Annotated in this window: 45 protein-coding genes and 1 pseudogene (1 of these 46 running past the window's edge); 25 read left to right on the plus strand and 21 right to left on the minus strand. The window is 54.5% G+C overall.

Translation table 11 applies throughout. The annotated features are described in order from the left end of the window. A pseudogene (locus EAH77_RS25370) lies at nt 1–271 on the plus strand (IS4 family transposase); the annotation flags it as partial. A gap of 106 nt (nt 272–377) precedes the next feature. On the opposite strand, the gene EAH77_RS08010 reads toward EAH77_RS25370, so the two are convergent. Beyond that, on the minus strand, nt 378–1,808 hold the full coding sequence (locus tag EAH77_RS08010; protein WP_140471494.1) for a 6-phospho-beta-glucosidase: 1,431 nt from the start codon (nt 1,806–1,808) through the stop codon (nt 378–380). Between the two features lie 25 nt (nt 1,809–1,833). Continuing rightward, on the minus strand, nt 1,834–3,309 hold the full coding sequence (ascF, locus tag EAH77_RS08015; RefSeq protein ID WP_140471496.1) for a PTS cellobiose/arbutin/salicin transporter subunit IIBC: 1,476 nt from the start codon (nt 3,307–3,309) through the stop codon (nt 1,834–1,836). A gap of 296 nt (nt 3,310–3,605) precedes the next feature. Between ascF and EAH77_RS08020 the strand changes: the two genes are divergently transcribed. Further along, a complete protein-coding gene (locus EAH77_RS08020; RefSeq protein WP_140471498.1) occupies nt 3,606–4,631 on the plus strand; it encodes a LacI family DNA-binding transcriptional regulator in 1,026 nt (341 codons plus the stop codon). 91 nt (nt 4,632–4,722) lie between these two features. Here the strand turns inward: EAH77_RS08020 and gdhA are convergent, their stop codons facing one another. Beyond that, the gene (gdhA, locus tag EAH77_RS08025; protein WP_140471500.1) at nt 4,723–6,066 is read right to left on the minus strand and encodes an NADP-specific glutamate dehydrogenase; all 1,344 of its coding nucleotides are present in this window, start codon (nt 6,064–6,066) and stop codon (nt 4,723–4,725) included. Nucleotides 6,067–6,484: 418 nt separating this feature from the next. On the opposite strand from gdhA, the gene EAH77_RS08030 reads away from it, so the two are divergent. The 5 genes from EAH77_RS08030 (at nt 6,485) to EAH77_RS08050 (ending at nt 12,620) form a co-directional block, all read left to right on the plus strand. Further along, entirely contained in the window at nt 6,485–8,593 is a 2,109-nt protein-coding gene (locus tag EAH77_RS08030) for a sensor domain-containing protein (RefSeq protein ID WP_140471502.1), read from the plus strand. A gap of 228 nt (nt 8,594–8,821) precedes the next feature. Beyond that, nucleotides 8,822–9,583, plus strand: coding sequence for a siderophore-iron reductase FhuF (fhuF, locus tag EAH77_RS08035; protein WP_140471504.1), 762 nt, complete (start codon nt 8,822–8,824; stop codon nt 9,581–9,583). A 258-nt stretch (nt 9,584–9,841) separates the two neighbouring features. Then, complete coding sequence (locus EAH77_RS08040) at nt 9,842–10,150, plus strand: hypothetical protein (protein WP_140471506.1); 309 nt, start codon at nt 9,842–9,844, stop codon at nt 10,148–10,150. A gap of 249 nt (nt 10,151–10,399) precedes the next feature. Further along, the gene (locus EAH77_RS08045; RefSeq protein WP_140471508.1) at nt 10,400–11,746 is read left to right on the plus strand and encodes an MFS transporter; all 1,347 of its coding nucleotides are present in this window, start codon (nt 10,400–10,402) and stop codon (nt 11,744–11,746) included. Between the two features lies 1 nt (nt 11,747). Then, nucleotides 11,748–12,620 carry a MurR/RpiR family transcriptional regulator gene (locus tag EAH77_RS08050; protein WP_140471510.1) on the plus strand — a complete coding sequence of 291 codons (873 nt, stop codon included), beginning with the start codon at nt 11,748–11,750 and terminating at the stop codon, nt 12,618–12,620. Between the two features lie 5 nt (nt 12,621–12,625). Here the strand turns inward: EAH77_RS08050 and EAH77_RS08055 are convergent, their stop codons facing one another. From EAH77_RS08055 to EAH77_RS08080, 6 genes are all read right to left on the minus strand, one after another. After that, the gene (locus tag EAH77_RS08055) at nt 12,626–13,714 is read right to left on the minus strand and encodes an iron-containing alcohol dehydrogenase family protein (RefSeq protein ID WP_140471512.1); all 1,089 of its coding nucleotides are present in this window, start codon (nt 13,712–13,714) and stop codon (nt 12,626–12,628) included. A gap of 803 nt (nt 13,715–14,517) precedes the next feature. Further along, the gene (gene astE / locus EAH77_RS08060; protein WP_140471514.1) at nt 14,518–15,504 is read right to left on the minus strand and encodes a succinylglutamate desuccinylase; all 987 of its coding nucleotides are present in this window, start codon (nt 15,502–15,504) and stop codon (nt 14,518–14,520) included. 17 nt (nt 15,505–15,521) lie between these two features. Beyond that, entirely contained in the window at nt 15,522–16,865 is a 1,344-nt protein-coding gene (gene astB / locus EAH77_RS08065) for an N-succinylarginine dihydrolase (RefSeq protein WP_140471516.1), read from the minus strand. A gap of 31 nt (nt 16,866–16,896) precedes the next feature. Beyond that, nucleotides 16,897–18,375, minus strand: coding sequence for a succinylglutamate-semialdehyde dehydrogenase (gene astD / locus EAH77_RS08070; RefSeq protein ID WP_140471518.1), 1,479 nt, complete (start codon nt 18,373–18,375; stop codon nt 16,897–16,899). Beyond that, nucleotides 18,372–19,466 (minus strand): arginine N-succinyltransferase, encoded by a 1,095-nt coding sequence (gene astA / locus EAH77_RS08075; RefSeq protein WP_140471520.1) that lies wholly within the window; start codon nt 19,464–19,466, stop codon nt 18,372–18,374. The genes astD and astA overlap by 4 nt, the downstream gene beginning before the upstream one ends. 29 nt (nt 19,467–19,495) lie before the next feature. Then, entirely contained in the window at nt 19,496–20,707 is a 1,212-nt protein-coding gene (locus EAH77_RS08080) for an aspartate aminotransferase family protein (protein WP_140471522.1), read from the minus strand. A 745-nt stretch (nt 20,708–21,452) separates the two neighbouring features. On the opposite strand from EAH77_RS08080, the gene EAH77_RS08085 reads away from it, so the two are divergent. The 6 genes from EAH77_RS08085 (at nt 21,453) to EAH77_RS08110 (ending at nt 28,383) form a co-directional block, all read left to right on the plus strand. Next, on the plus strand, nt 21,453–22,439 hold the full coding sequence (locus tag EAH77_RS08085) for an autoinducer 2 ABC transporter substrate-binding protein (protein ID WP_140471524.1): 987 nt from the start codon (nt 21,453–21,455) through the stop codon (nt 22,437–22,439). A 186-nt stretch (nt 22,440–22,625) separates the two neighbouring features. Next, a complete protein-coding gene (locus EAH77_RS08090) occupies nt 22,626–24,161 on the plus strand; it encodes a sugar ABC transporter ATP-binding protein (protein WP_140471526.1) in 1,536 nt (511 codons plus the stop codon). Then, on the plus strand, nt 24,154–25,143 hold the full coding sequence (locus tag EAH77_RS08095; protein WP_140471528.1) for an ABC transporter permease: 990 nt from the start codon (nt 24,154–24,156) through the stop codon (nt 25,141–25,143). Before EAH77_RS08090 ends, EAH77_RS08095 begins: the two co-directional genes overlap by 8 nt. A gap of 1 nt (nt 25,144) precedes the next feature. Beyond that, a complete protein-coding gene (locus tag EAH77_RS08100; protein WP_140471530.1) occupies nt 25,145–26,098 on the plus strand; it encodes an ABC transporter permease in 954 nt (317 codons plus the stop codon). 30 nt (nt 26,099–26,128) lie between these two features. After that, on the plus strand, nt 26,129–27,766 hold the full coding sequence (locus EAH77_RS08105) for an FGGY-family carbohydrate kinase (protein WP_140471532.1): 1,638 nt from the start codon (nt 26,129–26,131) through the stop codon (nt 27,764–27,766). Then, nucleotides 27,766–28,383, plus strand: a complete 618-nt coding sequence (locus tag EAH77_RS08110) for a KpsF/GutQ family sugar-phosphate isomerase (protein ID WP_140471534.1) — start codon at nt 27,766–27,768, stop codon at nt 28,381–28,383. Before EAH77_RS08105 ends, EAH77_RS08110 begins: the two co-directional genes overlap by 1 nt. On the opposite strand, the gene EAH77_RS08115 is transcribed toward EAH77_RS08110, so the two are convergent. Next, entirely contained in the window at nt 28,380–29,801 is a 1,422-nt protein-coding gene (locus EAH77_RS08115; RefSeq protein ID WP_140471536.1) for a PLP-dependent aminotransferase family protein, read from the minus strand. The two genes, EAH77_RS08110 and EAH77_RS08115, sit on opposite strands and share 4 nt — an antisense overlap. Before the next feature lie 366 nt (nt 29,802–30,167). Here EAH77_RS08115 and spy point away from each other — a divergent pair, with 366 nt between their 5' ends. The 6 genes from spy to EAH77_RS08145 all read left to right on the plus strand — a co-directional run bounded on the left by spy (nt 30,168) and on the right by EAH77_RS08145 (nt 37,798). After that, nucleotides 30,168–30,674 (plus strand): ATP-independent periplasmic protein-refolding chaperone Spy, encoded by a 507-nt coding sequence (spy, locus tag EAH77_RS08120; protein ID WP_140471538.1) that lies wholly within the window; start codon nt 30,168–30,170, stop codon nt 30,672–30,674. A gap of 155 nt (nt 30,675–30,829) precedes the next feature. Continuing rightward, nucleotides 30,830–32,536 carry a sensor histidine kinase gene (locus EAH77_RS08125; protein ID WP_140471540.1) on the plus strand — a complete coding sequence of 569 codons (1,707 nt, stop codon included), beginning with the start codon at nt 30,830–30,832 and terminating at the stop codon, nt 32,534–32,536. After that, entirely contained in the window at nt 32,514–33,239 is a 726-nt protein-coding gene (gene btsR, locus EAH77_RS08130) for a two-component system response regulator BtsR (RefSeq protein WP_140471542.1), read from the plus strand. Before EAH77_RS08125 ends, btsR begins: the two co-directional genes overlap by 23 nt. Before the next feature lie 138 nt (nt 33,240–33,377). Beyond that, the gene (locus tag EAH77_RS08135) at nt 33,378–35,183 is read left to right on the plus strand and encodes a carbon starvation CstA family protein (RefSeq protein WP_140471544.1); all 1,806 of its coding nucleotides are present in this window, start codon (nt 33,378–33,380) and stop codon (nt 35,181–35,183) included. A 250-nt stretch (nt 35,184–35,433) separates the two neighbouring features. Then, nucleotides 35,434–37,500: a carbon starvation CstA family protein gene (locus tag EAH77_RS08140; protein ID WP_140471546.1), complete on the plus strand. Its 2,067-nt coding sequence runs from the start codon at nt 35,434–35,436 to the stop codon at nt 37,498–37,500. Continuing rightward, nucleotides 37,493–37,798, plus strand: coding sequence for a YbdD/YjiX family protein (locus EAH77_RS08145; protein ID WP_140471548.1), 306 nt, complete (start codon nt 37,493–37,495; stop codon nt 37,796–37,798). The genes EAH77_RS08140 and EAH77_RS08145 overlap by 8 nt, the downstream gene beginning before the upstream one ends. Before the next feature lie 689 nt (nt 37,799–38,487). On the opposite strand, the gene kdgT is transcribed toward EAH77_RS08145, so the two are convergent. Both kdgT and fsa read right to left on the minus strand, forming a co-directional pair. Continuing rightward, nucleotides 38,488–39,486, minus strand: coding sequence for a 2-keto-3-deoxygluconate transporter (gene kdgT / locus EAH77_RS08150; protein ID WP_140471550.1), 999 nt, complete (start codon nt 39,484–39,486; stop codon nt 38,488–38,490). 384 nt (nt 39,487–39,870) lie between these two features. After that, nucleotides 39,871–40,536: a fructose-6-phosphate aldolase gene (fsa, locus tag EAH77_RS08155; RefSeq protein ID WP_140471552.1), complete on the minus strand. Its 666-nt coding sequence runs from the start codon at nt 40,534–40,536 to the stop codon at nt 39,871–39,873. A 155-nt stretch (nt 40,537–40,691) separates the two neighbouring features. On the opposite strand from fsa, the gene EAH77_RS08160 reads away from it, so the two are divergent. From EAH77_RS08160 to EAH77_RS08170, 3 genes are read left to right on the plus strand one after another with little or no spacing between them, the layout of a single operon-like run. After that, nucleotides 40,692–41,591: a glycyl-radical enzyme activating protein gene (locus EAH77_RS08160; protein WP_140471554.1), complete on the plus strand. Its 900-nt coding sequence runs from the start codon at nt 40,692–40,694 to the stop codon at nt 41,589–41,591. Between the two features lie 5 nt (nt 41,592–41,596). Next, a complete protein-coding gene (locus tag EAH77_RS08165; RefSeq protein ID WP_140471556.1) occupies nt 41,597–44,029 on the plus strand; it encodes a formate C-acetyltransferase/glycerol dehydratase family glycyl radical enzyme in 2,433 nt (810 codons plus the stop codon). A 52-nt stretch (nt 44,030–44,081) separates the two neighbouring features. Then, complete coding sequence (locus EAH77_RS08170) at nt 44,082–44,828, plus strand: DNA-binding transcriptional regulator YciT (protein WP_140471558.1); 747 nt, start codon at nt 44,082–44,084, stop codon at nt 44,826–44,828. Nucleotides 44,829–44,848: 20 nt separating this feature from the next. Here the strand turns inward: EAH77_RS08170 and araD are convergent, their stop codons facing one another. Next, nucleotides 44,849–45,544: an L-ribulose-5-phosphate 4-epimerase gene (araD, locus tag EAH77_RS08175; protein WP_140471560.1), complete on the minus strand. Its 696-nt coding sequence runs from the start codon at nt 45,542–45,544 to the stop codon at nt 44,849–44,851. A gap of 344 nt (nt 45,545–45,888) precedes the next feature. On the opposite strand from araD, the gene osmB reads away from it, so the two are divergent. Next, nucleotides 45,889–46,116, plus strand: coding sequence for an osmotically-inducible lipoprotein OsmB (osmB, locus tag EAH77_RS08180; RefSeq protein WP_140472207.1), 228 nt, complete (start codon nt 45,889–45,891; stop codon nt 46,114–46,116). A gap of 188 nt (nt 46,117–46,304) precedes the next feature. Here the strand turns inward: osmB and yciH are convergent, their stop codons facing one another. Both yciH and pyrF read right to left on the minus strand, forming a co-directional pair. Further along, nucleotides 46,305–46,634, minus strand: coding sequence for a stress response translation initiation inhibitor YciH (yciH, locus tag EAH77_RS08185; protein WP_140471562.1), 330 nt, complete (start codon nt 46,632–46,634; stop codon nt 46,305–46,307). A gap of 11 nt (nt 46,635–46,645) precedes the next feature. After that, a complete protein-coding gene (pyrF, locus tag EAH77_RS08190; RefSeq protein WP_140471564.1) occupies nt 46,646–47,374 on the minus strand; it encodes an orotidine-5'-phosphate decarboxylase in 729 nt (242 codons plus the stop codon). A gap of 191 nt (nt 47,375–47,565) precedes the next feature. Here pyrF and EAH77_RS08195 point away from each other — a divergent pair, with 191 nt between their 5' ends. Next, nucleotides 47,566–47,847 (plus strand): Arc family DNA-binding protein, encoded by a 282-nt coding sequence (locus EAH77_RS08195; protein WP_140471566.1) that lies wholly within the window; start codon nt 47,566–47,568, stop codon nt 47,845–47,847. Nucleotides 47,848–48,067: 220 nt separating this feature from the next. Here the strand turns inward: EAH77_RS08195 and lapB are convergent, their stop codons facing one another. The 3 genes from lapB to pgpB all read right to left on the minus strand — a co-directional run bounded on the left by lapB (nt 48,068) and on the right by pgpB (nt 50,597). Then, on the minus strand, nt 48,068–49,237 hold the full coding sequence (gene lapB, locus EAH77_RS08200) for a lipopolysaccharide assembly protein LapB (RefSeq protein ID WP_140471568.1): 1,170 nt from the start codon (nt 49,235–49,237) through the stop codon (nt 48,068–48,070). 6 nt (nt 49,238–49,243) lie between these two features. Next, nucleotides 49,244–49,555: a LapA family protein gene (locus EAH77_RS08205; RefSeq protein WP_140471570.1), complete on the minus strand. Its 312-nt coding sequence runs from the start codon at nt 49,553–49,555 to the stop codon at nt 49,244–49,246. Between the two features lie 271 nt (nt 49,556–49,826). Continuing rightward, the gene (gene pgpB, locus EAH77_RS08210) at nt 49,827–50,597 is read right to left on the minus strand and encodes a phosphatidylglycerophosphatase B (RefSeq protein ID WP_140471572.1); all 771 of its coding nucleotides are present in this window, start codon (nt 50,595–50,597) and stop codon (nt 49,827–49,829) included. Between the two features lie 387 nt (nt 50,598–50,984). On the opposite strand from pgpB, the gene ribA reads away from it, so the two are divergent. Next, entirely contained in the window at nt 50,985–51,575 is a 591-nt protein-coding gene (ribA, locus tag EAH77_RS08215; RefSeq protein ID WP_140471574.1) for a GTP cyclohydrolase II, read from the plus strand. A 73-nt stretch (nt 51,576–51,648) separates the two neighbouring features. On the opposite strand, the gene acnA is transcribed toward ribA, so the two are convergent. The 3 genes from acnA to topA all read right to left on the minus strand — a co-directional run. Continuing rightward, on the minus strand, nt 51,649–54,324 hold the full coding sequence (gene acnA, locus EAH77_RS08220; protein ID WP_140471576.1) for an aconitate hydratase AcnA: 2,676 nt from the start codon (nt 54,322–54,324) through the stop codon (nt 51,649–51,651). 280 nt (nt 54,325–54,604) lie between these two features. Beyond that, nucleotides 54,605–55,579: an HTH-type transcriptional regulator CysB gene (gene cysB / locus EAH77_RS08225; RefSeq protein ID WP_140471578.1), complete on the minus strand. Its 975-nt coding sequence runs from the start codon at nt 55,577–55,579 to the stop codon at nt 54,605–54,607. Nucleotides 55,580–55,939: 360 nt separating this feature from the next. After that, nucleotides 55,940–57,671, minus strand: the 3' portion of a protein-coding gene (gene topA / locus EAH77_RS08230; protein ID WP_140471580.1) for a type I DNA topoisomerase. The gene runs 866 nt beyond the window's last position; 1,732 of the gene's 2,598 nt are visible here — the last part of the coding sequence; its start codon lies beyond the right edge, outside the window; its stop codon occupies nt 55,940–55,942.

Consider the following 57,671-nt stretch of genomic DNA (forward strand, 5'->3'; position numbering starts at 1 on the left):
CAGCGGGAGTACAGGAATAGCCCGGCTGAATGTCCTGTGCCTCCTGTCAATGATAGCGTCAGTCATGACATGGTTCATTGGATATCTTATTGAACTGACAGGGAAACATCATTCATACCAGGCAAATACAATAAAGACTCGCAGGGTCCTTTCATTCCAGACATTAGCAAGAAACGTGCTGCGCCATGAATCCGATTTAATCACAGCAGCCAACATATTGAACGCCTTCAATATCTGGCAAAAAAACTACGACTCAGTGTCTCATTGGTGAGAAGAGTAATTTGTGGGGATCCCTCATTATTGGGGGGGAACGTGAGGGAGGTTATGCAGGCGCAGCGAAGAGGTAAACATCCCGGCTCAATGCCGGGATGGTTTTTTTATTCCAAATCGGCTCCGTTACTGGCAATCACTTTCTGGTACCAGTAAAAGGATTTCTTTCTCTTTCTTTCCAGCGTGCCATTGCCGCTGTCGTCGCGGTCAACGTAGATAAAACCGTAGCGTTTGCTCATCTCGCCAGTCGAGGCGGAGACCAGATCGATGCAGCCCCATGAGGTGTAACCGATCACCGGAATGCCGTCGGTAATGGCTTCGCCCATCGCTAAAATATGTTCGCGCAAATAGCTGATGCGGTAATCATCAACGATGTCGCCCTGCGCGTTGATCTCATCTTTCGCGCCGAGGCCATTTTCCACCAGGAATAACGGTTTCTGGTAACGGTCATACATCATATTCATGGTGATGCGCAGGCCCAGCGGGTCGATACCCCAGCCCCATTCGCTGGCCTCGATATGCGGGTTTTTCAGCGATTTGACAATGTTGGCAGCGCTGCTGTTGTTGTCGTTCATGTCCGCCGAAGCGCAACGGGAAGCGTAGTAACTGAATGAGACAAAATCGACGGTGTTTTTGAGGATCTCATCGTCGCCAGAGGCTTTTTCGATGGTGATCCCCTTCTCGGCAAACACCCGTCGGGTGTAAGACGGATAGGCACCGCGGGCCTGCACATCAATAAAGAACAGGTTCTCACGGTCTTTTTGCAGGGCGGCCCAGACATCTTCCGGTTTACAGGTTCGCGGATAGAAATTGCCGCCCGCTAACATACAGCCGACCTGATTTTCCGGGTTCACGTCGTGGGCAATTTTGGTGGCCAACGCGCTGGCCACCAGTTCGTGATGCGCCGCCTGGTATTTGACCTGTTCCTGATCCTCCCCGTCCTCAAACACTAAACCGGCACCGGAAAACGGGCTGTGCAGCAGGATGTTGATCTCATTAAAGGTCAGCCAGTACTTCACCAGACCATCAAAAGCGTCGAAACAGGTTCGGGCATAGCGGGCGAAAAACTCGACCATTTTGCGGTTGCGCCATGAACCGTATTCAACCACCAGGTGCATTGGCACGTCGAAGTGGCACAGTGTCACCAGGGGTTCAATGCCGTACTTTTTGCATTCGGCAAACACGTCGCGGTAAAACGCAATGCCTTCTGCATTGGGTGTCAGCTCATCGCCGTTCGGGTAGAGACGGCTCCAGGCAATCGACGTTCTGAACACGGTAAAACCCATTTCCGCCATCAGAGCAATGTCCTCTTTATAGCGATGGTAAAAATCAATCGCCTGATGGCTTGGGTAGAACTCATCGTCTTTCAGCGTGAAACGCTTCTCCTGACCGGTTTTTACCGCCAGACGGTGCGCACCGCGCGGGATCATATCGACCGTGGTCAGGCCTTTTCCGCCTGTAAAACTGGCACCTTCGGCCTGGTTGGCGGCAATCGCCCCGCCCCATAAGAAACCGTCAGGAAATGATGATGCTGCCATAAGAAAATCCTCTTCAATATGTTCTTTACTGTGTTTTTACAGCGCTTTGCGAAACAGCAAAGGGTGTGGAAGCCGTGGCGTCAGTCGCCTTGTGCTCTTTGGCCTGCGGTGTCTCGACCGGAATGTCTTCGAAACCAAGCAGCAGCGTCGTGAAAAAGGAAATCACAATCGCCAGGATCATCACGCCGAACACCCAGACGATGCTCATCGGATTAGACGGGTCAAAGAATTGGACGCTGGTGAACAGCCCCGGAGAGGCCATCGAGTGGCTGGCAAGGCCGCCTAAACCGGCCACCCCACCGCAGATAAATCCGCTGATTAAGCAGGCAATCAGCGGGCGTTTGAGCCGCAGCGCGACGCCGTATAAAGCCGGTTCTGAAATCCCGGCGATAATGGCCGAAGCGGCGGCCGCCAACGCAGTCTGGCGCAGTTCAGGGTTTTTGGTGCGCCACGCAACGGCCAGCGAGGAACCGCCGAGCGACAGATTCGCACCAATCTCAGACGGCATCACCATGCCCTCTTTGCCGGTTTCGGCGATGGTCTGAATGATGGTCGGCGTAAACACGCGGTGCATACCGGTCATCACCAGCAGCGGCCACGCCGCCCCCATGATGGCCACGGACAGCCATCCGAGATAGCGGTGAACGGTATAAACCACGGCAGAAATCCCGGTGCCGATCCAGATCCCCAGCGGACCAATCAACATGATGGCGATGGGAGCGGCGATCAGCATGATCAGCATGGGTTTGAGGAAGTTTTTGGTGACCACGGGTGTAATACGGTCAACCCATTTTTCGATGTACGACAGCAACCAGGTCATGCACAGCGCCGGGATCACGGTGTAGGTATATTTCACCGCCGTCACCGAAATGCCGATGAATTCAACTTTCTGCCCCTGTGCGGCTTTTGCCATCAGGTCGATAAACGCCGGATGGACAAGGATCCCGGCAATCGCAATCGCCAGCGACATGTTGGTTTTAAACTTCACCGCCGCCGATGCCGCAACCATCACCGGCAGGAAGAAGAACGCGCCGTCGCCGATGGTGTTAAGAATCACCAGTGTCGATGCCCCCTTGCCGAACACGCCCGTCATGTCGAGGATCATCGCCAGCAGTTTGACCATCGAGCCACCAATGATCGCCGGGATCAACGGCGACATGGTACCAATCAGCGCGTCGAGAATGCCGGCACCGATGCGTTTTAAGGTGATTTTCTGTTTGGCTGGGCCTGCGCTTGCGCCAGCCGCCCCTTCCGGCAGCAGTTTCAGCACCTCGGCATACGCATGAGAGACGTTATTGCCGATGATCACCTGACACTGTTGTTCATTGCGCACCACGCCCATCACGCCGGTGATGGCTTTCAGCCGTGCGGCATCAACGAGGGATTCGTCGTTGAGAACAAAGCGTAAACGCGTCATGCAGTGCGTCACTGACGCGACGTTACTGACGCCGCCAATGGCGTCAACAATCAACCGTGATACTTCCGCAAAATTCTTAGACATAAGTGACGACTCTCTGGTGATGAAACGCGTTTATTTTATTAAATTCATAAACTTATGAATAACAGGTAAGATGCAGGTCCCCGATTTTCCTGACATTCGAATCAATAGGTAACCGGTTCCACATAAGAATGTTCAGATGAGAGGAAGACTTCAAGAGATGATGCTGTAGAATTTTTGTTATGTGATCACGATCGCCATCACCGCCAACCCTGGGTCAAATTATTGGCGGCCTGAATGCCGAACCCGATGCGCAGTGTGTAGAATGGCCACTATGTTCAAGGATGCAGGAAGACCCGATGTCTACAATGAAAGAAGTGGCGACCAAAGCAGGCGTCTCTAAAGCCACTGTTTCACGCGTGTTGTCAGGTAAAGGGTACGTGAGCGAAGCGACCAAAGCCGGGGTTTATAAAGCCATCGAAGAGTCCGGCTACCGGCCCAATCTTCTGGCGCGTAATCTCGCCACCAGCAAATCAGAATGCATTGGTCTGGTGGTAACGAATACGTTGTACAACGGTAATTATTTTAATGAATTGCTGTCTCAGGCGGCAAAAAAACTGGAAGCCAAAGGCCGTCAGCTTATTCTGGTTGATGGTAAACACAGCGCCGCCGAAGAACAGGCAGCCATCCAGTTCCTGCTCGATTTGCGGTGCGATGCCATTATTATTTATCCCCGTTTTTTAACGGTGGATGCCATGGACCTTATTATCGACCAGTATAAGCAACCTATTATGGTGGTGAACAGAAAGCTGCGGAAACATCAAAGCCACTGTATTTGCTGCGACCACAAAGGGTCGAGTTTTAACGCAACGAAATATCTGCTTGAACAGGGCCATCGGGATATTGCGTTTATTACCGGGTCAATGGACTCACCGACCGCCATTGAACGTCTTTCAGGGTATAAAGAGGCGTTAACGCGATTTAACATCCCGGTGCGCGAAGCACTGATTGCACAGGGTAAATGGACACCAACCAGTGGGGCTGCCGCTATCACAGCCTTGTGTGCCGCGAAAACGCCGTTTAGCGCCGTGCTGGCAAGCAATGACGAGATGGCGATCGGCGCCATGAAATCGTTAAGCGAGGCAGGGATCTCTGTGCCCGAAGCGGTTTCCGTTATTGGCTTTGATAATATTCCTACTGCCCCCTTTCTTAAACCGGGCTTATCCAGTGTGAAAGATCCCGTCAGCGATATGATCAACGAGGTGATTAACCGCTTAATCTCCATGCTGGATGGTGGATATTTATCCCATGAGAATCTGTTCTTATCAGAACTTATTATCAGAGATTCGGTAAGCCCCGGACCTTATTTTAAACCGACAGAATAGTGTTCAATAAAAATCCGCGAATTAACGCGGATTTTTGCAAACCCAATCCCCTACATCATTCGCGTCGCCCAGAGGCGCCGACTCGGGGGTTCTATAAAATACCTTGCGCCAGCATGGCATCAGCCACTTTAACAAACCCGGCGATGTTCGCACCGTGAACATAATGAGTCTGCTTGCCTTCGCCACCGTGCTGCACGCAGGACTCATGAATATCCAGCATAATGTGGTGCAGGCGAACGTCGACTTTTTCTGCCTTCCAGCTAAGACGTGCGGCATTCTGCGCCATCTCAAGCCCTGACGTAGCCACGCCACCGGCGTTGGCCGCTTTACCCGGTGCGAACAGCACACCGGCATCAAGGAAGGCATCGGTAGCCTGAATGGTCGTCGGCATGTTGGCACCTTCGGCAACCGCTTTCACGCCATTGCCGATAAGCACACGGGCTGCATTGATATCCAGCTCATTTTGCGTCGCGCACGGCAGCGCGATATCCACCGGCACGCCCCACGGCTGCTCGCCTGCCAGATAAATCAGGCCGCGTTCGCTGGCATAGTCGGCAATGCTGCCGTAACGCTGGTTTTTGATCTCCGCCAGATGCGCCAGTTTTTCAGGCGTGAAACCGGCTTCGTCCACCACCGTACCGCCAGAATCTGACGCAGTTACCACCCGGGCGCCAAGTTCCATGGCTTTCTCGATGGTGTATTGCGCGACGTTGCCCGCACCAGAAACAGACACCCGGCGGCCTTCAAAACCCAGACCATGGCGTTGCAACATAGCGTCGGTGAAATAGACCAGGCCATAACCGGTTGCTTCCGGACGGATCAGGCTGCCGCCAAACGACAGCCCTTTGCCGGTAAACACACAGGCGGTGTTGTTCGACAGTTTTTTCATCATGCCGGACATAAAGGCCACTTCGCGCCCCCCGACGCCGATATCCCCCGCAGGTACGTCCGTATCCGGGCCAAGATGACGATACAGCTCGGTCATCAATGCCTGACAGAAACGCATCACTTCATACTGGCTTTTGCCTTTCGGATTGAAATCAGACCCGCCTTTCCCGCCCCCCATGGGCAATGTGGTCAGGGCATTTTTTAAGGTTTGTTCAAAACCGAGGAATTTCAGGATCGACAAATTAACCGACGGGTGGAAACGCATCCCTCCCTTATAAGGACCAATGGCGGAGTTAAACTGGACGCGCCACGCACGGTTAACCTGCACCTGATTGCGATCGTCAGTCCAGGCGACGCGGAACTGAATCACCCGCTCCGGCTCGACGAAACGCTCCAGCAGACTTTGTTCACGGTATTGAGGGTGTTGTTCCAGAAAGGGCCAGAGCGAGGTAAAGACTTCGCGCACTGCCTGTAGATATTCTGGCTGGTGGGCATCACGTTGGTGTAACGATTCTAAAAATGACGCCAGAGAGGTAGAACTCTTCATGATTAATTCCTTTTATTAAGTAAATCTTCCCCACTTTTCTATGCATTTGATATGCACTTTATTGATCAAACAGCGAGGAGAGGATGTTGTGCATCCCGAATATATCACTGCCCCCTATTCGTGCCGCAAGCACCATGAAAAAATTTTTACCCGCTCGCTAAAGTTTTAGGAAATTTTGCCGATACCCACTTTCTGACACACCGACAATGCAAAGGAAATTTTGCTTAAGTTCGATTTTTTTTCTGTAACAGCCTAAATATGAACACATTACTGCCAATACCAGACGTGCTAAGAATTTTCTTATGCTAACGTCAGGTCACACAACACAGCAAAAATACGTCGGGACAGACGTAAATCACAGTCGGACTCTTGTTTGGGAGGATCCTGAACAGTGGCGGTCCGCTATCAGGCAAATAAAATGAACGAAGATTCTGATCTAATGTATCGGCTGCTGGTTCAAAGCGTGGAAGATTACGCCATTTATATGCTCACACCAGAAGGGATAATCGCCAATTGGAATGCCGGAGCGCAACGCGCGAAAGGCTACCTGAGTGACGAAATCGTGGGCAAACATTTTTCTTGTTTCTATACACCAGACGATCAAAAAAAGGGGTGGCCTGCGCATGGTTTGGAAACCGCCCGCAACGTCGGGCGTTACGAATCCGAGGGTTGGCGCCAGCGTAAGGACGGCACACAGTTCTGGGCGCACGTGATCATCGAAGCGATACGCGAAGCGGGCGTGTTGATAGGTTTTGCCAAAGTGACCCGCGATGTCACCGAACGCCGCCAATACGAGCAGCAACTGTTGGCAGCCAAAGATCTGGCAGAAGCGAACAATGAGCGCATGACCGCCCTGTCGCAATTTCTCGACACCGTGATCGCCAATATTCCTTCCTCGGTGATTGTCGAAAATGCCGTCTCGCGTGAGATTCTGCTGGTTAACCGGCAGGCAGAGTTATTGCTGGGAATGCCTCGCGAGCGGATGCTCGGTAAACGCCCGCAGGACTGTCTGAATCAGGGGATCAGTGATTATCTGAACAAGCAGTCCGACGAATGTCTGCGCGCTGAGGGCCTGCATAAAAGTGAGCAGCAGCTGATTACGCCGATTGGCGAACGTATTTTGCAAACGACGGCGTCGATGATCAGCGGCAGCGACTCACAAACCAGTTACGTGTTGATGATTGCTGATGACGTGACCGACCAGCATGCCGCTCATGCCCGCATCCATCACATGGCGCATCATGACAACCTGACCAGCCTGCCAAACCGCGTGCTGTTCAGCCAGCGTCTGCATGAAGCGTTAAAGCTGTCGAAACTCTCCAACCGGTTGACGGCCACGCTATGCCTGGATCTGGATAACTTCAAGAGTGTGAATGATGCCCTCGGTCATCAAATTGGTGACGAACTGCTACGCGGCATTGCCAAACGTTTGCGTTTTGTATTGCGTGAGGAAGATACGCTGGCGCGCGTCGGTGGCGATGAATTTGCCATTGTTCTGCCAAATCTGCCGTATCTTGAAAAGGCGCACCAGATTGCCCAGCGATTAATTGAAGCCGTCAAACCGCCGATTAACATTGAAGGTCATTCGCTGACCGTCGGGCTGAGCGTGGGTATTTCGATGGCCACAGGCAGTGAAGATACGCCGGAGCATCTTATGCGCTGCGCGGATATGGCACTGTATGAAGCCAAACGTAATGGCCGCAACCGCTATGAAGTGTTCCGGGTGGAAATGGACGAGGCAGCCCGCAAACGCCGCGATATCGAACTGGATTTACGCGACGCCATCACGGGCAAACAACTGCGTCTCTATTATCAGCCGATCACCGACAGTGCTCATAATGAAATCATTGGTTATGAAGCACTTATGCGTTGGAATCACCCGGTTAATGGGCTGATCATGCCGCTGGACTTCATTCACATTGCAGAAGAAACCGGGCTGATTCACAGCATCGGCGCGTTTGCGCTGCACGAAGCCTGCCATGAAGCGGCCAGTTGGGTTGGAGAACAGACCATTGCGGTTAATCTCTCCCCGGTACAGTTCAAAAACAGCGCACTGCTTTCCGTTATTGAATCCGCCCTGACGGAATCTGGGCTGGCACCGCACCGGCTGGAGGTCGAGATCACGGAATCGGTGTTGCTCGACAACAACCACAGCAACGTGACGACGCTGGAAAAACTCAAAGCACTGGGCGTGCGCATCGCTTTGGATGATTTTGGCACCGGTTACTCGTCGCTGAGTTACCTGCGATCTTTTCCGTTCGACAAAATCAAAATCGACAAATCCTTTATCAGCGACATGCACGACAGCCGCGAAGCACTGGCGATTATCCGGGCGATCACCGGCATGAGCCGCAGCCTCGATATTCAGACCACTGCCGAAGGTGTAGAGACGGATGAGCAGTTCCGTCGTCTGAAAGAAGAAGGCTGTACATTGTTCCAGGGCTATTATTTTGGTCGCCCGCAACCGTCTGAATCACGGTTGACGGGGTTTGCACCCGTAGACTTATCACTTCAGTGTGCACAGTAGACCACGAAAAAGGTCGGTTTAATGGGGTGATAAACGCTTGATTCACCCCGCTTTTCGGCTTATTAACTTTTCATTGGGTTACGCAGGGCGTGGCATGCTGCGCTCTGTCGCAAATGCAGGCGGGAAAAGCGCCTTAATGCCAATACAAATAGAAATCATTTCTATTTCATTTTATTTTTGGTTACCCTGTTTTCATTAGCGTGATTTATAGAATCTTTTCATAAAACGATGATGCAGACGATCCTCAACCGTTTCCGCGATACCCCGATAAGCTGGGTCGCTGACAGTTTTAAACCGCTGACACCCTTGGTGACTCACGCGCTGCCAATGTCCCTGCTGACCACCGCCGAGGGCTGCAACAGCGTGCTTGAACGCTATCTGTCGATGTATGCGGAAGATGCATGTCATACGGAAAAACGCCGTGCGCGTATTTCGATGTGGTCACAGTGGTACTTCGCCAACCTGCTGCCGGGCTGGGTGATCGTCTCCCTCAGTCAGGGCTGGCAGCTGCCCATCGCCGCACAGGACGTCTATCTCTCGTTGCAAGAAGAGGGGCTACCGAACCAGATTTACCTCAGCGGCCCCGGCGAAGCGCTGCACTCAACGCAGCCGATGGCGCGTTTTGATTCGATGATCGAACAGCATCTTCGCCCGGTATGTCAGGCTCTGGCGGATCTCTCCGGGCTGAAACCGGGGATTTACTGGAGTAACGCAGGCGTGCGCGTCGCCTGGGGAATTAAGCAGGCAGAACGGGTCAATGCCAATATCTCCGACGGTATGGCACTGCTCGACGCCCGCGAACTGCATTACGGCGGCAAAAACCCGCTGCATCAACCCCTGCGCCCGGAAGATCCGCAGGATGAAAACAGCCCGCAATTCCGCCGTCAGTGCTGCCTGCGCTATGATCTGGCCGACCATGTGATGTGCCCTTCCTGCCCGTTATTGCTAGCAGAACGCAAATCGGGCAAAAAAAGAAAAAGCCCGGCCTGAAATAAGCGCTGAAATCTCCGACACTTAACCAAAAAAAATGAAGAAAGCACTAAGCTTAGGTGAAAAAAAGATTGGATCTTAGCCAAAGGAAATTATAAGAATTAGGTTATAAGCCCCTAAAACATTCGAGCTGCATCAAGGCGGCAACGCCATGAATCCCCTGGAGCTTACATAAGTAAGTAACCGGGGTGAATGAAGGCAGCCAACGCAGAGGCAGCTTGAAGGATGACGGGGATAGACCAACGAGGTATTCACCCTATGACTATCAAATCGCTGGCCTCAGATGTGCTCGCCACACTGTCGCAACCTGTTAACCGCGTATGGAACACGTTAACCGGCCAGCAGCAGCCGCTTAGAGCAAGGATTGTTCACCGTTACGCCATTCCCTCTTCACGCACTTTCAGCGTGGCAGAAGGCTTTTTCGGCTTCATCCCAATCGACTCCTTCGAAAATGAGCGCTACATCCTGGAAGTTGCCTGCGACAACCAACAGTATCAGGTGGAAGTCCCGCGTAACTATTATCAGAGCAGTCAAATCGGCGATGGTATCGATATTCATACCCTCTGAATTAGCGCCTTCCCCACTTCCTTGAAAAACAGGCTGCCCCCGAAAAGGAGCAGCCTGTTTTTTTGCCTGTCCCTGCCCCTTTCCCCCGCAAAACGTTGCCTGCTCCACATCTTTCGCTTTTATTTTGTTCAAAACATGAAAATCATTGACATTAAATCAGCATAAATTTAGAAAATTGTTTACAACTTTTTTTCATCGCGCCTTTCACACTATAAAAAAAACGATCTTCACTTCTATTTGAGGTAACGAATGACCAGCTCAGGGAATACAGCAACACTCAACCAAAACACCTTACCGCCAATTATCAGCGCCGGGCAGTCACGCCGCGCACTGGTGGCCGGTTCGGTCGGTAACTTTATCGAATGGTATGAATTCGGCGTTTACGGCTATCTGGCCACGCTTATCGCCGGTAACTTCTTTACCCTCGAAGGCCAGAGCGGCATGACAGGGCTTATCCTCACTTACGCCTCTTTCGCACTGGCCTTCTTCTGCCGCCCGATTGGCGCCATTATCTTTGGCCGCATTGGCGACCGCATTGGCCGTAAACCGACGCTGATTGCCGTAGTGCTGCTGATGACCCTCGCCACCGCGCTGATCGGTCTGTTACCGACCTACGCACAAATTGGCGTGGCGGCTCCGCTGTTATTGACGCTATTGCGCATGTTCCAGGGGCTGTTCGCAGGTGGGGAATTTGGTGGTGCAGTCTCGCTGATGACCGAATTTGCCCCGAAGGGTAAACGCGGCCTGTACGGCGCATGGCAGTCCTTCACCGTCGCCCTTGGCCTGCTGACCGGCGTCGGTCTGGTGGCGCTGCTGGTTCAAACCCTGCCCGATGCGCAGATGAAAGAGTGGGGCTGGCGTATTCCCTTCCTGCTGGCGCTGCCGATGGGCTTTGTTGCTCTCTGGCTGCGGCTGAAACTCGATGAAACCCCAAGCTTCCAGGCTAACCAGCGAGTACCGGCCAAAAGCAAGAAAACCGCCGCCGAGAAAGCCTCTGCTGTCGCCACGCTCAAAGCCATCGCGCTGGGCATTGGCCGCATGATGGGCTGGTCCGCAGGCGGCTATACCTTCCTGGTGGTGATGCCTTCGTACCTGCAAACCTCCCTGCACGCCACTTTCCTGCAAGCGCTGGTGGCGACCGTGCTGGCGAATATCGGCTTTGCGCTGGCTATCCTGCCAGCGGGGATCCTCAGCGATAAAATTGGCCGTAAGAAAGTGATGATCATGGCGGTACTGGCGGTGATACTCCTCACCTTCCCGCTGCTGCACCTGTTGCAGGACACCCAAAGCAGCCTGGTAGCCAAAGGCATCGCGGTGCTGATTGCCGGTGCGGCTATCGGCATGATTGCCGGCCCCGGCCCGGCGATGCTGGCGGAGATGTTCCCCACCCGCGTGCGTTATACCGGCCTTGGCCTCTCCTACTCGCTGTCGAATGCCGTTTTCTCCGGCTGCGCGGGGCTTATCATCACCGGCCTGATTAAAGAGACCGGCAATCTGGATATCCCGGCCTATTACGTGGTCGGCACCTGTATCGTCAGCCTGTTTGCCCTGATGACGCTGCGTAAAGATGATCACCTGCGTGAGCTGGAAAAATAATATGAATACTTTTTCTGGCGCACTGGGGCTGGAAGCCCGGCTGCGCGCACTACAAGGCAGCTTTTCACAGGCAGAGCAGCGGGTGGTGAGCCTTATCGCCGAAGATCCGCAGCGCATTGCGCATATCAGTGTCACTGAACTAGCGAAACAGGCAGCGACCAGCACCGCCACGGTGGTACGTGCCAGCCGCCGTCTGGGGTTTGAGGGCTACCCGGCGCTGCGTCTGGCGCTGGCTGCCGAACTCTCCCGTGACGAGACGCAGCCGCCCTCGCCGCTGGTGGCCGACATTACCGATCAGGACAGCCCGCAGCAGATTTTGCGCAAACTGCTGGCGTTTGAAGTGGAAGGTGCGATGGCAACGGCGGAGTTGATTGACAGCGACGGGCTGGAACAGGCGATCAATGCCCTCAGCCATGCGCGGCGCATTGATGTGTATGGTGTCGGGGCTTCTGCGCTGGTAGCACAGGATTTCTGCCAGAAGCTCAGGCGCATTGGTATCGCCTGCCAGACTTACGGCAGCGGGGATGAAAGTCTGGTCAGCGCCTGTCTGCTGACCTCGATGGACGTGGCGCTGGCCATTTCGCACTCCGGCGAGACCAGCGAGGCGGTCGACGCCCTGCAACAAGCCAAAAACGCCGGGGCTTTTACGCTGGCGATCACCGCCGGTGCCCGCTCCACACTTGGCCGCAAAGCCGACTGTGTGTTACTGACCAGCGGCCGGGAACTGGGTTTTCGCGCCGCCGCGATGGCCAGCCGCACCAGCCAATTGCTGATCATCGACTGTCTGTTTATTGGCGTGACCCAGCGCCTGCCCGCTGCCCGCGAAGCCTTGCAGCGTACGCATGACGTGGTGGCCGCCAAACGGCGCAAGTAAACGCCTCAGATAAGGGTCTGGCTTAAACTATTGACTCGTTCAATCGCCGCCTGCATGGCGGCGAAATCCACTTCAAACGGCATATTGGCCATATCCGGCGCACTCAGGCTGCGGTCAATAATATCGGCCAGATCCTGCTCGGTAATGCCTTCGGCCAGATGGTCCAGCTGTGTTGGGATCGCACTGGCCCGCGCCAACGCCAGCGCACTGTGCAGCTCTTCGTCACTGCGATTTTCCAGCGCCAGCAAGCATAAGTTGCCATAACCCACCAGCAGCCCGTGTGGGAAGTGGCGGGTTTTGCTGCACGCGGTGAACCCCTCATACAGGGCGTGCGCCGCCCCGGTATGCGCGCCGTTGCTCATGATCGACGTCAGCCCGGCATAAAGGAAAATGGCGTCGAGCACCTGCTCCAGCGCCGCATTGGCTTTACCTTGTTCCACCGCCAGACAGGCGTCGGCGGCAAAGTGCTCTATCAGCGTAAAGCACAGCTCGCTGTTGGTGCGCGCCACGCCCGACAAGCCTGACAGCGCGTTCATGTCGCTGATGGCGCGGTACTCATACCATTTCGCCAGCGTATCGCCGATCCCTGCCGAGAGCCAGTTCAGCGGCGCCTGTGCCAAAATATCAGCATCGATCACCGCTGCCGCCGGGCCATAGGTGAGCGGAAACATATCGCGGAACTGCCCGTCCTGATGATAGCGAAACGACAGCGACGTCACCGCCGAACAGGTCCCGGCGATACTCGGCAGTGTCACCACCGGCAGATTACAGGCCACCCCCGCCGCCTTGGCGGTATCCAGCGCCTTACCACCGCCAGTGGCGACAATCACCTCAACGCCCTGAACGCGGAAAACCTCAGCCAGCCGGGCAATCTCCTCCTGACAGCACTCGCCGTTGAAGACTTCATGCCCCAGATAACTGACCATCTGCTGTTCCATCTGGTCAGCCACCCGCGCTTCCACGCTTTCAATCCCACGTATCCCACCCACCAGTAACGCCCGCTGCCCCAGACGCCCGCACACGGCCCCCAGATGCTTTACCGCCCCGCGGCCACGCAACACGCTGGCGGGAAAAACTAACCGATGAGTGAACATATTTGTCCTTATGATGACAAAGGGATCATTAAAGAGAAGCGTAGTCGTTGGTGGGCGATTTTGCCGCTATCAACCTCTTGGGCAGCAGCCCAAACCTGCTTTTGAATCTTTAAATCTTTAAATCTTTAAATCTTTAAATCTTTAAATTCAAATTCAACTTCAAAGTCGTGGGCGTCGGCCCACACCGTGTTGGCTTCGGGTTGCGATCCGAATTCGCTTTTTAAAATTCAAGGTCAAGGTCGTGGGCGTCGGCCCACACCGACCAGAGGGCCGCAGTCGCTCGGCCCTCTGGACTCCGAGCTTTTTAAAAACCGCAGCTGCGCTGGTCACAATGGCCGTGTTTCAGGTGCCGCTGTTATAGCCGCAAAATGTCGCCGCTTAGGCGGTACCTTCACTTCGGGTTACAACCCGCGAAAAAAGACTCGCGGTTTTTCACCTCTCGTTCAGCGCCATTTTTGAATGCGGCCTATACTTTTTTAAATTCAAAACCAGACAAGTTTATTGTCTTTTATTCTGTTTTTTATCTTTTGACCTACATAGCCGCTAAGGCGCAGTCAAAAATGGCACCGGATGAGAGGTTCGAGACCTGAGGCTCGAATCCCGAAATACGGGGACGGCGTAGCCGTGACATTTTGCGCCGTGAACGGAAGTGGCTGAAACACGTGCCCTGCCAGCGGCGAAGCTGTCGGTGTCTCAGAGAAAAAACGCAGGAGTTCCAAGAGGAGGCGCGTTTACGCCTCCTTTTGGGCGGGTTTGGGCAGCAGGCCCAAGGTTTTGAATTTAAAAAGATTTTCCCCGCTTTATCAAAAGCGCTCCAACTCTAACATCAGGCCAGCCCTCAGCCCCAGCGCCACCGACGCATTCGGGAACAACACATATTCTTCCGGCGCTTCAACCCGAAAAACCTTACCGGTTTCCTCCGCTATCACAAACCCCTTGGGGAAAGGGGAGAAATTCAGGGCATCACCCGGAATATGTAATTGAAAATCCTCCTGCGAACGGAGGATATCCTGCGTGACGCGGTAACGTTTTAGCGGTGCGTCGGCCTGCCGTTCTGGCAGAGGCTTTTCGCTGACTAAGGCTTCCAGCGCCAACCGGATGCCCGTGAACTGCTGGTGATCGTTGCTGCCAAACGGCAAGGCTTTACCGAGCTCCAGCGTACAACTGTCGGCGCAGAACACTTCGCTGCTGAAATGAGTAAAGGTGCCGCCGGGCGAACGGTGAAAGACCAACGCGTCAAGCCCGGCGGCGTCCAGCCAGTGGAGCATCTCTGCGCCGTGGGGCCGGGTCTGCAACGGTAACAGGCCGAAACGCACATGCAGTGAGCCACGGATGGCGGTGTGCAGATCATAATGAAAACGCCGGATGGCTCCGGCAGCAGATGAGGTACGGTAAAACAGCGCCATCGCCTGTTCGAGCTGGTGCGCACGGCGGGTTTCACCGCCCGGAACATAGCGTGCATGGCGGCCGCCGAACATGCGGTTCATGTCAGCATCGACAAAGCGTTTATTCGCCTGCATCGATGGCGGATTGCCCAGCAATACCAACAGCCGCACCTTCAGCGCACGTTCACCGCGCAGCAGTTCAGACACCAGCTGATTAAGCAGCTCGATAGGCGCCGTTTCATTGCCATGGATGCCAGCCGAAATCACCACCGCACTGTTGCAGGGTTGATGTGGCGAAAGCTCCAGAATCCCCTCGGCCCGCCATATCCAGTCAAGCGTTGCCGTCTGACCGGTCGTCGCCGCAGGCGGTTCACCGCTCAGGGTTTGGGTCAGGAAATCAAACATAGATACTCCGTGATCATTTAGCGCTGGAACGGGTAAATGGCACCCAGACCGAGGATCTGCGTCAGCTCATCCAGCGCGTAGCGCACGTCGGTCAGTAACTGCGGATCAGCCAGGTCGTCGGCCTGCATCCGGTCGCGGTAATGCGCATCCACCCACTGATTGAGACGGGCAAACAGCGCATCGTTCATCAGCGAACCGTCATTAACTGCCGCCAGTTCAGCGCGGTTGAGCGCCACCCGCAGCCGCAGACAGGCAGGCCCGCCACCGTTACGCATACTTTCCCGCAGATCAAATACTTCGATTTGATCAATCGGACCGCCGCTCTCTTGCAACTCGCAAAGATAATCCCACACGCCGGTATGCTGGCGGGACTCTTCCGGCACTACGATCATCATCTTGCCGTCGTTTTTGCTCAGCAACTGGCTGTTAAACAGGTAGGTGGCGACCGCATCGTCAATCGATATCCGGGACTGCGGCACGGCGACAGGCTGGAAATCCAGCTCCAGCGCCGCCATTTTGCGGCGGATCTCGTCCAGTGCCTGGTCAGAATTGAGAAAAGCCTGCTGATGGTGGAACAGCACGTTACGGTTACTGACGGAAATCACGTCGTTATGAAACACGCCGCGATCAATGGCCTCAGGGTTTTGCTGAACAAACACCGTGCGCGCAGGACTGAGCTGATGCAGCCTCGCCACCGCGTCGCTGGCTAAACGGGTCTGACGCGCCGGATAGCGTACCGGTTCATTGTCGCCGGTCACCAGTCCGTGACGGCCATAGACAAACACCTGGACCCCCGGTTGGTCATAATCTCCGCACAGCCGGTTGTGGTTGGCGGCACCCTCGTCCCCCATCGCCGCCACCTGCGGCAAGGCACCGTGGTGAGCAAAATGGCCGTCATGCTTAAACGTTGCACGCAAAATGGCCGAGGTAGTCTCTGCTTCGATGGCGCGATGAAATTTATTGTTCAGGTTGGCAACGGTGAAATGCGTGCGTCCGTCGGCGCTGTCCGCCGACGGGGAAACCGTCGCGGCATTGGCCACCCACATGGATGACGCGGAACTGAGCGACGACAGCAGACGCGGCGAATAGGCCTGCGCCTGCGCCAGCACGTCGCGGTCGCTGCCGCCAAAGCCCATCTGGCGCAGCGTGGCTAAATGCGGCCTCTCGTGCGGGGGCAAAATGCCCTGTGCGAAACCGAGATCGGCCAAAGATTTCATCTTCTGCAAACCCTGTTTGGCCGCCAGTTTTGGGTTGGCCACGGCGTGCTGATTGCGCGTCGATGCCTCATTGCCGAACGACAGCCCCGCGTAATGGTGCGTCGGCCCGACCAGCCCGTCGAAATTTGCTTCACATCCAGACATGCGTCTCTCCTTTTTGCATTGCTGATGGTCTTCAGACGCTGCTGAAATCAATTCCAGGTGACAACGTCACGGGGAGTTCCAGTTTGTCGCTTTCCAGCGATGCCATCGGCCAGGCGCAGTAATCTGCGGCGTAATAGGCGCTCGGGCGATGGTTGCCGGAAGCGCCGATGCCGCCAAACGGCGCATTGCTCGACGCGCCCGTCAGCGGTTTGTTCCAGTTCACAATCCCGGCGCGGGCTTCAATCAGCAATTGATCAAACTGCGCACGTTTGTTGGAAATCAGCCCGGTCGCCAGCCCGAAACGGGTCTGGTTAGCCATGGCAACCGCCTGGTCGAAATCGGTATAGCGGATCACACTGAGCAGCGGGCCGAAATACTCTTCATCCGGCACGCCAGCCACGCCTGTCAGGTCGATAATGCCCGGTTTCAGCAAGGTGCTGTGCGGGTCCGGCCGGGTGAGCATCAACAACGACTTACCGCCGAGCGCGAGTAAGTTATCCTGCGCTTTCAGCAATTGGCGGGCAGCGGCATCGGAAATCACTCCGCCGATAAACGGCTGCGGCTGGTCATTCCAGCGCCCAACCAAAAGTGACGCGGTCACCTCCACCAGTCGTTGAATAAACACATCGCCCGCCGCGCCCTGCCTGACCAGCAGGCGGCGCGCACAGGTGCAGCGCTGCCCGGCGGAGATAAACGCAGACTGAATGGTCAGGTTGACCGCTGCGTCGATATCTTCAACCGGCTCGACGATCAACGCGTTATTACCGCCCATTTCCAGCGCCAGAATTTTCTCCGGCTGCCCGGCTAACTGACGATGCAGCTGATAACCCGTATCTGCGCTGCCGGTAAACAGCAGACCATCGATTTGCAATGACGCAGCCAGCGCTTCACCGGTCGAACGGCCACCCTGCACCAGATTAAGCACGCCGTCAGGCAGCCCGGCCTGTTGCCACAATTTCACGGTCTCTTCCGCCGTTTTTGGTGTCAGTTCGCTCGGCTTGAAGACGATGGTGTTACCCGCCAGCAGCGCAGGTACGATGTGACCGTTGGGCAGGTGTCCGGGGAAGTTATACGGGCCGAACACCGCCAGCACGCCGTGCGGACGGTGGCGCAGCACTGCTTCGCCATCGGGCATCGGCGTGTGTTTTTCACCGGTACGCGCCTGATTGGCTTCAAGTGAAATCGCCACTTTGCCAATCATGGCCTGAATTTCGGTCAGCGTTTCCCAGTGCGGTTTGCTGGTTTCAAGGCTGATGATTTCCGCCAGGCGGCTTTTATGTTCGGTCAATAATTCGGCGAAACGGCCAATCACCGCAGCGCGTTCGGCCAGCGTTTTGCGTGCCCAGGCCGGAAAAGCCTCACGGGCGGCGGCGCAGGCCGCTTCCACATCTTGCGGGCTGGCACACAGCGCAGACCACAGCGCGGCGTTATCCGCCGGATTGGTTTTCTCCAGCAACGTGCCTTGTCCGCTACGCCATTGGCCTTGAATAAACAGTGCGGGATGCATCATGCGAGGCTTTCCTCTGTGCTTGAATCGGTGTGTTCATCGATTAAGGGTGATGCGCAGGCGCAGGCTTGAAAGGGAAACAGCGCCACAGCGCGGATTTTCCCCCCCGCCGTGACGCCAAGCGTTTGGGCTGTGGCAGCATCAATCGTCAGTTTGCTCAGTGAATGACCGCCGGGCACCAGTGCCGCGCGGAAATCCTGATAATGTTCATTAGCGACCAGGTAGAGCGGTGCATCTTCATCAAAGATCTGCTCGCTGATTTTAACCGTCAGCAGGCGGCTGTTTTTCACCGCCCGCAGCTCATCAATTTCGCCTTCCAGCGTCGGGCCGGCGTCGAAAATATCCACGTAACCAGCATAACGCAGCCCTTCACCTTCCAGTACGGCGCGCGCGGGTGCGGTTTGCGGATGCACCTGACCTATCACTTCACGCGCTTCGGGGCTGAGTAAATCGGTATAAAGAGGGTGTTTCGGCATCAGTTCGGCAATAAAGGATTTTTGCCCCACGCCGGTCAGGCGGTCGGCTTCGGCGAATTCCATGCCGAAAAAGTGCCGCCCTACGCTGTCCCAAAATGGCGAATGGCCGCTGTCATCAGAAATACCGCGCATTTCGGCAATCACTTTGCGTGAGAAGTGCTCCCGGAACGCCGCCATAAACAGAAAGCGGACTTTCGACAATAGCTGACCGTTCTTGCCCAGACGGTGATCGGGGTCGAGAAACAGCGTGCAGAGTTCGGTATAGCCGGTGTGGTCGTTGCTGAGAAACAGCGTCGGCACCGGCTTATAAATGTTGAGGCTTTTCGACGCATGCACCAGCGTGCCGAGACGGAAGTTGTACCAGGGCTCGCTCAGCCCTACCGCGACTTCAATGGCGCTGACACCCACCACTTGCCTGAGATCGGTGTCCTCAAGCACAAACAGATAGCCCTGATCGGCCTTCTCCAGCCGTCCTTCCCAGGTGGCAACCGAGCGCTCAATGCGCGTGCGCAGGTGCGCCTCATCTTTGGGCAAAGAGGTTAAACCGATGCCGGTTTTGCCTGACAACTGCAGGATATCGGCGAGGTCGCCGGGCCGCACAGGACGTATCAACATCATGGTTTTTACCTCGTTAACTGGGTGGGATCTTACGCGCAGAGGCGTTTTACTGCCCGCTCGAGGCGGTTCAGACCTTCTTCAACATCCGTACCCGGAATGATCAGTGACGGCGCAAAGCGCAACACATCGGGACCGGCGATCAGCGCAATCAGCCCTTCTTCCGCCGCCAGGGTGTTGAGCTGTTTGGCCTGACCGGCATAAGGTTCACTCATGACCGCCCCCAGCAACAGCCCGGCACCGCGCACTTCAGAAAACACGTGATACTGGTCGTTAATCCGTTTCAGGCCATCGATAAACCATTGATGGCGTTTCTGCACGCCGCTCAGCACTTCCGGGGTATTGATAAGCGACAACACTTTGCCCGCCACCGCCGTTGCCAACGGGTTGCCGCCGTAGGTGGTGCCGTGGGTGCCAGGCTGGAACAATACGGCGTAGCGGTCGAGCGTCAGCATCGCGCCAATCGGGAAACCGCCGCCCAGCGCCTTGGCACTGGTCAGAATATCTGGCACCACGCCGTAGCTCTGGTAAGCATAGAGCTCACCCGTGCGGCCAACGCCGGTCTGTACTTCGTCGAAAATCAGCAGCGCCTGATGTTTGTCGCATAGCTCGCGTAACCCTTGCAGGAAGTGGGCATCCGCGGGCAGTACGCCACCCTCGCCCTGAATCGGCTCGACGATGACAGCGCAGGTGCGCTCAGAAATCTGGCTGGCGACAGCGGCCAGATCATTAAACGGCAGATGGGTAATGTCCTGCGGCAGTGGTGCGAAATCTTCGGAATATTTTGGCTGTCCGCCCGCCGTGACAGTAAACAGCGTGCGGCCATGGAAAGCGTTTTTGAACGCGATGATCTCGCTCTTATTCCCACCCTGTTTGCGGCCGTACAGACGCGCCAGTTTCAGTGCCGCTTCGTTGGCTTCCGCCCCCGAGTTACAGAAGAACACTTTGTCGGCAAAGGTGGCATCAATCAGTTGTTTTGCCAGACGCAATACCGGTTCGTTGGTGTAGCCATTGCCCAGGTGCCAAACCTTTTCTGCCTGCTCCACCAGCGTTTTTTTGATTTCCGGGTGGGCATGGCCCAACGCATTGACCGCAATGCCTCCGGCGAAATCGATATAGTCTTTGCCCTCCTGGTCCCACAACCAGGAGCCGTCGCCGCGCACCGGGATAAAGGCAGCAGGTGCATACACCGGCACCATCCAGTCATCAAAGTTTTGGCGGCTGACGTTTTGTTGTTGTTGCATATCTACCTCAGAGTCAAAGGGGGTCGGACTGCTACGAAATTGTTACTTTTAAGTTAAAAAATTAACTCTCTTGGCTTGATAATAGATTGCAGTCTTCGTGCCAGCAAAGGGAAAAAATGCATAAAATTGGCTTGAGTAAGAAAAAACAACCACTTAAAAGCGGCCGTTATTCACATAAAATGCATAAAAACTGAATAATAAAAATAATTCCCTTTCGCAGCATGAAAGCCATTCGACTGAGTATGCAGGCATGAATTTTTAAATATTTCGCTCAGGAGTGTGACCGGCGGCATGTTGGGGTGAGAAGCGGCGCGGGGGAATGCACCATTTCAGGGAGAGTGGCGCACCATGATGGGGATGTCATGGGCGGTTGCGGGCAAAATATCTGCCCCGTGGCTGGGCAATACGTGACTATTCTCACAGTCTGTGCATTCTGTTTTGCCCGGCTGGCTGCTTACCTCGTCAGCAACGGGTTCGCTGCATTGAATTGTTAATTAATTGATAAATATTTGATGCATTTTCTCATTTTATTTAACATAGAAACCCTCTCCTCTGCGCACTTCCGCCCAGCCTCATAATTAAATTAACCATTAATTAACATTTAAACTCATATAATTTCACATCAGCGGGCTTTGATCACAATTCGTTCACTTTTCTGCGTGCAGGACATTTGCCCTTTGTTACTCTCAGTACGTGGAAAAAATAACCACCTCCCTACACAAAAGATCATAAGAAAGGTACAGCCATGAAATTTAACCTCGCATTAGTCAGTGCATGTGTGGTTTCTGCATGCATGTTGGTCTCTACACCCAGCTTCGCCGAAAAATCTTACAATATCGCTCTGGTGGCCAAAGTCACCGGCATTCCCTGGTTCACCCGCATGGAAGTCGGCGTAAAAGATGCTGCGCAGAAACTTCACGTTAACGCGTATCAGGTGGGCGCCGCGACGCCAGACCCGGCAGCGCAGGTGAAAGTCATCGAAGATTTAATCGCCAAAAAAGTGGATGCCATTATTGTGGTGCCCAACGACGCCAAGGTATTAGAACCGGTGCTTAAAAAAGCCCGTGATGCCGGTATCGTGGTATTAACCCATGAATCACCAGACCAGCAAATTGGTCAGTGGGATATTGAAACCATTGATAGCCAGAAATATGCCGAAGCCAACATGGATGAGTTAGCCAAAGATATGGGCAGTAAAGGTGGCTACGCGATTTATGTCGGCTCGCTGACCGTGCCTTTACACAATGCCTGGGCAGATGCGGCGATTAAATATCAGAAAGAAAAATACCCGGATATGCATGAAGTGACGTCGCGTCTGCCGGTGGCTGAAAATATTGATAAGTCTTACTCCACCACCCTGGATTTAATGAAAACCTATCCTGATATGAAAGGGATCATCGGTTTTGGTTCATTAGGCCCAATCGGTGCAGGTCAGGCTGTGCAGCAAAAACGCGCCAAAGATAAAATTGCCGTCGTGGGTATCGCGATGCCTGCTCAGGCTGCCCCTTACCTGATGCGCGGCGACATTAAGAAAGTGCTGCTGTGGGATCCGAAAGATGCCGGTTTCGCACTGGTCAGCGTGGCCGACCAGATGCTACAGGGCAAACCCGTCACCAAAGATCTGAGCATCGACGGCTTGGGTAAAGCCGACGTCGATATGGATAAGCACGTTATTCGTTTTAATAAGATCCTCGAAGTGACGAAAGACAATGCCAAGTCACTCGGTTTCTAATATCCCCTTCATCCTGAATGAATGAGTTTGGGGATACGAAATTTGTTTTACCGGGAATATTTTTATTCCCAGCGCCCTCACCAGGCAAATAGGAACAGATACGGCATTATTCGCTGTGCCGTATCTGCTTTTCTATTCAACATCATAATAAATAAAATAAACAATCCATGCTGTAAGGATAATGTGATGAATACTTCATCAGACTCCACGTCGCTCACGCCCTCGATTGCGCCTCAGGCTTTTATTAGCCTTGAGCGTATCAGTAAAAAATTTCCCGGCGTACTGGCGCTGGATAATGTCACCCTGACCTTAAATAGAGGCGAAGTACACTGCCTTGCGGGTCAAAATGGTTGCGGAAAAAGCACCATTATTAAAGTGATTTCAGGGGTTTATCAGCCGGAGAAAGGCGCAGCGATCACCCTTGATGGCAAATTATTCCATTCGCTGACCCCGCAGCTCTCCTCTTATTACGGCATTCAGGTGATTTACCAGGATCTGTCGTTATTTCCTAATTTATCGGTTGCCGAAAATATTGCTATTCACCGCTACCTTCCGGGCGGTGATTTTTGGGTACATCGCGAGGCAATGCGCAAAAAAGCATTGGCTGCCATGCAACGGGTTGGGGTGTCTCTGGATCCCGATCGTAAAGTCGAAAAGTTGTCGATCGCTGACCGTCAGTTGGTGGCAATATGCCGGGCAATCGCTGCTGACGCGAGTCTGGTTATCATGGACGAACCGACAGCATCACTGACCCGCACCGAGGTGAATGGCCTGCTGCGGGTGGTGAATGAACTCAAAGCCGCCGGAATATGTGTGGTGTTTGTCAGCCACCGCCTGGACGAAGTGATGGAAGTGGCCGATCGCATCAGCGTGATGCGCGACGGCAAATTGGTCGGCACCTATCCGGCCAGCGATCTCGACAGCAACGAGCTGGCGTTTCTGATGACCGGCCAGCGCTTCAGCTACAGCCATTTGCCGCAACGCGCCCCGGCAGAGGCCACGCCGCTGCTGGAAGTCAGCCATCTGAGCCGAACAGGCCAGTATGAGGATATTTCCCTGTCGCTGCGTCAGGGCGAAATCACCTCGATCATCGGCCTGCTTGGTTCCGGGCGTACCGAACTGTGCATGAGCCTGTTTGGCATGAGCCAGCCGGACAGTGGCGATATCAAAGTGAACGGCAAGAAGGTCAAATTGCGCAGCAACCGGGATGCTATCCGCCACGGTATTGCCTACGTGTCGGAAGACCGCCTGACGCAGGGTTTAATCATGGAGCAGTCCATTTATGACAACACGCTGGTGTCGATTTTCAACAAGCTGCAAACCCGCAGCGGGCTGATGGATCACCGCAAGGCGGCTTCGGTCGTCAAAGATTTGATCCGCGACCTGAATATTAAAGTCTCGGACAGCGGGCTGCCGGTGAAAACCCTGTCGGGCGGTAATGCGCAGCGTATTGCGATCGCCAAGTGGGTGGCGACAAATCCGCATATTTTGATCCTCGACTCACCGACGGTCGGCGTGGATATCGCCAATAAAGAGGGAATCTACCGCATTGCGCGGGATCTGGCCGAATCCGGCATGGCGGTCCTGATGATTTGCGATGAAATTCCCGAAGCCTATTACAACAGTCACCGCGTTCTGGTGATGCGTAAAGGCCAGTTAATTGCTGAATTTGCGCCTCATCAGTGCAGCGAAACGCAAATTGCGGAGGTGATCAATGGGTAAAAAACAACTAAGTAACGCCTTTGCGCAGCATGAATTCTGGCTGGGTTTGCTGGTGCTGATATTGGCGATAGGTCTGAGTCTCTCCACCAACGAGTTTCTGACACTCGGCAACCTCACCGACGTCGCCACCAGCTATGCCATTCTCGGTATTCTGGCCTGCGGTTTGTTTGTGGTGCTGATTGCCGGAGGCATCGACATCTCCTTCCCGGCCGTGACGTCAATTGCGCAATACGTGATGGCAAGCTACATCATTCACCACGGGGGCAGCTTCCCGGTGGCCTTCGGCATGGCAATGGGCGTTGGCCTGCTGCTCGGACTGGTCAATGGATTTCTGGTCTACTGGCTGCGGGTCCCGGCGATCATTATCACCATCGCCACGCTGAATCTGTTCTACGGCCTGCTGGTCTATCTGACCAACGGCACCTGGCTATACGGTTTCCCAGACTGGTTTATGAACGGCATCAGTTGGTTCCATTTCACTGCCGCCGACGGCTATGACTACGGCCTGACATTACCGCTACTCAGCCTGATTGGCGTGATCGTTGCCACCGGAGTATTGATGAATCGCACCCGCATTGGCCGCCAGATTTACGCCATGGGCAGCAACCGCGACGCAGCATCACGTCTGGGCCTGAATATTCTACGGTTGCACTTCTACGTCTACGGATTTATGGGGCTGCTGGCCGGGATTGCTGCCGTGGTACAGGCACAAATCACTCAGTCGGTTGCCCCCAATTCGCTGCTTGGCTATGAGCTGACCGTACTGGCGGCGGTGGTGTTGGGCGGTACCAGCATGACCGGAGGGCGCGGGTCGCTGACCGGCACGGTACTCGGCGTCATGCTGCTGGCATTTTTGCAAAACGGCCTGACCCTGCTGAGTATCTCTTCTTACTGGCATCAGGTGTTTAGCGGCGTGATCATTCTGGTCAGCATCAGCAGCACCGCGTGGAACGAAAAACGCAAACTGGCGAAGGGAATGTGACATGACAACCTTAACGCGATTTCTCCCCGGTGACCGCATCATCCGCTTGCAGTTACTGATCATCCTGGCCGTGGCCCTGCTGTTCTCATTCACGCTGGGTGAGCAGTTCTTCAGCCTCGGTAACTTCCAGTCCATCTCATCACAACTGCCCATTTTAGGCATGCTGGCGCTGGGAATGGGTATCACTATGCTGACTGGCGGTATCAACCTGTCAGTGATCGCCGGAGCTAACGCCTGTTCGCTGGTGATGGCCGCTATCCTGGTGGCGCACCCTGACCAGCCGGGCTATTTCGTGCTGGCCATGCTGGCCGGACTGGCGGTTGCTCTGGCGATTGGTACCCTGAACGGCGCGCTGATTGCTTACATTGGCGTCTCCCCGATTCTCGCCACGCTCGGCACCATGACGCTGATCGCTGGGCTGAATATCCTGCTGACCAGCGGCGCGGTGATCTCCGGCTTCCCGGTGGCCATTCAATACCTCAGTAACGGCAGCCTGCTGGGTATTCCGGTGGCACTGCTGCTGTTTTTACTGGTGGCGCTTTTGCTGTGGGTATTACTCGAACACACCACGCTGGGCCGCAGTTTGTACCTGATGGGATCCAACGAACAGGCCACACGTTTTAGCGGCGTGAATACTCACAAGGTCACCATCGCGGTGTATGTGCTTTCCGCCCTGCTGGGCTGGGGGGCCGCGCTGCTGATGATGTCGAAATTCAACTCGTCCAAGGCCGGTTATGGCGACTCCTACCTGCTGGTCACCATTCTGGCCTCGGTACTGGGTGGCATTAACCCGGACGGTGGTTTTGGCCGCGTACTGGGCCTGGTACTCGCCCTTATCGTCTTACAGATGCTGGAAAGTGGCCTGAACCTGATGGGCGTCAGCAGTTATTTAACCATGGCACTTTGGGGCGGCGTCCTGATCCTGTTTATCGCCTTACAAAATCGACAATCTTAAGCGAACAGCTTTTTACCGAAGGGAAAGAACATGGCGAGTTATTTTATTGGAGTAGATGTAGGAACCGGCAGCGCCCGTGCGGGTGTCTTTGACATGACCGGACGTATGGTCGGTCAGGCCAGCCGTGATATCACGCTCTTCCGCCCAAAGGCAGATTTTGTCGAGCAATCCTCAGATGAGATCTGGCAGGCGGTGTGCAATGCGGTAAAAGACGCGATGAATCAGGCTGACATCAATCCGATTCAGGTAAAAGGCCTCGGTTTTGACGCCACCTGTTCACTGGTGGTGCTCGACAAGGAGGGCAAACCGCTGACGGTCAGCCCATCAGGGCGCAGCGAACAAAATATAATTGTGTGGATGGATCACCGCGCCATTACACAGGCCGAACGTATCAATGCTACCGGCCACCGCGTGCTGGAGTTCGTCGGCGGGATTATTTCACCGGAAATGCAGACACCGAAACTGCTGTGGCTGAAGCAGCATATGCCGACGACATGGAACAACGTCGGTCATCTGTTTGACCTGCCGGACTTCCTCACCTGGCGCGCCACGCAGGACGCCACCCGCTCCCTATGCTCGACGGTGTGCAAGTGGACCTACGTCGGTCACGAAGACCGCTGGGACTCCAGCTACTTCAAACAAATCGGGCTGGAAGATCTGCTGGAAAACAACGCGGCTAAAATTGGCAGCGAAGTGAAAACCATGGGTCAGCCGCTGGGGCACGGCCTGACGCAGCGCGCCGCCGCCGAAATGGGGCTGATGGCGGGCACGGCGGTCAGCGTGTCGATCATCGATGCCCACGCGGGCAGCCTCGGTATTTTGGGTGCCAGCGGTGCATCTGGGGAAACCGCCGATTTCGATCACCGCATCGCGCTGATTGGCGGCACGTCCACCGCACATATGGCGATGTCGCGCAGCGCTCGGTATATCGGCGGCATCTGGGGCCCCTATTTTTCGGCGATTCTGCCGGATTACTGGCTAAACGAAGGCGGCCAGTCCACCACCGGAGCACTGATCGACCACGTGATTCAATCACACCCTTGTTATCAGGACTTGCTGAAACAGGGTAAAGACAGCGGCAAGACCATTTATGAAGTGCTGAACAATATTTTGCGCAAGATGGCTGGGGAGCCGGAAAATATCGCGTTCCTGACCAAAGACATTCATATGCTGCCCTATTTTCATGGCAACCGTTCACCGCGCGCCAACCCGACACTGACCGGTACGCTGACCGGCCTGAAACTGTCTCGCACGCCAGAAGACATGGCGCTGCACTATCTGGCCACCATTCAGGCGCTGGCGCTCGGCACGCGGCACATTATTGAAACCATGAATCAAAGCGGTTATTGCATCGACACCATGATGGCCAGCGGCGGTGGCACCAAAAACCCGGTGTTTGTGCAGGAACACTCCAACGCCACCGGTTGCGCCATGCTGCTGCCGGAAGAGAGCGAAGCGATGCTACTCGGCAGCGCCATGATGGGCACGGTGGCCGCCGGGGCCTATGACTCATTGCCGGAAGCCATGGCCGCCATGAGCCGCATCGGCAAGACCGTGACGCCGCAGACCAACAAAATCAAAGAGTATTACGACCGCAAATATAAAGTGTTTCATGAGCTGTATCACGACCACATGAAATACCGCCGTCTGATGCAGGAGGAGCATTGATGTCCGGGAACCACGAAATTACCGAATGGCAGCAGGCCTGCGCCGGATGGCAAACCTACAGCCAGGAGTTGCTGGCATTGCAAAAGAATATCGACCAGAAAATCTGGCAACAGGTGCTGGACACTCTGGCGACATGCAAAGGCAAGATTGCGGTGACCGGGGTCGGCACCTCGGGGATCGCAGCACGTAAAGTGGCGCACATGCTGGCCTGCGTTGAGCAGCCGGCAATTTTTCTCAATGCCACCGACGCCGCGCACGGAGACTTAGGTTTCCTGCGGGCAGACGACGTGATGATCATGATTTCCCGTGGTGGCAACTCCGAAGAGCTGGCACGCCTGCTGCCGACGCTGACACACAAAGGCGTGACGCTCATCAGCGTCACTGAGAACCTCGACTCGGCTATCGCCCGCGCCTCCACGCTGGTGCTGAAAACCCATATTCAGCGTGAAATTGATCCGCTGAATATGCTGGCGACCACCTCAATTGTGCTGGTACTGGCGGTATTCGACGCCATCTGCGGCTGCATCATGCTGCGCAACGGTTTTGACAAACAGACGCTACTGGCGGTTCATCCGGGGGGCAATGTGGGTAAATCGTTGCGGGAAAGCGAGCGTTAAGATTTCAGTTCATCCGCCACCAGCGTGGCTAATATCTGAATCGCCCGTGCAACCGGGGGCCCCCATTCAAAGGAGGTATTGATGCGGATGCAGTGCCGGTAGCGGTCATCGACGGCAAACATGGTGCCCGGCGCAATGCTGACACCCTGAGCCAGGGCACGCTGGTAGACTCTGGCGGCATCCACCTTTTCGCCCAGATCCAGCCACAGGAAGTAACCGCCCTCAGGTTGGCTGACCGACACGCTGGCGGGGAACGCCTGGGTAATCGCGTTGAACATCGCCATCTGGCGCTGCTCCAGCAGGCGGCGCAGGCGGCGCAAATGCGTGTCATAACCGCCCTGCTGCATGTAATCGGCCAGCGCCAGCTGCACCGGAACGCTGGCTGACAATGTGCTCATCAACTGTAAACGCTGGATTCGTCCGGCAAAAGCCCCCGCAGCGACCCAGCCAACGCGAAAACCTGGAGCCAGGCATTTAGAGAATGAAGAACAGTGCAAAATCTGACTACGGTTCTCCGACGCCTTGAGCGGCATCGGTCTCTCGCCGCCGAAATAGAGTTCGCCATACACGTCATCTTCAATCACCGTCACGCCATGAGATTGTAGAATCGAGACCAGCCGCAACTTTTTCTCCGGCGAAAGCGTACAGCCAAGTGGGTTCTGGAAGTTGGACATCAGCCAGCAGGCTTTTATCGGATAGGTGTCCAGCGCCTGTTCCAGGGCGTCGAGGTCAATGCCGGTGCGCACATCGGTTGGGATCGCCACCGCTTTCAGCTTGCGCCGCTCAATGGCCTGTAAAACACCATAAAAGGCGGGAGACTCAATCGCTACCCAGTCACCCGGTTCGGTAACCGCCTGTAAGCTCAGGCCAAGTGACTCCATTGCACCTGACGTGATCACGATTTCATCAGGGGCGACTTCCATACCGTTTTGCGCGTAGCGCTGGGCAATATTGCGTCGTAGCTCTTCGTTGCCGGGCGGCAGGTTTGCCATGGCGCTGTGCGGTGACATGCGGCGTACGGCGCTGGCAAGCGATCGCGCCAGACGGGGTTGGGGGAAAAGAGTTGGGTCAGGAAACGCTGAGCCGAGCGGAACAATGGAGGCATCCTGCCCGGCTTTGAGAATATCGAAAATCGCGTCATTCACATCCACCTGCTCGGCGGCATGCAGCGTCTGGTCGACCTTGCGGCTCACTACCCGCATCTTACGGGGTGCGACGTAATAACCAGACTGCGGCCGGGCGACAATCAGCCCCTGGCTTTCCAGTAACTGGTAAGCCTGTAAAACAGTCATCAGACTCAGCCCCGACTGTTTACAGCTCACCCGCAGCGACGGCAGCTTATCGCCGGGCAGCCAGACTTGGGTGTCAATCTGACGGCGCAGCGTTTGCGCGAGGTTTTCGTAACGGGTAAGCGCCATAGTGTGACTCACTGTTATAGATGATGTTAATCAAATGCTAACTATTATAGTCATATCTCTGACTTCAACGCCCCTTAAACCGATCCTAACTTGTACAAGGTATTCATTGAGGATGTTTTGAGGTCAAACATTAAGCGTGATAATGTTTCTCAGTACCGGAATGCCTAGGAAAAATCTGAACCATTGCGAGGTTTGTGTTTGCAAGCTTACGCTTTCTAAACGTTTTCTCCACGATTGTCTTAAAAACGACATGTCACCTTTCACTCTTTTACAACTTCCCCGCATTACTATTCATTCATAGGGTTAGACTTTCCTTCGTCAACACAAACGGGCGACGTGCCTGAAACCCCTATAAGGAATTTAATTATGCGTAAATTTACCGCAATGATTGTGGCTTCAACTCTGGCTCTTAGCTCTGCTTCTTTCGCTTTCGCTGCTGAGACTACGCCGGCAACCGACGCACCTGCCGCAGCGACCCAGGGCAAAATGATGCAGCATAAAGGCCCGCATCGTATGAATCCGTTCGCTGATCTGAACCTGACTGAGCAGCAAAAAACTCAGATGAAAGAGATCATGAAAGACAGCGGCCCGCGCCCTGACCGCGCCGCAATGAAAGCCCAGATGGACACCATGCATGGTCTGGTTGCCGCTGACAGCTTCGATGAAGCGAAAGTGAAATCGCAAATCGACACGATCACTCAGGCGCAGTCCCAGCACATGCTTGACCGTGCCCGCGCTGAGAACAAAATGTACAACCTGCTGACGCCAGAGCAGAAAAAACAGTTCAATGAGAACTACCAGAAACGTGCAGAGAAAATGGGGAAAATGCACGAACATAAACCAGGTCAGGCAGCCCCTGCTGACGCTGAATAATCGTTAAACGCCCTTTATAAACCGGTCAGCCCTGCTGGCCGGTTTTTTTGTTCCTATTTCCCCCTCTGCTATCTCCAATGAGTGAGTCTCCTCAAAGTCTGTAATGCCATTCTCCTTTATAGTGCGTGCCGTTTCGTTTCGGGGTATGCCACAGGATGTACGAATTCAACTTAGTGTTACTGCTGCTGCAACAGATGTGCGTGTATCTGGTTATCGCCTACCTGCTGAGTAAAACACCGCTGTTTATTCCACTGATGCAGGTTACGGTGCGCCTGCCGCACAAGCTCTTGTGCTACGTGATTTTTTCGATTTTCTGCATCATGGGCACCTATTTCGGGCTGCACATTCAGGACTCTATCGCCAATACCCGCGCCATTGGTGCCGTACTCGGCGGCCTGCTCGGCGGTCCGGTGGTGGGCGTGCTGGTTGGGCTGACCGGTGGCCTGCACCGCTATTCTCTCGGAGGGATGACCGCGCTTAGCTGCATGCTTTCCACCATTCTTGGCGGACTGGTCGGTGGGCTGATGCACCGGGTGATGCTGCGACGTGGGCGCATTGACCGGCTGTTCAATCCACTGACCGCCGCCGGAGTGACGCTCGGGGTGGAGATCATGCAGATGGGCGTGATCCTGCTGGTTGCTAAACCCTTTGATGAAGCCCTGGCGCTGGTGAAAAGCATCGCCCTGCCGATGATTGTCACCAACAGCGTGGGGGCAGCCATGTTTATGCGCATTCTGCTTGACCGGCGGGCCATGTTTGAAAAATACACCACCGCTTTTTCAGCCCGCGCGCTGAAAATTGCTGCCTGTACCGAAGGTCTGCTGCGTCAGGGGTTTAATCAGGAAAACAGCATGAAGGTGGCGCAGGTGATTTATCAAGAGCTGGATATCGGCGCCGTCGCCATCACCGACTGCGATAAATTGTTGGCGTTTATCGGCACCGGTGATGATCACCATCTGCCGGGCACGCCGATCGCTTCCGAACATTCGCGCCGGGCCATTGAGCAGGGCGAAGTGGTGTATGCCGACGGCAATGAAATGCCCTACCGCTGTTCACTGCACCCGCAGTGTAAGCTTGGCTCAACGCTGGTGATCCCACTGCGCGGTGAGAACCATGCGGTAGTTGGCACCATCAAGTTGTATGAAGCCAAGAACCGTCTCTTCAGCTCGATTAACCGCACGTTGGGCGAAGGGATCGCCAGTTTGTTGTCGGCCCAGATTCTGGCCGGTCAGTATGAGCGCCACAAACAGCTGCTCACCCAGTCAGAAATCAAACTGTTGCATGCGCAGGTAAACCCCCATTTTCTATTTAATGCGCTTAATACGCTGGTTGCGGTGATCCGCCGCGATGGCGAACAGGCCTGCCAATTGGTGCAGTATCTCTCCACTTTCTTTCGCAAAAATCTTAAACGCCCCGGCGACCAGGTAACACTGGCCGATGAAATCGAGCACGTAAATGCTTATCTGCAAATTGAGAAAGCGCGGTTCAGCGATCGCCTGCAGATCACCTTTGATCTGCCAGAAAACCTGCTGGCGCTACGGTTACCGGCCTTCTCACTGCAACCCATCGTCGAAAATGCCATCAAGCATGGTACCTCGCATCTGCTGAGCGAGGGGGTGATCCACCTGCAGGCATCCGTCGGGGTGAATCACTGGCAGTTTACGGTGGAAGACAACGCCGGGCTGTATGTAGAAAATAACGATAAATCCGGCCTGGGTATGACGCTGGTCGATAAGCGCCTGCGCCTGCGTTATGGCGAGGCGTTCGGGCTGCGCGTCGAGTGCGAACCGGATATGTTTACCCGCATTATTTTGCTGTTACCGCTGGAAGGGGAAAGCCATGTTGACCGTACTGATTGTTGACGATGAACCGCTGGCGCGGGAGAACCTGCGCGGACTGCTGCAGACGGACCCGCAGATAGCCGTTATTGGCGAATGCGCTAACGCCATCGATGCCATTGGCGCCATTCACCGTCAACGCCCCGATGTGGTGTTTCTGGACATTCAGATGCCGCGTATCAGCGGGCTGGAGATGGTCGGTATGATTGATCCGCAGGCGATGCCTTATATCGTGTTTCTCACCGCCTTTGACGAGTATGCGGTGCGCGCCTTTGAAGAACATGCCTTTGATTATCTGCTCAAACCGGTTGAAGCGCAGCGGCTGAATAAAACGCTGCAACGCCTGCATCATGACCGTCCCCCGCAGTCGCTCTCCGCCCTGAAAGAGAGCGAATGCTTGCTGAAATATATCCCCTGTAGCGGTCATAGCCGGATTTACCTGCTGCCGATTGAAGAGATTTTATATGTCAGTTCCGGCGTTGGCGGTATCAGCGCCGTGCGCCATGACGGGCTGGAGGGCGTGACGGATTTAACCCTGCGCACGCTGGAAGCCCGCACATTGTTGTTACGTTGTCACCGGCAGTATCTGGTCAATATGGCCCATCTGCGCGAGATCCGTTTTGACGATAATGGCCAGACCGAGTTACATCTGACCAACGGGAAAACCATTCCGGTTAGCCGCCGTTATCTGAAAACCCTGAAGGAGCAACTGGGAATAAATCACTGACCGCAGGATCACCTCACCGCTCAACCCGACTTTTTTACCGCTCAGCCTGTCCGGCAACCGCTCACTGATGTTGTGCTGTTTACCTTCAGAAACGAGGTTTAGTCTGCAACCGAAACCTCACCCTCTGGAGAAAAAGGTATGCAACACGCACTGACGTTTGTGATTGCAACGCTGTGTATTCTGACCATCTGTTACCGTTTTTATGGCGTATTTTTCGTCCGTAAAGTATTGCGCGCCGATGACACTCAGGTTACCCCGTCGCATCTTTTAGAAGATGGCAAAGACTACGTGCCCACCAAGAAATGGGTCAATTTCGGCAGTCATTTCGCCGCCATCGCCGCCGCCGGTCCGCTGGTCGGCCCGGTTCTCGCGGCGCAGTACGGCTACCTGCCGAGCTTGCTGTGGCTGTTAATCGGCTGCGTGGTTGGCGGTGCGGTCCACGATACCGTGGTGCTGTTCGCCTCAATGAAACACCGCGGCAAGTCGCTGTCGGAAGTGGCCAAGTTGGAACTCGGTCCGGTGGCGGGTTGGTGTACCGGGCTGGCGATGCTGTTTATCATCACCATTACGATGGCCGGTTTGTCGATGGTGGTCGTTCATGCGCTGGAGCGTAACCCGTGGGGGACCTTTGCGGTGTTCATGACCATTCCGGTGGCGATTTGCGTCGGTTTATGGGAACGCGTCACCGGCAATATGAAAGGCGCGACCTGGGTGGGCATTATCGCCATAATGGCCTGCGTGATTTTAGGCCCCTACATTCAGGCTTCCACGTTTGGTGAATGGCTGAGCCTGCGCGCGTCAACCGTCAGTCTGGTACTGCCGATTTATGCCTTCTTCGCCACCGCACTGCCGGTCTGGATGCTGCTGACCCCGCGTGGTTATCTCTCCAGCTTTATGAAAATCGGCGTCTTCGGCGGCCTGATTATCGGCGTGGTGTTTATTAACCCGGTCATCCAGTTCCCTGCCATGACCCAGTTTATCCACGGCGGTGGCCCGGTGCTGGCCGGACCGGTCTGGCCCTTTATTTCGATTACCATTGCCTGCGGGGCGATCTCCGGTTTCCACGCCTTTATCGGTTCCGGCACCACGCCAAAACAGATCGATAAATGGAGCGACATTCTGCCGGTCGGTTTCGGTGCCATGCTGGCCGAATGCGTGGTGGGCGTGATGGCGCTGATCGCCGCAACGTCGCTGCATCCGGCTGACTATTTTGCTATCAACTCAGCCCCGGACGTGTTTGCCACTCTCGGCATGAATGTGGTAAATCTGCCACAGCTCAGTGCGGCAATTGGTCTGGATCTCACCGGGCGTACCGGTGGCGCCGTCACGCTGGCCGTCGGCATGGCGGATATCTTTACCCGCATTCCGTGGTTCGGCCACCTCTCCTCCTACTTCTTCCAGTTTGTGGTGATGTTCGAAGCGGTGTTTATTCTGACCGCCGTAGACTCCGGTACCCGCGTGGCACGCTATCTGTTGCAGGATTTTCTTGGCGACATCTGGTCTCCACTCAAACGCACCGACTGGTGGCCTGGCGCGGTGGCATGTAGCGTGGTGGCCTGTGTGCTGTGGGGATATCTGTTGAACTCGGGTGACATCAACTCGGTCTGGGCGCTGTTTGGGGTGTCAAATCAGCTGATGGCCTCGATTGGCCTGATGATTGGCGCGACCATCATTCTGCGCCTGGCGGAAAAACGCCGCTATGTGTTGACCTGCCTGATCCCGCTATCTTATCTGTACGTGACGGTGAACTACGCCGCATACTGGATGGTCGCACATGTCTATTACAACCCGGCAGCCAAAGGTTTCAACCTGTTCAACGGCACCATTTCCATCATTATGGTGGTGCTTGGGGGGGTTATCATGATTGCCTCAGTCCTGCGCTGGATTAAGCTGTGGAACGGTAAACGCCAGACCATGCCGGACGAGATGACCGAACTGGCTTGATCATCGCATACACAGTTAACCTTCCGAACCGGCCCTGATATGGCCGGTTTTTTTATGATTCAACGTTCACCGTCTCCCTTTCCCTGTACCACCGTGTTGCCTCCCCAACCAAAGCGTCAGCCCCGTCACAATTCCATCGTTCTCTTATCGCTAACTGCGGCGAACACACTATTTTTAAACGGTAATTTAACATTAAAACTATATTCCCTGTTGCCCAGTCGCAGGCCCTTTCCTCAAGGAGTCGTTAATCATGAAAAACGTCAAGTCCAGAATTACCTGGCTGATTGTGGCGTTAGTCGGCGCTTTTGCCTTTGGCATGTTGGCCCTGAGCCGTGGCGAGCACATTAATGCAGTTTGGCTGGTGGTAGCGGCTCTCGCCTGTTATAGCATCGCTTACCGTTTCTATAGCCGCTTTATTGCGGAGAAAGTCTTCGAACTGGACGACCGGCGCATGACACCCGCCGAGCGCCACAACGACGGGCTAGACTATGTGCCGACCAACAAATGGGTGCTGTTTGGTCACCACTTTGCTGCGATTGCCGGTGCCGGTCCGCTGGTTGGGCCAATTCTGGCGGCGCAGATGGGTTTTCTGCCGGGAACAATCTGGATTTTAGTCGGTGTGATGCTGGCGGGTGCCGTACAGGATTTCCTGATCCTGTTTATCTCGACCCGCCGCGACGGCCGCTCGCTCGGTGAAATGGCTAAGCAAGAGTTGGGCAACTTCGCCGGGGTGGTCACCATGCTCGGCGCACTCGGCGTGATGATCATTATTCTGTCCGCGCTGGCGCTGGTGGTCGTAAAAGCACTGGCCGACAGCCCGTGGGGCCTGTTCACTATTGCAGCGACGATTCCGATCGCCCTGTTTATGGGCATCTACATGCGTTTTCTGCGCCCGGGGAAAATTGCCGAAGTGTCGGTGATCGGGTTTGTATTGATGATGCTGGCGATCATTTACGGCGGCAACGTGGCCGCTGACCCGTTCTGGGGACCGATTTTCACCCTGCACGGTACTACGCTCACCTGGGTACTGGTGATTTACGGCTTTATTGCCTCCGTGTTACCGGTCTGGCTGCTGCTGGCACCGCGTGATTATCTTTCAACGTTTTTGAAAATCGGGGTGATTGCCGGTCTGGCCGTCGGCATTGTGTTTGCGATGCCCGAAATGAAAATGCCAGCGGTCACTCAGTTTATCGACGGCAGCGGGCCGGTGTTCTCCGGTGGCCTGTTCCCGTTCCTGTTTATTACCATCGCCTGTGGCTCTATTTCAGGCTTCCATGCGCTGGTTTCCAGCGGCACCACGCCGAAACTGATTGAGCGTGAGAGTCATATTCGTTTCATCGGTTATGGCGCGATGCTGATGGAGTCTTTCGTGGCGATCATGGCGATGATTTGTGCTTCGGTTATCGACCCCGGCGTCTATTTCGCCATGAATTCACCGGCGGCGCTGATTGGCACCACGGTAGAAAGTGCGTCGCAGGTGATTAACACCTGGGGCTTCGTGGTTACACCTGAAACATTGTCGATGATCGCCAAAGACGTCGGCGAACATTCGATTCTGTCGCGTGCCGGTGGCGCTCCGACCTTCGCGGTCGGCATGGCGCACATCATTACCGAGGTGTTTAACAGCCGCGCCATGATGGCCTTCTGGTATCACTTCGCCATTTTGTTTGAAGCCCTGTTTATCCTGACCGCCGTCGATGCCGGGACCCGCGCCTGCCGCTTTATGGTGCAGGATCTGGTGGGTGTCGCGGTGCCCTCACTCGCGAATAACCGCTCCTGGGTCGGCACGATTGCCGGAACCACCGTTGCCGTGGCAGGTTGGGGCTTCTTTGTCTATCAGGGGGTGGTTGATCCGCTCGGCGGCATCAATACCCTGTGGCCGCTGTTTGGTATCGGCAACCAAATGCTGGCCTCAATGGCGTTGATTCTGGGTACCGTGGTGTTGTTCAAAATGAAGAAACAGCGTTATGCGTGGGTGACGATTTTACCGACCATTTGGCTGTTTATTACCTCAATGACCGCGGGCTGGCAGAAAATTTTCCACGAGAAACCGTCGATTGGTTTTCTGGCACAGGCGAAGAAATTCTCTGCCGGGATCGACAGTGGTGAAATCATCAAACCGGCCAAAACGCTGGCAGATATGCACACCATCGTGCTGAATAATCAGATCAACGCCGCGCTGTGTGCCTTCTTCATGCTGGTGGCCGTGACCATGCTGGTGTCATCGTTCTTTGTTATCCGCCGTGCGCTCAATTCCACCACACCGACGGTGCATGAATCAGCGATCGTCCAGCGCCGGGAGGCCCGCCATGTCTGACAACCGTTTGATATTTACCCCGCTTCGCCCCGGCGCACTGGTTATTACCCGCTGTCAGCCGCTGTTTGTGGTCGAGCCCAGGCCACAGAATTTTTCACAGTGGTTAAAACTTATTGCGCGGCGTACGGCACAAAGTTTCCGTCTCATGGTTGGCGTGCAGGATTACCGCAACTACGTCGCCCACTTTCGCATCCGCCACCCGCACGGCACCCCGCTCACCGAGCGGGACTTTCACCGAAGGTGCCTTGAGGCGAGATTTCCGAGTGAAGGGGGGAAAATGGGGAAATGTCCTTGTTGAGGGTGGGCGGGTTGCGACCCGCTCTCGCTTTTTAAATTCAAATTCAAATTCAAGGTCGTGGGCCTGCTGCCCACCCCCGCCCAGAAGACGGCCAGTCGCCGCCGCCCTCTGGACTCCCGGGCTTTTTCATGAAGCACCGGCAGCTGCGCTGGTCACAATGGTCGTGTTTCAGGTGCCGCTGTTATAGCCGCAAACTCCGCCGCTGTGCGGTCCTCTCAGTTCGGGCTTCAACCCGCGTAAACCCCACGCGGTTTTCCGCCTCTCCCTCGACGTCGTTTTGAACGCGGCCCGGACTTTTTTAAAAGACAAAACAGAGCAGGTTTTTGAATTCGGTTTTGAATTTTAGGTTTTGAATTTAAAGAAGCTTCGGCCGTGTTCAAAATGTCACCGGCAAGTCGGTGGCGAGACAACGTCTTTACCGTTGGCTCAAACCCGCAGCCGGGAATCGCGGAGCGATGACATTTTACGGCGATCACTTTGCTACCTGAAACACGTCCGTCCCAACTTGCGCAGCAACGGAGTGAATAAAACGCGGGATTGGTAAGGGGATTCGTTTAAATCCCCTTACCCCGGTGTGGGCCGGCGCCCACGACCTTGAAGTTGAAGTTGAAGTTGAAGTTGAAGTTGAAGTTGAAGTTGAATTTGAATTTGAATTTAAAAAGGCTAGCTGGCTGCCTGTAGCCTGGCGACTATTTGATCCGCGCCATTTGGCCGTCCATCGCCACCTTCCCCTTAATCGCTTCATTGCGGGCCCTCCGCGACCACATCGCGGTAATAATCGGCACCAGTATTGAGGTGACAATCACCGATGTCGCAACCAGCGCGGTGGCAGCCGGGGCGGCGGCTTTGAACTGTGGCACCATTTCGGCAATGAGTACTGGCGTCGCGACAGCGGCACCCGCAGAACTGGACGCCGCTATTCCGGCGGTTCCATCACCGCCACCGATGAATTTATCGGCCAGCATCAGCGGAATACCGGTCACGATGATCACCGCCACGCCAAGTGCGACACCGAGCAAACCGGTCTGCGCAATGACCGCCAGATTGATGGTGTTACCGAGCGCAAAGGCAAAGAACGGAATCAGCGTCTGTACAGCTTTGCCGAAGAATTCGCGCAGTTCCGGGTCGAGATTACCAAGCCCGAACCCCACCAGGAATGGCAGAACCGCGCCGACGAACACATGCGGTTCGAACGAAGCAATACCGGCGGTGCCAAGAATAATCATGGTCATCAGTGGGCCGGATTCCAGAGACATCAGCACGAATGCACCGGCCTCTTCCTTGCTGCCGTATTGCTGCATGATGGAGGCATACAGACCGCCGTTGGTCATGTCCATCGACGCCACCAACGCCAGCGTTGACAGCCCCGCAAAGAAGCCGAATTCAACACCGTTCTCGGGAATAAAGTGTGACGCCAGCGCAGCGACTACCCACGCCACGGCAATTTTTGTCACCACCAGCGTGCCGGATTTACGCAGTACCGTCCCGGTGGCGCTGAGTTTAATCGAAGCCCCCATGCAGAAGAACCACACGGCCAGAATAGGTACGGTGCCGGAAATCAGCCCATTGGTGAAAGAGCCGAAATACTTTCCGGCATCCGGGGCAAAGGTGTGGCAAATCGCCCCAAGAAATAACGGCACTAACATCATCCCGCCTGGGATCTTTTCTATCGCACGTTTGATATGCATGTGGTTTCCACCTGATGATGACGTTCATTCATAGCCCTGCGGCCAAAAGCCCAGGCTGTGGTTTTAATGAAAAAGGAGTGCGTGAAGTGCCGGTCCGGATTGGCGTAGCGGCTGGCGTTCTCTCATAAACAAATTCAATAGACGCTAAGGTATCCATTTGTTAAGTGCATGAAAGTGATCCAACACATAAAAATGAAACGACGTTTCTTTTTTATAGATCATGAGTTTCATTTGCATGGCGCGTCAATTTTTAATCACGGATGGTGATCACATTTCGATGCGAAACCTGGCAGATTTGAAGCAGAACGATGAGATTGAAGTCGTAAAAAAACCCGCAACGGCAAGGCCGGTGCGGGTTCGACAAACAGAAAGAGCGTGTGGACGTTAATTCAGCGAGCGGGTTCCGAAGGCCTGTTGCCAGTCCTGATCAAACTGGGCGATGGCGGCGTTGACGGCCGGTGTGCCCAGGAACTGTTCTGCCACATCCACCGGTAAGGTGATGGCCTGACACCCGGCCAGCAGGCAATCGACCGCCTGACGCGGGGTGCGAAAACTGGCGGCCAGTACTTTGGCCCCGGGTGCATGCAGACGCAGCAGCGTTTGCAGTTCAGTCACCATCGCAATGCCATCTCCGCCCTGCGCGTCCAAACGGTTAACGTAAGGTGCCACATATTCTGCCCCCGCCAGCGCTGAGAGCAACCCCTGACCGGCACCGTAAACGGCGGTCCCGAGGGTCGGAATATTCATCAGTTTGAGTTTTTTGATCGCCGCCAGACCTTCTGAGGTGGCCGGTATTTTGACGACCAGACCCGGTACGCGCTGAGTCAGCAGGACCGCTTCGGCCACCATCTGTTCGGCATCCGCCGCAATCACCTGTGCAAAAAGTTTCCCTGTCCCTCCAAGAGCATCACGCAGCGCGGGCAGCACTTCCCACAACGATTTGCGCTCTTTAGCCACGATACTTGGATTGGTGGTCACGCCCTGCAACGGCAGGATACGTGACAAGCGTTTTACTGCGCTGACGTCAGCGGTGTCGAGATACAACTCCATAACTCTCTCCTTGAAACCTGTGAGCGAATGCAAAGTAACGGTGATTCTACCCTTTTAAGCCGCGTTTTAGTTGATCGTCATCAAAATTACTTTCGAATGAAAGTTGTTTAATTACAAAAGAAAATTAATAAGCTTTTTAACGTCAGGAGCGGTGCATGATCTTTAATCTCCAACGCTATTCGACTCACGATGGCCCCGGCGTGCGCACGGTGGTGTTTCTGAAGGGTTGCCCGCTCAGTTGTACCTGGTGTCAGAACCCGGAAAGCCGTTCCAGCGAGCAGGATATTTTGTTTGACCCACGCCTGTGCAGTACGGGGTGTAACCACTGTGTTGCCGCTTTCCCGCAGGCAATATCACAGCAGGACAATCAGTTGATTATTGCGCGTCAGCAATTCACCGCCGCCGATAAACAGACACTGGCGCAGGTTTGCCCCGCCGGGGCGCTGAGCCTGTGCGGCCAGGCCGTGGAGATCGAGGCGTTAATGAAACAGATCCTGCGTGACAAGCCTTTTTATCTGCGCACCGGCGGCGGCGTCACGCTCTCCGGCGGCGAACCTTTTATGCAGCCACATCTCACCATGACACTCCTGCAACGTTGCCGTCATGAAGGGTTGCACACTGCAGTGGAGAGTTGTCTGCACGTGCCGTGGAAATACATCGAACCTTCGCTGTCCGTGCTGGACCTGCTGCTGGCAGATTTAAAACATGTCGATGACGAACCGTTCAAACGCCTGACCGGCGGCTCGGCAAAACGGGTGCTGGATAATTTCCGCCGTCTGGCCGCCGCAGGGCAAAAGATGATCGTCCGCGTACCGCTGATCCCTGATTTTAATGCCGACCGGGCGTCTATCCGCCAGATCGTTGATTTTGCCGCGGATGAAACCGTCTGCGAAGCGATCCATTTTTTGCCTTATCACACACTCGGCATCAATAAATATGCCCTGCTTGATCAACCCTATCTGGCGCCGCGCCAGCCATTGAATGACCCCGATTTGCTGACGTTCGCCCAAGACTACGCCGCCGAAAAGGGACTGACTGCCCTGCTAAGAGGATAAAAATAATGACCCAGCTGAATCTGAATACCCTTTCCGACCGCATCAAGGCGCACAAAGAGGCCCTGATCCACATCGTCAAACCACCGGTTTGTACCGAACGTGCGCAGCACTACACGCAGATTTATCAACAACACGCGGACAAGCCTCTGCCGGTGCGCCGCGCGTTGGCACTGGCCGGGCACCTGAGCAAACGCACTATCTGGATCAAACACGACGAGCTGATTATCGGCAATCAGGCCAGTGAAGTCCGCGCTGCACCGATCTTTCCTGAATATACCGTTGGCTGGATAGAGAGCGAAATCGATGCACTCGGTGACAGGCCGGGCGCGGGTTTTGCGGTGAGTGAAGCCAACAAAAAGATCCTGCATGAGATCTGCCCATGGTGGCGCGGCCAGACGGTGCAGGACCGCTGCTACGGTATGTTTACCGATGAACAGAAAGCGCTGCTCGACAGCGGCATCGTCAAAGCCGAAGGCAATATGACCTCTGGCGATGCCCATCTGGCAGTGAATTTCCCGCTGCTGCTGGAAAGTGGACTGGACGGTTTGCGCCATAAAGTTGATGAACGCCGCCGTCGCATTCAACTGACCGACTGGGAAGATCTGCACAAAGAACAGTTGCTGAAAGCCATTGATATCACGTTGGCCGCTGTCAGCGACCATATTCTGCGTTTTGCCACACTGGCCAGCGAAATGGCGGCCAGCGAGAGCCGGGAAACACGCCGCGACGAGTTGCTGGCCATGGCGGCTAACTGTGAGGTGATCGCCCACCAGCCGCCAAAAAACTTCTGGCAGGCGTTGCAGCTGTGCTATTTCATCCAGCTGATTTTGCAGATTGAATCCAATGGCCATTCGGTGTCATTTGGCCGCATGGATCAGTATCTGTATCCGTTCTACCGCCGCGACGTGGAGCTGGAGCACAGGCTGGAACGCGTTCAGGCCATAGAACTGCTGCAAAGCTGCTGGCTGAAATTGCTCGAGGTGAATAAGATCCGCTCAGGCACCCACTCGAAAGCCTCGGCGGGCAGCCCGTTGTATCAGAATGTGACCATCGGCGGGCAAAATCTGCTTAACGGCGTGGCGTCTGATGCAGTGAATCCGCTCTCCTATGCGGTGCTGGAATCCTGTGGGCAATTACGCTCCACCCAGCCCAATCTCAGCGTGCGCTATCATGCCGCCATGAGCAGCGACTTCCTCGATGCCTGCGTGCAGGTGATCCGCTGCGGCTTCGGCATGCCCGCATTCAATAACGATGAGATCGTGATACCCGAATTCATCAAACTGGGCGTGGAACCGCAGGATGCCCATGACTACGCCGCTATTGGCTGCATCGAAACTGCCGTCGGCGGTAAATGGGGCTACCGTTGCACCGGCATGAGCTTCATTAACTTTGCCCGCGTGATGCTGGCGGCATTGGAACAGGGAACCGATGCCAAAAGTGGCAACCGCTTCCTGCCGCAGCAATGCGGACTGTCACAGGGTAACTTCAACGATTTCGAACAGGTCTTTGCGCAGTGGGACCAGCAAATCCGTTACTACACGCAGAAATCTATTGAGATTGAATGCGTGGTTGATACGGTGCTGGAAGAGAATGCGCCAGATATTTTATGCTCCGCGCTGGTAGATGACTGCATTGAGCGCGGGAAAAGCATCAAGCAAGGTGGCGCAAAATATGACTGGGTATCCGGCTTGCAAGTCGGCATCGCCAATCTGGGCAACAGCCTGGCCGCAGTGCAAAAATTGGTGTTTGAGCAGAGGCTAATCGGTCAGCAAGAGCTGGCCAATGCGCTGGCCTCTGACTTTGCGGGGCTGGACGGTGAACGTCTGCGCCAGCGTTTGATCAACGGCGCGGACAAGTACGGCAATGACAGCGACGAGGTGGATGAACTGCTGGTGCGTGCGTATCAGTGTTATATCGACGAGCTGTCGAACTACCATAATACCCGCTTTGGACGCGGCCCGATTGGCGGGACGTATTACGCCGGGACCTCTTCTATTTCCGCCAATGTGCCTTTTGGGGCCGCCACCACCGCCACACCGGATGGACGCAAGGCTTACACCCCGCTGGCAGAAGGCGCGAGCCCGGCTTCAGGTACCGATCACCTCGGCCCGACAGCAGTCTTTAACTCGCTGGGTAAACTGCCAACGGCGGCCATTCTGGGCGGCGTGCTGCTCAATCAGAAGCTCAACCCGGCTTCGCTGGAAAACCCGCATGACCGCCAGACATTGATGCTGATGTTACGCACTTTCTTTGAGGAGCATCGCGGCTGGCACGTGCAGTACAATATCGTTTCCCGCGAAACATTATTGCAAGCCAAAGAGATGCCGCAGAATTACCGTGACCTGGTGGTACGTGTCGCTGGCTACTCTGCCTTCTTTACGGCCTTATCGCCGGAAGCGCAGGATGATATCATCGCCCGCACCGAGCACTCGCTCTAACTTTTTAAAAAAACACAGGCAATCTTCGGGTTGCCTGGTATTTCGGATAACCATGAACGACAGACAGCAGATCATTTTGCAATGGGTCAACGACAAGCAGCGCATCAGTGTGAATGAGCTGGCACAGGTGTGTCAGGTGTCAGAAGTCACCATCCGTCACGACCTCACCCAACTGGAGCAGCGCAACTACTTGCGTCGGGTGCATGGCTTTGCGGTGGCGGTGAACACCGACGATGTTGATCAGCGCATGATGTCTAACTTCGGCCGTAAGCAGAAGCTGGCGAAGTTTGCTGCATCATTGATTCATGACGGGGAGACGGTGTTTTTCGAAAGTGGCAGCAGCGTGGCGTTACTGGCCCAGTATCTTAGCGACAAAAAGAATCTTACGGTGGTCACCGTCAGCAGTTATGTCGCCACACTGTTGAAAAGTATGCCTTGTGAAGTGATTCTGCTGGGCGGAATGTACCAAAAAGCCAGCCAGACGCTGGTCGGCCCGCTAACCCGCCTGTGTTTGCAACAGGTCAATTTCAGCAAGGCGTTTATTGGTATCGACGGGTTTACGCCAGAGACCGGTTTCACCGGCCGCGATATGCTTCGTGCTGATATTGTTAATGCGGTACTGGCGAAGGGGGTCGAAAATATCGTGCTGACCGACTCTACAAAATTCGGCCAGATCACCGGTAATCCGCTGGGGCCAATCAGTGCGGTGTCGCGCGTGATCACCGACGACCAGTTGAAGGAAGCGTTCCGCCATCAACTGGTCAGTGCTGGGGTGAAAGTGAACGCGGTCAGCCAGTAGTCCTCTTCAACGATAGACGTTTACTGGCCGTAATAGGCATTTTTTCCGTGCTTACGCAGGAAGTGTTTGTCCAGCAGTTGTGGCTGCATGTCGCTAAGATTAGGCGTCAATTGGAGGGAGAATATCCCCATGTAAGCCACCTCTTCCAGCACCACCGCGTTATGCACTGCCGTCTCTGCATCTTTTCCCCAGGCAAACGGACCATGCGAGTGCACCAAGACGGCGGGCAGGTCGCGGGGGGAAAGCAGACGTTCTGCGAAGGTTTTGACAATCACTTCCCCTGTTTCCCACTCATAACGCCCGGCGATCTCCGCCTCGGTCATTTTGCGCGTGCAGGGAATGTTGCCGTAGAAGTAATCGGCGTGGGTCGTCCCCCAGGCTGGAATGTCTTTGCCCGCCTGCGCCCAGATAGTGGCGTGTCGCGAGTGGGTATGCACAATGCCGCCCGCGTCAGGGAAATTGAGATACAGCACGCGGTGGGTGTCGGTATCTGATGACGGCTTTTTGCTGCCCTCCACCACTTTTCCTGTCTCCAGTTCGACCACGACCATGTCATCAGGCTGCATATTTTCATATTCCACGCCCGACGGTTTAATCACCATCAGCCCCTGCTGGCGGTCAACGGCGCTGACATTCCCCCAGGTAAAGGTCACCAGATGGTGTTTGGGCAGCGCCAGATTGGCATGCAGAACCTGTTCTTTAAGTTGCTTGAGCATCGGATATCCCTTAATGGCCGAAGTTTCCTTTATTCTCTGGTCGGAACTGGCTGGCAGGTATGGGGCAAATGGCTAAAGAGTGCGTAAGGTTCTGCTGCAACCGCAAGTTTGCAGGCTGGCGCGGTCTGCGACTGGGGAGAGGACGTCCCGGATGAGGTTATTGTGCCTTTAGGCGGGGCCGTAAAGGTGAATTCAGACTATTCACCTAGTGAATGAGTGCAGATTTCATTATTTTTAACTCACTGGGTGAACGTTGCGCCCGGGGGAAAATGTGAATTAACGGTCATCACCTATACTTATTGAACGAGTCTGACAGTTGATCATTATTAAGGAGAGTTACCATGATGACATTATCAAGTTGTACAACTAAACGTATCGCCAGTGTTGCACTGGTTCTGACTCTGGCGATGTCTGTCAGCGCATGTGGCAATTGGTCTAAACGCGACCGTAACACCGCGATTGGTGCGGGTGCAGGTGCTTTGGGTGGTGCAGTTCTGACTGACGGCAGTACGTTGGGGACTTTGGGTGGTGCAGCAGTCGGTGGGATTGTCGGTCACCAGGTCAGTAAATAATGACTGAATAAGTATGAAATTGAATAAAGGTTAAAAACTAAAAAACAGTTTATTTGTACGACTTTCAGGTCTTCTTTTATTTGTCATCCTCTGAGACGACAAACCGGTTATTAAAAAATGCTGTTTCGATGAGGAAGCAGCATTTTTATCAAAGGCCATACTCAATATTATTTGCACTGCGCCCGGTATCAGCCGCCCGCAAGCTTAACTTTATGGCCTTTCTCTTCTAAAAGTTGTTTCAGCAAATCCCGCTTGTCGCCCTGAATTTCAATCACGCCCTCTTTGACCGCACCGCCACAGCCACATTTCTTTTTAAGCTCGGCGGCCAGTTTATCCAGTGCCGTATCATCCAGACTCAGCCCGGAGATCAGGCAAACACCCTTGCCTTTTCGGCCACTGGTCTGACGCTGAATGCGCACAATGCCATCCCCTTTCGGGCGTTCTGCTTTGGTTTTGGGTTCTTCAATTCTGCCGGAATCGGTGGAGTACACCAGCCGGCTGTTGCTGTCGTTTTTCATGTGGGTTTGTCTTAACGCAGGGAGGCGCGAATATCACGCAGGGTTTGCGCCGGATCGGCTGACTGGGTGATCGGGCGGCCAATCACCATGTAGTCCACCCCGGCGGCCAGCGCTTCTTGAGGTGTCATCACGCGGCGTTGATCGTCGGCCTGACTGCCTGCGGGGCGAATACCTGGGGTCACCAGCTTAAACGCTTGCCCCAACGCTGTTTTGAAACGGGTCGCTTCCTGCGCAGAGCAGACCACGCCATCAAGGCCGCAGTCACGGGTCAGGCGCGCCAGACGCTCGGCATAATCGGCCGGAGAGAGCTGAATGCCTAAATCCGCCAGATCACTGCCTTCCATGCTGGTCAGTACGGTGACGGCAATCAGCAGAGGGGCATCGCTACCGAAAGAGACCAGCGCGTCTTTGGCCGCTGTCATCATGCGTGCCCCGCCGCTGGCGTGGACGTTGACCATCCATACGCCCAGTTCCGCTGCCGCTGCCACGGCATGCGCCGTGGTATTGGGAATATCATGGAATTTCAGATCCAGAAACACGTCAAAACCACGCACTTGCAGATCTTTGACAATTTGCGGGCCAAAGTGAGTAAACATCTCTTTGCCGACTTTTAGACGGCAGTCACGCGGATCGATGCGGTCGGCAAAAGCCAGGGCAGCGGACTTATCGGCGTAGTCGAGTGCGACAACAATCGGTGATGAATTCAACTCATTGTTATAGATGTTATTTTCAGACTTCATGTCGTCAGCCTTTTGTCAGTGATCAGGGAATATTACCGTCCGGCATTTTCTGCCGCCCGCATTTTACCTTTCATCCACCACAAATCCCAGCCACATTGAATGTTACATTTTCGTGAATTTTTTATTACCCCCTAGACGGCGTCACACGTGTGGCATAGCGTGGGGTTTTCGGCTGAAGGAAATAGAGCAAAATGAGCGAGATATCCACCCTGACCATCAAAATCCCTGTGGAATTAAAAGAACAAATCCGCGCCGCCGCCGCTGAGGCAGAACATTCCCTGAGCGTTGAAGTCTGCGCACGTCTGGAGGAGAGTTTTAGTCATAAAGAGAAGAAAAGCGCCAAAGCCAGCGAACATGATATCGACAACCAGCACACCAGCGAAAATGCCGAACCGGCGCTGACGCAAAAAGAGCTCAAGAAACTGCGTACCCTGCTCGTTTCTGTGCGCAAAACCATCAGCAAAAAGAAGTAATACTTTGAATTTGACTTTATTTCGACCAGAACGTCTTAGTCATTTTCTCTAAATCATTTGAGTCGTTGAAAGGCAGTTTAACGTGGCCCTGAAATTCTCTACGTTATTGGGAGTGTATCAAGGCGGGTAAGAGCGAGATCCCCAGGCGCTGACATTAAGTCAGTGACTGGGGTGAGCAAAGGCAGCCAATACAGAACAATTCAAAGAACGACGAGGATTTTTATTGGCCGTCCAGGCCGCGGATAGGCTTGACCGTCGCCCATGCCCGACAGGATGGGCAATGCCAGTAAAGTGAGTGCGCAGTAAAGCCACATTTGTGACAACGATAGCGCGGTTTGGTGCGAATTTGCTCACCGACCATGTCGCGCAACAGCATCAAACTCTCTTTCGCACGCCCTTCTTCCGCATCCACCAGATGATAGTCCATCAGGTGGTGAAATACGCGCATGGTCGGGTGGCGCTGCAGTTGGCGGTTCATATACAGCTGCGCGACTTCACGCCCCTCTTCCTGGTGGATGATTTCCGCCAGCATCAGCTCAGCGCTGGCACCGGTATTTTCATCCACGCAACGTTTGAGGAAATCAGCCCACGGCTGTTGCTCATTGATATGCTGGTAGCACTCCTGCAGCATCGGCAGGGTTTCGCTGACAATTTCTTTGTCCTGCTCAAGCACGCGTTTAAGTGCGTCAGCGGCTTTGGAATAGTCATTCTGAGCCATCAGAATTCGGCCCTGCATGATCGACACGCGGGCGCAGAGTTTGTCTGCCGACGCGGCTTTTTTCAGTAAACCGGTCGCTTTGTCCAGGTCATCGGTGGCCATCGCCTGCAATGCCAGTTCACACCAGAAATGGGCAATCTCTTTGCGACGGTTGTCTTTGCCGAGTTTAACCAGGCGTTCGGCAACATCAATCGCATTTTGCCAGTCGCTGGTCGCCTGATGGATGACCAGCAGTTGTTCCAGTGCGAACAGCTGGTAATCCTGCTCTTTCACCAGTTGGTTGAACATGTCTTCAGCGCGGTCATATAACCCGGCGGCCATGTAGTCACGGCCCAGTTGCTGAACAGCCAGCAGACGCTGCTCGAACGTCAGCGAGGCACTCTCCATCAATGACTGATGGATACGGATGGCACGATCAACTTCACCACGGGAACGGAACAGGTTGCCCAGCGTCAGGTGAGCCTCGACGGTACTGCTGTCCTCTTTAAGCATTTCAAGGAACAGATCGACGGCTTTATCCTGTTGGTTGGACAGCAAAAAGTTAACGCCCGTCACGTATTCACGTGACAGGCGGTTGGCGTTTTCCTGTTTATCCTGCTGAGAACTTCTGCGCCCCATGTACCAGCCATAGGCGGCCGCAACGGGCAACAACAGAAACAGCAGCTCTAACATAAAGGCTTATTCCTTGCTGACAGCGGAAGGCGCAACGGGGGGAGTGACCACCGGTACGGGTGCGATCTGTTGTTCCAGACGCTTAATTTTACGCTGGGCACGTCCAAGCGACAGGCGGACACGCAAATAGAACAAACCACAAATGACCCACCCCAGTACAAAGCCGGTAGCGAACAGCACAGCAAGCAGCGTGGAAACACGGTAATCGCCCTGCGCCAGCAAATAATTAAACGTTACTACCTGATCGTTATGAGCGCCGAGGGTGATGGAGATCACCACGACGACCAGCACGAGCAAAAAAATCAGCAAATATTTCACATTCATTCCTGTAATGCCGGATGTACCGGATGAATTATGCCCAAACTTACGTCCTGACCTTATAAGTTAGCATTTCCACACAAAGCATGGAATTGCCCGCCACGGATAAAGCGCACATCGGATAACCTTCCGACAAAGAGATCATCATGCTGGTCTCTGTTCATCACCGGGAGTCTGAATGAACAGACTATCTTAAAGATATGGGGACGATTATCAGGATTTAAACGGGTGCCCGGCTACGTACACGGCGGCAACCGGCCCCCTCGATCTATTATTTTATCCCGTCAGCCTCACGCTGGGCAATTTCTTGCTGTTCTGCCGGTGGGGGCGTTAACGTACCAACGAAACGTTCGGTCAGCCAGCAGGCGAGCATCACCAGTATGGCGCTTATTCCGACCGACGCCATTAAATCGCGCGGCCAGTGCATACCCAGCATAAGCCGACTGCCCATCACAATAACGGCCCAGCTCATCATCAAGATCACCGTTTTGTAATGACGTCGTGGCCAAAGAATAGCCAGCGCCAACAGCGCCCAGGTCGCGGCAAACATAGTGTGACCCGACGGGAACGCGTAGCCGGTGTCGCTTTGCCAGCTTTTCTTCAGCCAGTGTGGAAGCGCTGCGTCATCGCCCAACAAGGTTTTGACTTCGTTAGCGCGCTCTTTGCCCTTCATGGCATAAAACTGGAGCACATCCATTTCATGTGAGGTCCCAAGCCACGCCACGTAGGGTCTTGGTTCTTTTACCTGGCTTTTAATGACATCTTTTACGTACTGGCCGACCACAATGGCCGCCACCAAGATGACCACCAGGACGGCGGCTTCTTTGAGTCGAAAGCGCAGACACCACAGGAACCAGCCACATAAAAGTAACGTGGTAAGAATACCCCAGGGCTCGCTGACCGTTTCAGTGATCCAAAACAGCGGGCGTAAAATCAACGGACTCAGACCAGGGCCCCACAACCAGCCACTGGCCCACACAGCAGCGGGCATCACGAGTAAAATGAGTGTGCCGACAATGACACGCCTGACAATGAGATACATGGACGCCCTCAAAAAAAGTCAAAGAACCACAGTGTAGCAATCTTGTCAGTGCTTCACATCCACTAACCGAACCTCGTTTAAGGAACGGTTAACCACCCGAAATTACTGGTGTTTCAGGCCGAAAGGATAATTCATAAGTTATGACGTAATCGTTCAAATATTTCCGCTTAAGCGCAGACTGATTTGTGGCAGAATGTTCTCCGGATTGTTGCAAACACTTATCCTTGTGGATTTCTGCTGGTCAAGCGGTGCATCGGAAAGTAGGATGCGCAGCAACGAATAAAATACTGAACGTTAATAAACACTATACTCAACGTCACTCAAGCCATGCCGACGTGTCACTAACGCAGCAACAACGTGAATGATGAAGAGTATTTGGAGCATAAAATGCAGCTGAAACGAGTGGCAGAAGCCAAACTGCCCACACCATGGGGTGATTTCCTGATGGTGGGTTTTGAAGAACTTGCAACAGGTCATGATCATCTGGCATTGGTTTTCGGTGATATCACGGGTGAGACACCGGTCCTTTCGCGCGTGCATTCCGAGTGTTTGACGGGTGATGCATTATTCAGCCTGCGTTGCGATTGCGGTTTTCAACTGGAAGCGGCCCTCAATCACATTGCTGAAGAAGGCCGTGGTATTTTGATGTACCACCGTCAGGAAGGCCGTAATATCGGGCTACTGAATAAAATTCGCGCCTATGCCCTGCAGGATAAAGGTTACGACACGGTTGAAGCCAACCATCAGCTCGGTTTCGCCGCTGATGAGCGCGACTTCACGCTGTGTGCCGATATGTTTAAGTTGCTGGGTGTGCCCGCCGTACGGTTGCTGACCAATAATCCGAAGAAGGTGGAGATCCTGAGCGAAGCCGGGATTAACATCGTCGAACGCGTTCCGCTGATCGTCGGCAAGAACCCGAAAAATGAGCGCTATCTGGCAACCAAGGCTGCCAAGATGGGCCATATGCTCGACCAGTAAGCTTCCCGATAAAGACGAAAGGCACCTTACCGGTGCCTTTTTTATGCTTAGCCTCTGCGCGGTTAACGCAAGATCACAGCATTTTGCGGATCACATAATGCAAGATCCCCCCGTTTTCAAAGTACGTCAGCTCATTGCCGGTATCAATTCGGCAGCGCGCATTGACGACCTCGGTATGCCCATCGGCAAAAGTGATGTACACCGGCACAATTTGGCCCGGTTTCAACGTCTGCATGCCGCTGACGCTAATGGTTTCGTCACCCGTCAGTTTGAGCGTTTTGCGTGTCACACCCTGAGGGAATTCCAGCGGTAAGATCCCCATGCCAATCAGGTTTGAACGGTGGATACGTTCGAAAGACTCGGCAATAACCACCCTAACGCCCAGCAGACGGGGGCCTTTCGCCGCCCAGTCACGACTGGAACCTGAGCCGTACTCTTTACCGGCAATCACCGCCGTCGGCACGCTCTCATGCTGATAGCGCATGGCGGCGTCATAGATGGCCAGCTGTTCCTGCGACGGGATATGGCGGGTAAAGCCGCCTTCCACGCCCGGCACCATTTCGTTGCGAATACGGATGTTGGCGAAGGTTCCGCGCATCATCACTTCATGATTACCACGACGTGAACCATAAGAGTTAAACGCCTTCGGCTCCACGCCATGCTGCGTCAGGTAGCGACCGGCGGGGCTGTCCGCTTTGATATTACCCGCCGGAGAGATGTGGTCAGTGGTCACGGAGTCGGCCAGGATCGCCAGGATCCGCGCATCGTGGATATCCTCAATCGCGTCAGGTTCAGCTTTCATGTTGCTAAAAAATGGCGGATGACGAATGTAGGTGGAATCCTCCTGCCAGGTATAGGTCGGCGTGCCGTCGACCTTGATGGCCTGCCAGTTGGCGTCGCCGTTGAAGACTTCGGCATACTCCCGGTGGAACATGTCTGTTTTCACCTGTTCCACGGCTTTGGCAATGTCGTTTGACGACGGCCAGATATCTTTTAGAAAGACCGGTTTTCCGTGCTGATCTTCACCTAGCGGATCCTTGGTCAGGTTCACTTTCATATTACCTGCCAACGCATAGGCCACCACCAGCGGCGGCGAGGCCAGCCAGTTGGTTTTGATCAGTGGATGAATACGCCCTTCGAAGTTACGGTTACCCGACAGCACCGCACCCACGGTGAGGTCACCCTCTTTTATCGCCGCTTCGATGGGGTCAGCCAGCGGGCCTGAGTTACCGATACAGGTAGTACAGCCATAGCCCACCAGATTAAAACCCAGTTTTTCGAGATAGGGCATCAGCCCGGCGGCATTGAGATACTCGGTCACCACTTTCGAGCCCGGCGCCAGCGAGGTCTTCACCCAGGGTTGACTGGTCAGCCCTTTTTCTACGGCGTTCTTCGCCAGTAAACCGGCCGCCATCAGCACGCTCGGGTTGGAGGTGTTGGTACAGGAGGTGATCGCGGCGATGACCACCGCGCCGGTGGTCAGTTGATGATGCTGACCATTGAGCGTAAAGCTTTCAAACTGGGTCTGTTTCCCATTGGCATTGCCAATTTCCAGCTCGGTGGCAGCATTAAAGGCCTGGGGTACATTCGGCAGCGCCACCCGGTCCTGCGGGCGTTTGGGTCCGGCCAGACTGGATTCCACCAACGCCATATTCAGTTCCAGCGAGCTGGTAAACACCGGCTCGTCACCCTCTTCACGCCACAAACCCTGTGCCCGGCTATAGGCTTCAACCAGCGCGATCTGTTCATCGCTGCGGCCACTGAGTTTCATATAGCTCAGCGTCACTTCATCGACCGGGAAAAAGCCGCAGGTTGCACCAAATTCCGGTGACATGTTGGCGATAGTCGCGCGGTCAGCCAGCGGTAAATCCGCCAGGCCGTCACCGTAGAATTCGACGAATTTACCCACCACGCCATGTTTACGCAGCATTTGGGTGACGGTCAGCACCAGATCCGTGGCGGTAATACCTTCGCCGAGTTTTCCGGTCAGTTTGAAACCGACCACATCCGGGATCAGCATTGATACGGGCTGCCCCAGCATAGCGGCTTCGGCTTCGATACCGCCCACGCCCCAGCCCAGAATGCCGAGGCCGTTGATCATGGTGGTATGGGAGTCAGTACCGACTAAGGTATCGGGATAGGCCACGGTTTTGCCGTCAATCTCTTCATGCCATACCGTCTGCCCCAGGTATTCAAGGTTGACTTGATGGCAGATGCCGGTGCCCGGCGGCACTACGCGGAAACGGTTAAAGGCTTTTTGCCCCCAGCGCAGGAAAATATAGCGTTCGTGGTTGCGCTCCATTTCCAGCCGGACGTTTTCGTCAAAGGCTTTGTCATCACCGTATTCATCCACGGTGACCGAGTGGTCGATCACCAAATCAACGGGCGTCAGCGGATTAACCTGTTCGACATTACCGCCCAGACGCTTCACGGCCTGGCGCATGGCGGCAAGGTCGACAACGGCCGGAACGCCGGTGAAATCCTGCATCAGAACACGGGCCGGGCGGTAGGCAATTTCGCGATCGGCATGGCCGGTTTTTTGCCACTCGACCAGCGCACGCAAATCATCTTCAGTGACAGTGTCACCATCGATATTACGCAACAAATTTTCGAGCAGGACTTTGAGGGATTTAGGCAGGCGTTGAATGTCACCCAGCTTTTGTGCCGCTTTCGGCAGGCTGTAGTAGTGATATTCCTTATCGAGGGCTGCCAGCTTATCCTGACTATTCTTTCGAAGATCGGACGACATAGCTACTCCTTATTATCACGCTTATCTTTCAGACTACTTATATTTCAATGGGTTGAACCCCCATACAGGTCACGTGCAATAACCTGACAGGGTATAAGTCCACTCTTAAACATAACACAAAATGTGATTAACATTTTGATAACAACACGAAGTGTTCATGCTATTGCGCCGCCCCGTTAAAAGCGGGTAACAGACCGGCAAAAAAAAATCCCAACCGCCATGATGGGCGCTCGGGATTTCACTGTAGGCAGAACCGGATGCGGTTATTTTTACCGTTACATCATTTCACCGGCAGCTTGATGTCCTTGAACATCGCTTCGATATCTTCGTTTGAGCGCAAAGCAATCGCGGTATCCACTACATCGCGGGTCAGATGCGGTGCGAAACGCTGGATGAAGTCATACATGTAGCTGCGCAGGAATGTGCTGCGGCGGAAACCAATCTTGGTGGTGCTGTAGGTGAAGATATCGCGGGCGTCGACGGTGACCAGATCCGGATCTTGTATCGGGTCCACTGCCATACTGGCAATCACCCCGACACCCAAACCAAGGCGAACATAGGTTTTGATCACATCGGCATCAGTCGCGGTAAAGACGATATGAGGCGTCAGACCAGCGCGGTTAAAGGCGGTATCCAGCTCTGAGCGGCCAGTGAAGCCGAAGGTGTAGGTCACAATCGGGTAAGCCGCCAGCTCTTCAATGGTGACTTTGTCTTTACCCGCCAGCGGGTGATCCGGCTGGACCACCACAGCACGGTTCCAGTGATAGCAAGGCAGCATGATCAGATCATCATAGAGGTGCAGGGCTTCGGTCGCGATGGCGAAGTCCGCATTGCCTTTTGAAACCGCCTCAGCGATTTGCGTCGGTGAACCCTGATGCATGTGCAGGGATACCCGTGGATAACGCTCTATGAAGCCTTTAATGACGTTTGGCAGGGCATAACGCGCCTGGGTATGGGTGGTCGCCACATACAGCGAGCCTTTGTCGGGATAAGTATGTTCACCGGCAACCGCTTTGATGGCATCCACTTTTGACAGCACTTCGCGGGCGATACGGATAATTTCCTGCCCGGCGGGAGTCACCTGGGTCAGATGTTTACCGCTGCGGGCAAAAATCTGGATGCCCAGCTCATCTTCCAGCATACGCACTTGCTTACTGATCCCAGGCTGCGAAGTGTACAGGCCTTCTGCCGTCGAGGAGACGTTCAGATTATGATTAACCACCTCTACGATATAGCGCAGTTGCTGCAATTTCATATCTCATACCATCCTAGTTTTCAAACCCTGCCAGCCATTCCTGTTCGCCCTGCGGCTGAGAGGTCTGGAAATAGATTGTTTTTTCTCCGCTATGCAACATAGCACCCTGCCCGTAATACTTCACAGGTGAGGCTATTAATAATTTTTAAGCATAAAAAGAGATTTTATATAACAATTATATCAATTATTGACACGTTGTATAGTCGCTTGAGCGTCTACAGACCTGGTGAATAAAACACCCAAAAGGGTGTAGAGCATAGAATGGCGTGCAAAGCATGGGATAATAGATCTTATCGATACAAAAAAACCAGCTCATGGAGCTGGTTTTTTACACCTAACAGCCTGCCTAAAACAGCCTGATTACTTTTTGCCTTCGACCCATTTTCCGTCAACAAAGAACGCTGACCAGCCGGTGGCTTTGCCGTCTTTCTCAGAAGAGACGTACTGCTGCTTGGTCTTGCGACTAAAGCGGACCATCGACTTGTTGCCTTCAGGATCGGCGGCCGGGGCATCAGCCAAGTAGCTGAGTTTTTCCGGCAAACGGTCTTTAAAGCGGGCCAACTCGGCCACTAACGGCGCGCGGGTTTCTCGCGATTTAGGGAACGTATTCGCCGCCAGGAAGACGCCAGCCGCGCCATCGCGCAGAACAAAGTACGCGTCAGATTTTTCACACTGCAATTCAGGTAACGGCACCGGATCTTCTTTCGGTGGTGCCACATCGCCGTTGCGTAAAATCTTGCGGGTATTCTTACATTCTTCGTTGGTACAACCCATGTACTTCCCGAAACGGCCCATTTTCAGGTGCATTTCAGAACCACATTTTTCGCACTCAACGATCGGGCCGTCATAGCCTTTGATGCGGAATTCACCCTGCTCGATTTCGTAGCCATCACACTCAGGGTTGTTACCACAGACGTGCAATTTACGCTGGTTATCGATCAGGTAGCTGTCCATCGCCGTACCGCATTTCACGCAGCGGCGCTTGGCACGCAATGCGTTGGTTTCGGCTTCGTCGCCTTCCAGGATGTTCAGAATTTCCGCATCGGCGATCAGGTTAATGGTGGTTTTGCAGCGCTCTTTCGGCGGCAATGCATAACCAGAACAACCGAGGAACACACCGGTACTCGCGGTACGGATACCCATCGGACGGCCACAGGTCGGACACTCAATGCTGGTCAGTACCATCTGATTCGGACGCATACCGCCCTCTTCAGGATCTTTCTCGGCAATTTCCAGTTGATGGCTGAACTGGGTGAAGAACTCATCCAGCACGCCTTTCCATTCCGCCTTGTTGTTAGCAACCTGGTCGAGGCCATCTTCCATACGAGCGGTAAAATCGTAGTTCATTAGTTCGCGGAAATTATCTTCCAGACGGTCGGTGACGATCTCGCCCATTTTTTCTGCGTAGAAACGACGGTTTTCAACGCGCACATAGCCACGGTCTTGAATGGTCGAAATGATCGACGCATAGGTAGACGGACGGCCAATGCCCCGTTTTTCCAGCTCTTTTACCAGTGACGCTTCGCTGAAACGCGCAGGCGGCTTGGTGAAGTGCTGAGTAGGCAGCAACTGTTGCAGGTTCAGTTCTGTACCGACTTCAATCACCGGCAGCACGCGATCTTCATCGCCTTTACGCAGCGCAGGCATGACTTTGGTCCAGCCGTCAAAACGTAAGGTACGGCCTTTAGCACGCAGCGAGTAGTCGGCGGCTTTCACGGTCAACGTGGTGGAATCGTACTGCGCCGGTGTCATCTGGCAGGCAACAAACTGACGCCAGATCAGCTGATACAGACGCTGCGCATCGGCTTCCATGTCTTTGAGTTGCTCGGAAACCACGGCCACATCAGAAGGACGAATCGCTTCGTGCGCTTCCTGAGAATTCTCTTTGTTGCTGTATTGCAACGGCGCCTTTGGCAGGTATTTATCACCAAAGTTTTCACCGATATAACCGCGCACCATCTCCACTGCATCCTGACTCAGGTTGGTGGAGTCGGTACGCATGTAGGTGATATGACCGGCTTCATACAGACGCTGAGCCATCATCATGGTTTTCTTCACGCCGAAGCCGAGACGCGTACTGGCGGCCTGTTGC

Source organism: Ewingella americana, assembly GCF_006438725.1.
GTDB lineage: Bacteria > Pseudomonadota > Gammaproteobacteria > Enterobacterales > Enterobacteriaceae > Ewingella > Ewingella americana_A.

Coding starts and splice junctions, on each gene's coding strand:
- EAH77_RS08165 (WP_140471556.1), top strand. CDS start 41,597: ATGACCCAGCTGAATCTGAATACCCTTTCCGACCGCATCAAGGCGCAC.
- EAH77_RS08095 (WP_140471528.1), top strand. CDS start 24,154: ATGGGTAAAAAACAACTAAGTAACGCCTTTGCGCAGCATGAATTCTGG.
- EAH77_RS08125 (WP_140471540.1), top strand. CDS start 30,830: ATGTACGAATTCAACTTAGTGTTACTGCTGCTGCAACAGATGTGCGTG.
- osmB (WP_140472207.1), top strand. CDS start 45,889: ATGACATTATCAAGTTGTACAACTAAACGTATCGCCAGTGTTGCACTG.
- EAH77_RS08195 (WP_140471566.1), top strand. CDS start 47,566: ATGAGCGAGATATCCACCCTGACCATCAAAATCCCTGTGGAATTAAAA.
- yciH (WP_140471562.1), bottom strand. CDS start 46,634: ATGAAAAACGACAGCAACAGCCGGCTGGTGTACTCCACCGATTCCGGC.
- btsR (WP_140471542.1), top strand. CDS start 32,514: ATGTTGACCGTACTGATTGTTGACGATGAACCGCTGGCGCGGGAGAAC.
- EAH77_RS08110 (WP_140471534.1), top strand. CDS start 27,766: ATGTCCGGGAACCACGAAATTACCGAATGGCAGCAGGCCTGCGCCGGA.
- EAH77_RS08055 (WP_140471512.1), bottom strand. CDS start 13,714: ATGTTCACTCATCGGTTAGTTTTTCCCGCCAGCGTGTTGCGTGGCCGC.
- EAH77_RS08085 (WP_140471524.1), top strand. CDS start 21,453: ATGAAATTTAACCTCGCATTAGTCAGTGCATGTGTGGTTTCTGCATGC.
- astE (WP_140471514.1), bottom strand. CDS start 15,504: ATGTTTGATTTCCTGACCCAAACCCTGAGCGGTGAACCGCCTGCGGCG.
- spy (WP_140471538.1), top strand. CDS start 30,168: ATGCGTAAATTTACCGCAATGATTGTGGCTTCAACTCTGGCTCTTAGC.
- pgpB (WP_140471572.1), bottom strand. CDS start 50,597: ATGTATCTCATTGTCAGGCGTGTCATTGTCGGCACACTCATTTTACTC.
- kdgT (WP_140471550.1), bottom strand. CDS start 39,486: ATGCATATCAAACGTGCGATAGAAAAGATCCCAGGCGGGATGATGTTA.
- cysB (WP_140471578.1), bottom strand. CDS start 55,579: ATGAAATTGCAGCAACTGCGCTATATCGTAGAGGTGGTTAATCATAAT.
- EAH77_RS08105 (WP_140471532.1), top strand. CDS start 26,129: ATGGCGAGTTATTTTATTGGAGTAGATGTAGGAACCGGCAGCGCCCGT.
- EAH77_RS08080 (WP_140471522.1), bottom strand. CDS start 20,707: ATGCAACAACAACAAAACGTCAGCCGCCAAAACTTTGATGACTGGATG.
- EAH77_RS08160 (WP_140471554.1), top strand. CDS start 40,692: ATGATCTTTAATCTCCAACGCTATTCGACTCACGATGGCCCCGGCGTG.
- EAH77_RS08115 (WP_140471536.1), bottom strand. CDS start 29,801: ATGGCGCTTACCCGTTACGAAAACCTCGCGCAAACGCTGCGCCGTCAG.
- EAH77_RS08020 (WP_140471498.1), top strand. CDS start 3,606: ATGTCTACAATGAAAGAAGTGGCGACCAAAGCAGGCGTCTCTAAAGCC.
- astB (WP_140471516.1), bottom strand. CDS start 16,865: ATGTCTGGATGTGAAGCAAATTTCGACGGGCTGGTCGGGCCGACGCAC.
- EAH77_RS08100 (WP_140471530.1), top strand. CDS start 25,145: ATGACAACCTTAACGCGATTTCTCCCCGGTGACCGCATCATCCGCTTG.
- EAH77_RS08145 (WP_140471548.1), top strand. CDS start 37,493: ATGTCTGACAACCGTTTGATATTTACCCCGCTTCGCCCCGGCGCACTG.
- astA (WP_140471520.1), bottom strand. CDS start 19,466: ATGATGTTGATACGTCCTGTGCGGCCCGGCGACCTCGCCGATATCCTG.
- EAH77_RS08040 (WP_140471506.1), top strand. CDS start 9,842: ATGACTATCAAATCGCTGGCCTCAGATGTGCTCGCCACACTGTCGCAA.
- EAH77_RS08030 (WP_140471502.1), top strand. CDS start 6,485: ATGAACGAAGATTCTGATCTAATGTATCGGCTGCTGGTTCAAAGCGTG.
- EAH77_RS08135 (WP_140471544.1), top strand. CDS start 33,378: ATGCAACACGCACTGACGTTTGTGATTGCAACGCTGTGTATTCTGACC.
- fhuF (WP_140471504.1), top strand. CDS start 8,822: ATGATGCAGACGATCCTCAACCGTTTCCGCGATACCCCGATAAGCTGG.
- araD (WP_140471560.1), bottom strand. CDS start 45,544: ATGCTCAAGCAACTTAAAGAACAGGTTCTGCATGCCAATCTGGCGCTG.
- astD (WP_140471518.1), bottom strand. CDS start 18,375: ATGATGCATCCCGCACTGTTTATTCAAGGCCAATGGCGTAGCGGACAA.
- gdhA (WP_140471500.1), bottom strand. CDS start 6,066: ATGAAGAGTTCTACCTCTCTGGCGTCATTTTTAGAATCGTTACACCAA.
- EAH77_RS08010 (WP_140471494.1), bottom strand. CDS start 1,808: ATGGCAGCATCATCATTTCCTGACGGTTTCTTATGGGGCGGGGCGATT.
- pyrF (WP_140471564.1), bottom strand. CDS start 47,374: ATGAAGTCTGAAAATAACATCTATAACAATGAGTTGAATTCATCACCG.
- EAH77_RS08140 (WP_140471546.1), top strand. CDS start 35,434: ATGAAAAACGTCAAGTCCAGAATTACCTGGCTGATTGTGGCGTTAGTC.
- lapB (WP_140471568.1), bottom strand. CDS start 49,237: ATGTTAGAGCTGCTGTTTCTGTTGTTGCCCGTTGCGGCCGCCTATGGC.
- EAH77_RS08045 (WP_140471508.1), top strand. CDS start 10,400: ATGACCAGCTCAGGGAATACAGCAACACTCAACCAAAACACCTTACCG.
- EAH77_RS08170 (WP_140471558.1), top strand. CDS start 44,082: ATGAACGACAGACAGCAGATCATTTTGCAATGGGTCAACGACAAGCAG.
- ascF (WP_140471496.1), bottom strand. CDS start 3,309: ATGTCTAAGAATTTTGCGGAAGTATCACGGTTGATTGTTGACGCCATT.
- fsa (WP_140471552.1), bottom strand. CDS start 40,536: ATGGAGTTGTATCTCGACACCGCTGACGTCAGCGCAGTAAAACGCTTG.
- EAH77_RS08050 (WP_140471510.1), top strand. CDS start 11,748: ATGAATACTTTTTCTGGCGCACTGGGGCTGGAAGCCCGGCTGCGCGCA.
- ribA (WP_140471574.1), top strand. CDS start 50,985: ATGCAGCTGAAACGAGTGGCAGAAGCCAAACTGCCCACACCATGGGGT.
- acnA (WP_140471576.1), bottom strand. CDS start 54,324: ATGTCGTCCGATCTTCGAAAGAATAGTCAGGATAAGCTGGCAGCCCTC.
- EAH77_RS08090 (WP_140471526.1), top strand. CDS start 22,626: ATGAATACTTCATCAGACTCCACGTCGCTCACGCCCTCGATTGCGCCT.